Here is a 57,671-nt window from a genome sequence, read left to right on the forward strand (position 1 = left end):
CAGACACCACATTCACATCTGACGTTACACTTACTAACGATGCTTACTGGCTAATTAAAGGCCGTACTGCAGTAGGTAACGATAACGAAGACAGCGCAACACTATACATCGAACAAGGTACGACTGTGTTTGGTGAGCAAGGTGATGACTTCTTGGTAGTACGTCGTGGCTCAATGATTGAAGCTAACGGTACAGCAAGCGCACCTATCACGTTTACCTCTGTACAAGACCTTATCGGTGACGAAACGGGTATCGGCCAATGGGGCGGTATCGTACTTCTAGGTAATGCACCAACTAACCTATGTAATACCGGTGACGATTCAGATACCTCTGACGCTGAACTTGCTTCATGTGGTGTGGCTGCTGAAGGTGACGCGGGTCTTTACGGCGGTAATAACCCTGCAGATAGCACAGGTTCACTTCGCTACGTAGTAGTTAAGCACGCAGGCCGCGCTCTTGCAGCGGGTGACGAGCTAAACGGTATTTCATTTGCAGGTATCGGTTCAGGTACTAAAGTTGAGTACATTCAAGTTCATCAAAACCTTGATGACGGTATTGAATTCTTTGGCGGTACAGTTAGCGTACGTAACGTTGTACTTACTGATATCGGTGATGACTCGCTAGATTGGTCTTTCGGTTGGACAGGTAACGCGCAAAACGTTTATATCCAACAATCAGCTGCTGGTGGCGACAACGCTATTGAAGCGGATAATAACGAAGACAACCCAGCGTGGCTTCCACTCACTAAGCCTACTATTTCTAACGTGACTATCGTTGGCGCTGACACAACTAACGGCGTTCGTCTACGCAACGGTACTGCGGGTAACATCCGCAATCTAGTTGTTACAGCTGGTGAAGGCTACTCTAACTGCCTACGAGTTAACGGCGACGAGTCGATTGCTAACGCAGTATCTGGCGAGCTTTCTGTAGAACATTCAGTGGTTGCTTGTGAAGCAGGCAATAACTTTGGTTCAGACGCTATCGGTGGTGGTACTACTCAAACATGGTTCGAAGGTCAAACAGGTAACAGCGTGCTTACCGCTGATGCACTAATGCTTTCTAACGATGGCTTTACACCTCGCTCTGGCTCACCACTTCTTGGTGCGGGCGTTGATGTATCAGAAGAGAATGACTTCTTCGCAGCAACTGACTATATCGGTGCATTTGACGGTGACAACAACTGGATGGACGGTTGGACTGTTGCGGTAAACGATAGCATTCCTGCTGACGTTACAACGGCACTAGAGCAAGGCTTGGCGACCGACGTGTCTGCTAGCTTCCCAGACATTACTGACAAGCCTGTTTATCAGCTGACTACTGGCACCGTGTTTACTGCTGATGTATCGCTAACTAACGATGCTCACTGGCTAATTAAAGGTCGTACAGCGGTAGGTAACGACAACGCTGACAGCGCTTCACTTTACATTCAGCGCGGTACTACAGTATTCGGTGAAGATGGTGATGATTTCTTAGTTGTTCGTCGTGGCTCTAAGATTGAAGCGTCTGGTACTGCAACACTGCCAATTACCTTCACATCTTCAGAAGATATGACTGGCGGCGAAACAGCCATCGGCCAATGGGGCGGTCTAGTTATTCTAGGTAACGCACCAACAAACCTATGTAACACAGGTGACGACGGTGATACGTCTGAAGCTGAACTGGCTAACTGTGGTGTAGCCGCAGAAGGTGATGCAGGCCTATACGGTGGTGCAGACAGTGAAGATAACTCAGGTACGCTTCGCTACGTTATCGTGAAGCACGCAGGTAAAGCACTTGCGGCAGGTGATGAGCTAAACGGTATTTCATTTGCGGGTGTAGGTAGCGGCACTGAAGTTGACTTCATCCAAGTTCACCAAAACCTAGATGATGGCGTTGAGTTCTTCGGCGGTACAGTAAACGTAAGCCACTTAGTATTAACGGCTATCGGTGATGATTCTCTAGACTGGTCATTCGGTTGGACAGGTAAGGCGCAGTACGTAGTTATCAAGCAAGATGCAGCGGGCGGCGACAATGCGTTCGAAGCTGACAACAACGAAGATAACCCTGCGTGGACACCATTGACGACACCAACAGTATCTAACGTAACAATTTTAGGTGCAGACAATACAAACGGTGTACGTCTTCGCAACGGTACAGCGGGAACAATCAAAAACCTAGTGGTTACCGGTGGCGCAAACTACAGCAACTGCCTACGAGTGAATGGTGATGAATCAATTGCTAACGCAGCAGCAGGTTCACTAACTGTGACACATTCAACAGTAGCATGTTCATCTGCGAGCGCATTTGGTTCAGACACAATTGGTACAGACAGCACGCAAGCGTGGTTTGAAGGTCAAGACGGCAACAGCGTTCTTGCTGAAACTGCAGCACTTGGCTTTGATTCAACAGGTTTCGTACCTGCAAGCAATTCAGTTTTATTAGGTTCAGGCTTCGACGCTTCTACTTTGGACGCTTTCTTTGATAGCACAGACTTCCAAGGTGCATTCGACGGTGAGTCTGACTGGACACTGGGTTGGGTAACTGTTGGTCTTCAAGACTAATAAGTGAATGCGAGACACAGTAAAGCTAAGGCGTTTTTACGCCTTAGCTTTTGTGTAAGCGCAGCTACCTGATTACAGTTTCTTAGGAGTTACACAATGAAAAACAATCAAACGTCAGCATTTAAAGTCGGTGGACTTTCGCTGGCTATCGCGTCCATTCTTGGCGCAAGCGCGTTACCGTTATCAGCAGTAGCACAGCAGTCAGAAGACGAAGTAATTGAAGAAGTCGTTGCTACGGGCACGCGACTTAAAGGAACCGCAACGGCGGTTTTACAAGAGCGTCAAAATCAGGCGTTCGTTGCTGATATTCTTGGCGCAGAACAAATTTCTCGTACCGGTGACGGCGATGCCGCTGCTGCACTTCGACGTGTAACAGGTCTTACGCTAGTTGACGGTAAATTTATTTACGTTCGTGGTTTAGGTGAGCGTTATTCAAGCACACAGCTAAATGGCATGACGGTACCAAGTCCGGATCCTACGCGCTCGGTTGTACCGCTTGATTTATTCCCATCAAGTATCATCGAAAGCCTGAACGTTCAGAAATCTTACTCACCCAATATGCCTGGGCACTTTGGTGGTGGTAACGTAAACATTCGTACTAAATCAATCCCATCTGAGTTTGTATTCAACGTAAGTGCAGGTGGCGGTTGGAATACGCAGAACAGCGATACTGGTGTTTTCTATTCTGGTGGCGGCGATGATTGGACAGGTCGTGATGACGGTACTCGTGCACTGCCTGACATTATCAGCTCGGGTCTTGCTGCAAATGGTTCTGCAGGCTTCGAGGGTGACCGTACAAGAACACTGGCTGAAACGCAGGATATCCTAAGTTCATTTAACTGGGACATCGGCCCAGACGAAAAGTCTGTAGACCCGAACTTCAGCTTGGGTACGACCATTGGTAACAATTACGTTTTCGACAACGACTCTGTACTTGGTTTCCTTGCAACGGTTTCTTACAGCAATGAATGGACAGTTGCCGAAGAGATGTTAGGTAACGATATTGGTGGTGGTCAGGAAAATCCACGTTTCACTAAATATCGCGACATGGTGTCTACTGAGCAAAACGTGCGTTGGAGTGGTATGTTCAACGTAGGTTACGAGTACAACAGCAATCACAAAGTAGAACTTGTGAACATGATCCTTCACGACATGCGTGACCGTGTTCGCGATGGATACTACTTTGACGAAAGTGAATCTAACCCTGGCGTGGAAGAATTCCGCCGCATGGATATCATTTTCGAAGAGCGTGAAATGGTTTCTTCACAGCTTAAAGGTACGCACAACTTCCTTAACTTGTTAGATGGTGTGTTTTTCGATTGGTACGTGGGAACTAGCCGTGCGTCTCGTGAAGCGCCAGATATCATGGAAGTAACATTCCAGCAGTTCTACGATGAGTCGGGTGCATTAGAGCTTGAGCGTCTTGATGATACGCCAGGAACTAACCTTAACCGCCAATATCAGGTGCTTTATGATGAGTCTGATACCTATGGCTTCAACGTGTCTACCGCGTTCTTCGGCGATGGCTACGACGTTGAACTTAAAGCCGGTATGGATTACTACGACAAAACCCGTGACGGTAACAATATTGACTTAGCGGTGCGTCACTTTGGTATTTCTTCTGACTTTAAAGAAGGTAGCCGTTTGAATGAAATTTTCTCACAAGAAAATATCTATAACGACGACTTCTACACCAGCTCAACGGGTCGTTCTGTGTTTCAGGACAATACAGGTGCAGGTGATAAGTACTCAGCGGCAACTAAACTTACCGCAGGCTATTTCATGGTTGATGCATTCTTCAACCAGAAGTTCCGCGTAAGTGGGGGGGCTCGTTATGAAGACTTCCAGCAAGTATCGATTCCATTTATCGAGCACTCGGATAAGTTTGCTGACGACACAGATGCCATCATTGACAGCATCTACAATGAATCTGATGTACTACCGTCATTAGCTTTCACTTATATTCCAAGTGAAGAAATGCAGTATCGCTTTAACATCAGCCAAACGCTAATCCGTCCTGACTTACGTGATATCAGCTCAACCTTCTTTATCGACCCGCTAACAGAATTCCTTGTACGTGGCTCTCCTTCATTGGTTGAAACTGAATTGACGAATATCGACTTCCGCTGGGAGTGGTATATGTCACAAGGTAACAACTTGTCTGTTGCACTCTTCTATAAAGATATGGAAAACCCTATCGAGATGGTGCAGTTTGACGGCGGTGAAGGTGTACCTCAGCTATTGACGGCAAACGGTCAGGAAGGTGAGTTGTACGGTATCGAGTTTGAATTCTTGCACGACCTTGGCTTTATTGGTGATAACTTCAGTAACTTCTTTGTATCAGGAAACATGACGCTTTCTGACTCAGAAGTAACCATTGGTAGTGGCGATCAAGAATCACTGTTCTCTCAGCAGGCTCGTGAAGCATACGGCGGTACTATCACGGCGACCATTACTAACGACAAACGTCGCCTAGTGGGTCACTCAGAATGGGTTGCTAACCTTCAGTTAGGTTGGGATTCTGATAACGGTGAGCATTCAGCGTCATTAGTCTATAACTCATTCGGTGAACGTATCATTGCGCCTGGCGTACGTGGTTTTGAAGATGGTATTGAAAAACCGTTCCATTCATTGGATGCCGTTTATACTTACTATCCAGACTTCAACACTACGATTAAATTACGTGTGCAAAACATTTTCAACGACGAGAAAGAAATTGAGCAAGAAGGTCTTACGCTGCGTAAGCTAAGCGTGGGTACAGGTATAAACGCTTCAATTACTTATAACTTCTAAGAAAATACAGCCAGTGCTGCTTCTTCAAAAACAGAGCAGCAACAATCATCTAAAGCCCGGTTTTCCTGCCGGGCTTTTCTATTTGTGACAATAGTCATCGATTTATGACAGTTTCGTAATAAAACTGTCACAGAAAACTCCTATCCTACGCGCAGAAATTTATAGTCGGATACAACCGATTTCTTTTAACTTTAAAGGTTTGAATGTATGAAGCTTATCAATGCCTTGCTTGTGGCAGGTGCGCTAGCAGCGACACCCGTGCTTGCACAAGACGATGAAGTCTTAAAACCCGTTGTCGATGAGGCAGCGAAAATAAACGAGTCAGCGGCGAAATCGCAAGAAAAGATTAACGGTATTACCGATCAAATCGACAGCAAACTTCAACAGTTCAAAACATTGATGAAAGAAATCGAAGGCCTTGAGGTTTATAACACTCAGCTTCGTAAGCAAATCAATAACCAAGAACAAGAAATGGCAGACCTAAATGCTGCTATCGATGAAGTGTCTGTTGTTGAGCGTCAAATCACACCACTAATGATGCGCATGATTGACGGCCTAGAGCAGTTTGTTGCGCTAGACGTACCATTCCTTCCAGAAGAGCGCGCGAATCGCGTTGCTGACCTTCGCGCTATGATGGACCGTGCCGACGTTGCTGCGTCTGAGAAATTCCGCCGCGTAATGGAAGCGTATCAAGTAGAGATGGACTACGGCCGCACTATGGAAGCGTACAGCGGTATTCATTCAATTAACGGTCAAGAGCGTGACGTTGAATTCCTACGCCTTGGTCGCACAGCGCTAATTTATCAAACACGTGATGCAAGCATGCAGGGTGTTTGGAACAAGCAAACTCGTCAGTGGGAAGAGCTTGATAGCAGCTACCGTACACAAATTACAAAAGGTCTGCGCATGGCGAAGAAGCAACTTGCACCAGACTTGCTAATGCTGCCAGTGGCAATTACAGACTAAGAGGTTGATGAGAATGTTTAACACAGTAAAACGTATCGCTGTTGGTCTAGCAGCCCTTAGCATCAGCGTTGGTGCTTTCGCACAAAGCGACCGTGCCATGGACTTAGACGCACTTCTTAAGCAACTAGAAGAAGGTCAGTTCGCACAGTCTCAGCAAAACAAACAGCGCGAGCGTGATTTCCAAGCGCAACGTGCAGAGCAAGATCGCATTCTTCGCGAAACTCGTGAAAAGCGCGACCAAATGCTTGCACAATCAGAGCAGCTTGAAACACAGTTTGAAGAAAACGAATTCAAACTGGCTGACTTAAACGGTGCACTAGACACACGTCTTGGTTCACTTAAAGAGCTATTCGGTGTGCTTCAGCAAATCGCTGGCGACACCAAAAACAAATTCTATAACTCAGTGGTTTCTGCACAAATCCCTGGCCGTGCTGACTTCCTTGATAAGATGGCACAAGACATGGGTTCAAGCTCAAAACTTGCATCAATTGAAGAAATTGAGCGCGTTTGGTTTGAAATGCAACGCGAAATGACTGAAGCCGGCAAAGTCACTACGTTCAAGACAGACGTTGTTGAAGCAGGCGGTGAAAAAGTGAATAAGTCTGTTGTTCGCGTAGGTCCTTTTGCACTTGTTGCTGATGGTAAATACCTAGAGTACAACGGTGTAACAGGCACAGTATCTGAACTTGTACGTCAGCCTGCTGACCGTTACATGGATTCTGCTGCTGAACTACAAGCATCAAGCGGTGAATTAGTGCAGTTCGGTATCGACCCAACGGGTGGTTCAATCCTAGGTCTTCTTGTTCAAGCGCCTAACCTTCAAGAGCGTGTAGAGCAAGGCGGTGTTGTAGGTTACATCATTCTTATCGTTGGTGCATTCGGTCTTCTACTTGCCCTTGAGCGTCTTGTAACGCTGACGCTTATTCGCATGAAAGTGAACAAACAGCTTAAGAGCAAAGAAGTAAACACAAACAACCCGCTTGGCCGTGTACTTAAAGTACGTGACGAGCACCCAGACGCCGACGTTGAAGCACTTGAACTTCACCTTACAGAAGCGATTTTGGGCGAAGTGCCTAAGTTAGGTCGTAACCTAACTATCATTAAGATTATCTCTGTTGTAGCACCGCTTATGGGTCTACTAGGTACGGTAACCGGTATGATCAACACCTTCCAGGCTATCACCTTGTTTGGTACGGGTGACCCGAAACTGATGGCAGGTGGTATTTCAACAGCACTTGTAACAACAGTACTAGGTCTAGTTGTAGCGATTCCAATGACACTGCTTTATGCAATGCTTAACACACGTTCTAAGAACATTGTGTACATCCTACAAGAACAGGCGTCTGGCGTAATTGCAGAGCGCGCTGAGCGAGGCTAATCATGATCGAGTTTCTAGAAGCAATTCGCGATTTCACAGAAACAGGTGGCCAGGTTCTCCTGGTCATCGGTCTGCTGATATTCGTTATGTGGCTTTTGATCCTCGAGCGTGCGATGTATCTGATGGTTTGGCACAAGCAAGCCAAGAAAGAAGCGATAGCAATGTGGACAGCACGTGCCGATCGCTCTTCTTGGTTCGCAGAGCAGGTTCGTCAGAAAACAATTTCACAGTTAACCATGCGCCTAAACGGCAGCATCCCAATTATCCAGTCACTGGTTGCGCTTTGTCCGCTGCTAGGCTTGATGGGAACGGTTACCGGTATGATTGAAGTGTTCGATGTAATGGCGATTGCGGGCTCAGGTAATGCTCGTTCAATGGCGTCAGGTGTATCGAAAGCCACTATCCCCACAATGGCGGGCATGGTTGGCGCACTTTCAGGCGTATTCGCCGCTACCTGGTTAACTCGTATGGTGAAATCAGAACGCACGCATCTTGAGGATGCATTGATTATTCAACGTTAATGCTAGCTAAGCGTTAAGGTAAGGTATTTATTATGAAGCAGCACTTTCAAAACTTAGTCGATGAAGAAGAAGCAGCCATCGACATGACGCCCATGCTGGACGTTGTATTTATCATGTTGATCTTCTTCATTGTGACTGCGTCATTTGTGAAAGAAGCGGGTATCGATGTTAACCGTCCAGAAGCAGCAACTGCTGTGAAAAAGGATCGCGCTAATATCCTTATCGCTATTTCAGATAAAGGCGAAATTTGGATTAACAAGCGCCGTATCGACGTTCGCGCAGTGCAAGCGAACATTGAGCGTCTTCGCGCAGAAAACCCACAGGGTTCTGTTGTAATTCAGGCTGACAAAAAAGCCACAACAGAAACACTGATTAAGGTTATGGACGCGTCGCGAGCCGCTGGCGTTTACGATGTTTCGATTGCAGCCCAAGAGCAATAAATCATGCCACGATATTTAATCGCATTTGTTATTTCCCTTGCGATCACGTTAGGCCTGTTCTTCTTGATGCAATCGCTTATCAAGATGGGTGGCAGCGCACTAACTGAGCCGCCTAAGGGAAGCGTGCTTGACTTCGTAAGGGTTAAGCAGGATGAACAGGTTGAGAAAAAAGATCGTAAGCCGAAGAAGCCACCTAAGCCTGAAGAGCCGCCACCGCAAATGGAGCAGCCTCAAATGGACTCGCCTTCTCCAGATGCAGAAGGTACGTCGATGGACTTTGGTGCTGAAGTCGGAGACGACATCTCGCTAGAAGGCGGGTTGGCCCTCGAATCCGGTGACGGTGAATATCTTCCTATTGTTAAGGTTGCGCCAGTGTATCCACGACGTGCACTTCAACGGGGTATTGAAGGTTTCGTTATTGTTGAATTTACAGTAACTAAACAAGGCGCAGTACGCGACCCAATTGTTGTTGAAGCTAACCCTTCAGGTATTTTTGAACAAGCGGCTATTGATGCGGCAATGAAGTTCAAATATAAGCCTCGAGTGGTAAATGGCGAAGCAACGGAAGTGTCTGGTGTACAAAACCGTATTACGTTCCAAATTGACGGGTAACAGAACATGATGAGAAAACAGACGAATACATTGCTTAGTGCACTGGCGTTTGCATTTGCATCGGCCACAGTATCTGTACCTACTATGTTCATTGCTTCTAACGCTACAGCGCAAGAGGCTGAGCAGCAAGATGGACAAGAGATAAAAGCTAGCGATAAGCAAACCCGTCGCGTGCCTACGCTTCGCGGTAAAGTCTACGAGCAGCTAGCCCGTGCACAAACGGCAGCTGATGAAGCGGGCAATGTAGAAGAAGCTATTTCCATTTTGAAAGAAGTGGAAGATAAGTCTCATTCTATGAACGCCTACGAAAAAGCGATGATGTACAACTTTTTCGGCTTCATTTATTACAACAACGAAGACTATGCAAAAGCGTTGGAGTCGTTTGCCAAGGTAGTAGAGCAACAGCCTATTCCTGAAAAGTTCGAAATGACTACACTTTTCAGTTTGGCGCAGCTTAACCTTATGCAGGGTAATTACGACGATACCATCACTTACTTAGAGCGTTGGGAAAGTCTTAATGCGGGCCCTGTGCCGGTGAAAAACAAAGTCATCAAGGCTCAAGCGTACTATCAGAATAAACAGTACGAGCAAGCCGCAACGTGGATTTCTGAAGCCGTTGCCGATCACGAAGCGGAAGGCATGATCCCTGACGAAGGTTGGTTAATACTACAGCGTGCTATTTTCTATGAACTCAAGCAGCCTCAAAAGGTTAAAGACGTTCTGGTTAAAATGGTGAAGCTATTTGACGAGCCTAAGTATTGGATCCAGCTAGCGGGTATGTACGGTGAGCTAGGCGAAGAGCGCAAGCAGTTGGCTATTATGGAAACCGCTTATCAGCGCGGGTTCGTTAATACATCCGCTGATGTGTTTAACATGGCGCAGCTTTATTACTATCATCGCGTACCTTACAAAGGTGCTAAGTTGATGGAGCAGGCGATGAACGACGGCGTGCTAGAGAAAAACTTGCGCAACCTTAAGTTCTTAGGCCAAAGCTGGTCACTTGCTAAAGAGCAAGACAAAGCCATTCCCGTTATGATGCAAGCGGCTGAACTGTCTGAAGACGGTGAGTTAGATGCACAGTTAGCGCAAATTCTTCTTAATGAAGAGCGTTTCGACGATGCAATTGCTGCGGCAGACCGAGCGGTTGAAAAGGGCGATTTGAGAAACCCTGGTTTGGTTTACCTGATTAAAGGCATGGCACTTTACAACAAGAAGCAATATGCCCTTGCGCTTAATCAGCTAGCTGAAGCAGAAAAGCATCAGAAAAGTCGTGCCATGGCACAGCAATGGAAGCAGTTTGTGCAGGGCGAAAAGCGTCAGGCAGACGCCATTGCAGCTGAGCTAGGTACAAGTTAAGTATCGTACTTTCGTTAATACATCATTTAAAAGGGTCGAATAATATTCGACCTTTTTTATGCGCTAGGGAAAAGTACTTGAGGCAATAAGTCAGACACCGAGGCCATCTTTCCTTCTGCCTCTAACTGGTTCCAATAGCGTTTGGTTTCTAAAACCTCTTCCTTTATTGAAAGAAAGCAGTCGACCAATACGGGATCAAAGTGCTGGCCTGAACCTCGTTTAAGATGACCAAAAGCATCATCGTCAGCCCACGCTTTTTTATAAGGCCTTTTCATTGTAAGGGCGTCGAAAACATCGGCGATAGCTACGATACGTGCACTTTCAGGTATCGCCTCTTCCCTTAATCCTCTTGGATAGCCTGTGCCATCCCACTTTTCGTGATGACATAAAGCAATCTCGGCTGCGAGGTTAAAGAGCGGGGTATCACATTGAGACAGTATTCTGTGTCCTATTTCAGCATGAGAGCGCATAACCTCCATTTCGCTCAATGACAATCGCCGAGGTGCTTTTAATATTGCGTCTGCAATACCTATTTTGCCTGTGTCATGCATTGGAGCAGCTTGCGCGAGCAGGCACGCTTTTTCGAAAGGCCAACCGTGAGCCAGAGCAAGACATTGGCTGTAAGCTGCCATCCGCCAAATATGATGACCGGTATCGGTATCATTGTAATGACCAGCGGCAGCTAGCATGCTGATTGCGCTTTGTTGGCTTTTACTTAGTTCCTTAGTACGCGCCGCTACAAGGTTTTCAGCCGTCCGCATTTGATGGGCTAAACTAATGTGGGTTTTAACGCGAGCGAGGGTGATACTCGGTGATACGGGTTTGGTTATGTAGTCTACTGCACCTAGTTTGAAACCTTTTTCTTCGTCCTCTCCTTGAGTTAAGGCTGTAACGAAAATAACAGGTATATGGCTAAGCGCCTCGTTAGCTTTGAGCTTTTTACATACCTCAAACCCGTCCATACCGGGCATCATTATATCTAACAATATAAGGTCGGGAGTAAACTGCTGAGTAATCTTAAGTGCTATTGCTCCCGAAGGCGCAACCTTTACATCATAGTAAGGGCCCAAAATGCCTAATAGAATATCGATATTTGCGGGCTCATCATCAACCACTAATATGCTAAATCTATGTGCTTCATTACGTTGATTATTCATCGGTAATATCGCCTATCAGTTGCGTAATAACCGCTTGAGCACTTTCGAAATCGTAAATGGTAGCAAGCTGCTTCAATCGGTTAATTTTATGTGCATAGACCGAGTCGCTGTAATTGGCTGCCAATGCATTGATGTATTCAACCGCTTTCGCGTCATAAGATTGAAGCGCCTGCTCAACATTGCGTAGGGTCGATAGCATGGAGGATTTATCGAAGTTAGTACCGCTTTGATGGATATTGTCGGTGTCGTTCTTATCGATAGTGTGAGCAATTAGGCGTAGCGTTGCATCTAGCTGAAACGATAAGTTTGTTACGTGTTTTGCATTAACAGCTTCATTTCTCTCTTGTGCTTCAATAAGAGGAAGCAGGCTTTGCTCAAGCGTTGTGGCGCCAATAAGCTGAGCATCTTCAAGCAGAGAGGTTAACAGTTTCGACGTGTTCGTCTGTGTATGAAAAATATCGAGCAAGTCAGACATAACACCACGCTGACTGTAGGTTTTATAAAACGTTAGCAGTGACGAGATAAACTGGCTCATTTCGTCTGGAGGGGTTATTTCAATGTAACCTGAATGTATGTGAATATCGATGGTATGAACGATTTCATCCGCGGTAGCGGGCTTAACCAAGTGCTGACACATACCGGCGGTAAGCGCGCTTTCAGAAGCCTCCTGAGACTCATCGGCACTAAGCGCAATAATTGGCGTATACCAGTCTGTTTTCTGGGTAAGTTGTTCTGCAACTTCATAGCCCGATATGCCGGGTAAATAGCAATCCAAGAGTATAGCGTCAAATTTGCTCATTTCGCATAACGCAAGTGCCTGCTCACCTGATGAAGCAACAGCAACATTAATGCCTAGATCAGAAAGTATTTGCTGGCTAATCTCTACACTAATTGCGTCGTCATCTACCACAAGCACATGTTTGTTTAAAAGGCGTCTGGTTCGCCATTTTCGACTTTCAAGGCCTTCTAGTGTCCGTTTACTGAGTGATAGTTGAGCTGGAGATAGTGTTGAAATAAGTTCTGTGTCGGTAAACGGAAGCTCAATGATATTTATATTTTGAACAAGGGCACTTCCCATTCGCTTTTGCACGTCTTGCTTGTTGAGGGGACTGATTAATGTAGTAAGGTTTAACGACTGATATTCACCAAACTGCATGTGTTTGATGAAGCTATTCCAGCTTTGCTCGTCATCCGGTAAAAAAGCGATAGTTTGAGAGGCTTTACTCGGCAATAGCCCTTCAACTTGGTCTATTATTTGGCAGCGAATGTTATGTCTGTTCAATGTCGCCGCAAGTATATCGCATCCTTGGCTCACACTTTGGTGCGTTTGAATACACAGTACATTGTCTGGAACCGATACGGGAAGTTGAGGGCCTGTATCAGGGCCTTCATCAGAACAGACAGGCAATGCAAAGGAAAAACAGCTTCCCTTGTCTACCTCGCTTTCCAAGGTTAAGTTACCACCCATCAGTTCAACCAGACGCTTACATATCGCAAGGCCAAGGCCGGTTCCCCCATACTCTCTGGAAATGGACGCATCAGCCTGAACAAAGGCTTTGAAAAGTTTTGATTTTACTTGCTCACTGATACCCATACCGGTATCGGAAACACTGAATGCTAATTGATTTTCGCGCTTTTCAACCGTCAGTATTACGTGGCCGCTGGCGGTAAATTTTATAGCATTACTTAAAAGGTTGAGCAGTATTTGGTATATCTTTTCGCTGTCGCCACGGCATTGCAAATTAGTATGGCACCGAATATCGAAAAGCAACTGAAGCTGTTTTTGTTGCGCCTTTACTTGAAAGACTTGAGCGAGTTTATCGATGGTTTTTGTTAAGGTGAAGGGCTCATCAATTATCTCTATTTTATCTGCTTCCACTTTAGAAAAATCGAGAATGCTATTCATCAGGTCTAACAATGCTGTAGAGCTGCGCTGCACTTTTTCTAAATATTCCTGACGTTGCTCATTGTCGGTGGATTCTAGGGCAAGGTGAGTGAGGCCGATAATGGCGTTCATCGGTGTTCTTATTTCATGGCTCATTGTGGCAAGGAAGTCGCTTTTTGCCTTGTTAGCACTTTGAGCTTCGTCATACGCTTTTTGGAGTTTTTGTTCAATGGCTTTTTGGCCGCTTATGTCGTTGAATACGCCCACGTGTCCATCGGGCTTTCCTTCTTTATCGAGCAGAGGAACCGCAACAATAGATATGGGAAAAAGGCGGCCCCGTTTATCGGTGAAGAAGTCTTCATACGACGTGTAAGACTGACCGCTTCGGATAGTGAGGTTAACTGGACATTGCTCTCTAGGAAGGAGGGTTCCATCCCCTTTTTGATAATGGACCGTGTCGTGGAAACGTCGGCCTTGTAATTCGTCAAGCGACCACCCTAATAATCGCGAGGCAGCGGGATTGAGAAACTGTGTTGTACCTTCACCGTTTACGGCATACACACCCTCGCCGATGCTATCAGTGATACTTCGATAGAACGCGCGCCCTTCGGAAAGTCTCGTCTCTAATCGCTTTTGTTCTGATATATCGGTGGCAATAGCAATTAGGTGGTCTACCCGCGGCGGCGACTTAATGACGGGAACCAGAGTGGCAAATACGTACCAAGGCTCGCCCAACTTAGTCAAACTATGTACCTCGCCTTGCCAGGTTTGGCCTTGAGATAGCGAAACAAAAATATCTGATTTTTCCTGCTCGGACATATTGGTAATATCGAATGCGGAGATATTTTCCCCAATTATCTCGTCAATTGAAAAACCAGATAGTTGGCTGCACTTGTCATTAGCGCTTAGAATTTTACCGTTTACGTCCATTGTCGCAACAATGCCGTGTTTATCCATGGCTTGCCGCTGTAAAAGCTGCGCGCTCATGTGAACTCTCCTACAACAATGTTGAATTGCAGGACAGAACGACGGCTAGTTTTGACAGACAATGTCATAAATTGCATATGTGCAACAAAAGTGAATGGGGTATAGATAAGTTATAGTCTGTACCGCGCTTATTTCCAATGAAATCAGATTATCCTTTGGTAGCAATAACCTGATTTTTCAATGGAAAACGCGTAAAACTAGGTATTAAGCACCGCGCTGAATGTGCGGCGCAAGTGGGGGAGTCATTAAGCCGAACGAAGCTCTCTACGTAGAATTTTTCCGACGGTAGATTTTGGTAGCTCGTCAAGTATCGTGATCGACTTAGGGATCTTGTAATTTGTGAGGTGCTGTTTACAAAAATCAATGACGTCTTGTGTCGATACATCGCTTGAAACAGTAATAAATGCACATACTCGCTCACCGGTCTTTTCATCGGGTTTACCCACAACTGCGGCTTCCATCACGCTAGGGTGAGTTGTAAGTACATCTTCAATCTCGTTCGGATAGACATTAAAGCCAGAGACAATAATCATATCTTTTAAACGATCTACAATTTTAATTGCCCCAGATTCGGTGCGAATGCCAATGTCCCCGGTTTTAAAGAAGCCATCTTGGGTCATGACTTTGGCAGTTTCGTCGTCTCGGTTCCAATAACCCAGCATAACCTGAGGTCCGCGAACTGCAATTTGCCCCGACTCACCATCGGCCACTGGCTTATCATGGCTATCCAGTAACGCAACTTCAGTGCCTTCTAGTTCGTGCCCCACCGTGCCAATCTCTTCTTTACCTGGAATGTTAAAAGATACAACTGGCGCAGTTTCTGATAGCCCATAGCCCTCGGTGATGGTGTTCCCGGTTACGTCTCGCCAAATGGATACTGCGGCTTGAGTAAGTGCGGTGCCGCCAGACATTGTGAGGTGTAACTTAGAAAAGTCTAACTTTGCAAATTCAGGGTGTCTCCCAAGACCAACAAACAAGGTGTTGATCCCCATGAATGCTGAAATTTTATGGGGCTTGAGTGTTTGAATGAAACCGTCGATATCTCGCGGATTGGGTATAAGAATTATCTGAGTACCTTTGGCAAAGAGCGCCATCATTCCAACCGTAAATGCATAAATATGATAAAGCGGTAATGGGCATACCAATACTTCTTCACCATCTTTGAAGCCCTCACCAATACGGTCGAGCATTTGGATGCAGTTAGCTAAAACGTTTTTATTACTTAAGGCTGCGCCCTTCGATACCCCAGTAGTACCACCGGTGTATTGCAACATGGCAAGTTCATCTAGAGCAATAGAAGGACGTTCAAATGCAGGCAGTGTATTGCCTAGCTCCACTGCTTGTGTGAATGAAACCGTACCATCAAGATTTGGTGCAGTGTTAGGGTCTAAAAGCTCTGTTGCCGATGTGGTGATAACGGTTTCGATACTAGTATCATCTTTTATGCTAGTGAATTTGGGGAGCAAATCACCCAGAATAACCAGAGCTTTCGCGCCACTATCAGTGAACTGGTGCTTCATCTCGCGTTCGGTATAAAGCGGGTTTGTATTTACTACAACAAGGCCTGCGCGTAAGGCAGCATAAACAACAATAGGGTTTTGAATTAAATTAGGAAGCTGTATGGCGACTTTGGTACCAGGAGACAATTTAGCTTCGTGAACAAAGTAGCGGGCTAACGCTGATGACTTACGGTCTATCTCGGCAAATGTAAGTGTTTGTCCAAGCGCCGTATACGCTGGCCTGTCGGCAAATTTTTGCAAAACGCTTTCAATATAATCGGCTAAGCAGGTCACGTTATCATGTTGCTTGTTCCTAGTAGGGCAAAGTAAGTAGGGTGTTTATGCCTTACAGTAGCAAACTTAACTTTTCATTTACATCAGGGTTGGGTTATTTAGTATTATAATTTTTAGTTATCAATTGTTTGTAGAACTATTACTTAAGTAACTATATAGCCCACCAGCACAGATGCCTGCCATGCATTGTGCGGTAAGTCCTAAGGTAGTGCGAGCGCCTGCAATTAGGGTCACATTCAATATGGGCTGCATGGCAATGAGCATTAATAAGAACGACAGGCCTCCCGCTATTGTGAAAAGAATAAATCGGGTACGGTTGGTAGAGCCACTAGCATTTTGATTAAGACGTCTAACAATGAAATGTGTCGCCAAGAACGCCAACAATAAGGTAACGGCAATAATCACGCCGTAAGTAGGCAAAAGGCCTAGTGCATCTTGCCATATCATGAAAAACCAATCGCTTGGATTCATATCGACATCAATTCGAATGAGTCCGATTAAAACGGCACACGAGTGAAACGTACTTGCTAGTAGAAAGCCGACGGCCCATGATGGTAAAAAATGGAAAATAGTGCGTCGTATTAGGTTGTTCATTTTTGTAGTCCAAGATTTGTCGCACAGTGCATTAGAACAAAACTCAACAGGCCTCAAATGGTTTGAGCGTGGCAATAGGGTATACCATAGTATGTTAAGTAAAAGAGGACAATCACAATGAAGTCATGGCGTACGATGATCAGTTTACTGGCTTTTTCTTTATTGGGAGCTGCTTTGGCTCCTGCTTTTGCCGTAACTACTGCCTCTGAACTCACTCAAAAGCACGCATCTAAGACTGAGCAACGTGAAGCAGGTAGCTCAAATCTAACGGCCTATGAAAATTTCGACCAGCATGTCATGACAGAAGATATCGCTACCTCACTGGCGTTTCCCAAGGCCTTAACGACGGTTATCGATAAGGCTCAGGCAAGCACCCATATATTAATAGTAACGCGAGATGGTGAGCTGGTAATTATTGACAATAAGGGGGAAAGTGCGCGGTTTTCTTTAATGCTCGATGACTTGTACACCAAAGGGCAAGGAGGCGTACTCGATCTTCTTATACCCTCGCAATTCCCTGAAGACAGAACCGTGTTGCTGAGTTATTCCAAGGGGAGCGATAGTGCAAACCGTCTTGCTATAGTAAAAGGACAGCTTTCCCTTACTTCTGGCATTACTAACATTCAGCCAGTGTTAGCACTGGCACAAGCCAAAGACACGCCTGTGCACTACGGTGGGAAACTGCTTCAACTAGAGGGCAGTGCTTTAAACACAAAACAGGGCTTTTTGGTTACGACAGGAGATGGCTTTGATTATCGCGAGCAAGCGCAAGTTATCAGTTCACAACTAGGAAAAGTGCTAGGGTTTACAATAGACGGCAAGCCGTTGGCCAACTCTCCTTTTCCTGATAACCCCTTTATTTTTAGTATTGGGCACCGCAATCCCCAAGGACTTGTAGAGGGGAATGACGGCAACCTGTTTTTGCATGAGCACGGCCCAGATGGCGGTGATGAAGTAAACCTTCTTCAACAAGGCGCAAATTATGGTTGGCCTGTTGTTACACTGGGCAAAGACTATTCCGGCGCTAGAATTTCGCCTTTTTCGACCTATCCGGGTATGACTGGCCCCATTGTAGACTGGACACCTTCTATAGCGCCATCCTCCATGATCTACTATTCCCATGGGCGTTTCCCGATGCTAGCTAATACGTTACTTGTTACCAGTTTGAAAGCTAAAGCTTTGTATGCAGTTAGAGCCGTATCGAACGAATATATCTCTACAAAAATTTTTGAGGGACCTGGGGAACGGCTGCGGGATATTGCGCTTGACCATCAAGGTAACCTGCTTCTTTTGACCGATGGTGAAAATGGAAGAGTGATCGAAGTATCGCCAAGAGGAAATTAGGCACAGAAAACATGAATAAATGAAATTTTGTTTCAAAATTGATGGTAATTTGTACTGGTAGCACCATAAATAAAATGAATGTCTGTCATAAGTACAACACTATTATTTATCTTTATTGGTCAAACCATTCAAGCTGAATATCGTCATTGATTTCAAATGATTTGCTTCTAACCATATGAAATTATTGGTTTAATTTTGCTTTTAATTAAAATGCGTTTTTCTAGTAAAAATGTAAGTGCTTTAACATAACGACAGTTTAGGCGGGTGAATACCTAACTGTTTACTTTCAGTCATTACGTAACCGCTAAAAATCGGTTAAAATATCCCTCATTTTTATATGCGTATAGCTAAGACCGACTTAACACTACGCCCAAGTAAAACTAAGACCGAGAGAACTATATGAGTTTGTATTCAGAATATCTGGCAGAGATCGAAACCCGTAAAACGGAACTAGGTCTTAACCCTAAGCCAATCGACAGTGCAGATCTGCTGTCTGAAATTATTGCTCAAATTAAAGATACAACAAACGAGCATCGCGAAGACTCTCTAAAATTCTTTATCTATAACACGCTTCCAGGTACTACACCTGCGGCGGGTGTTAAAGCACAATTCCTAAAAGAAATTGTACTTGGCGAAGAAAAAGTAGAAGAAATTACCCCTGAGTTTGCGCTTGAACTACTTTCACACATGAAAGGTGGTCCGTCTGTAGAAGTACTACTAGACCTAACACTTTCTGATGACGAAGCGGTTGCTAAGCCTGCGGCAGAAGTATTGAAGACTCAAGTTTATCTATATGAAGCTGACACTGAGCGTCTTGAAAATGCATTCAAAGCTGGCAATGCTATTGCTAAAGACGTACTAGAAAGCTACGCAAAAGCAGAATTCTTTACCAAGCTTCCCGAGGTTCCAGAGAAAATTGAAGTTGTGACTTACATCGCCGCTGAAGGTGATATCTCAACTGACCTTCTTTCTCCAGGTAACCAAGCGCACTCACGTGCCGACCGTGAACTTCACGGCCAGTGCATGATCTCTCCTGAAGCGCAGCAAGAAATTGTTGAACTTGGTAAGAAGCACCCGAATGCTAAAGTGATGCTTATCGCTGAAAAAGGCACAATGGGTGTAGGTTCATCTCGTATGTCTGGTGTTAACAACGTTGCACTATGGGCAGGTGAGCCAACAAGCCCTTACATTCCATTTGTAAACAAAGCGCCAATTGTTGCTGGTACTAACGGTATTGCGCCTATCTTCCTTACTACTGTTGACGTAACCGGTGGTATTGGTCTTGACCTTAAGAACTGGGTTAAGAAAACTGATGAAAATGGTGAAATCGTTCGCGATGCAAACGGTGACCCAGTACTTGAAGAAGCGTACTCAGTAGCAACAGGTACTGTACTAACTATCGATACTAAGGCGAAGAAGCTTTACAACGGTTCAGAAGAACTTGCTGACGTATCTGCATCATTTACTCCTCAAAAAATGGAGTTCATGAAAGCCGGTGGTTCTTACGCAGTTGTATTCGGTAAGCAGCTACAGTCTTTCGCAGCACGTACTCTAGGTACAAAAGCGCCAGCCGTATATGCAGCGTCGAAAGAAGTGTCTCACGAAGGCCAAGGCCTAACAGCGGTTGAAAAAATCTTTAACCGTAATGCAGTTGGCGTAAATTCAGATGCTCCGCTTCACGCTGGTTCTGACGTACGCGTTAAAGTAAACATTGTAGGTTCTCAGGATACGACTGGCCCAATGACGTGCCAAGAGCTTGAGTCAATGGCCGCTTCAACGATTTCTCCTGTTGTAGATGGTGCTTACCAGTCTGGTTGTCACACAGCATCAGTATGGGACAAAAAAGCACAAGCTAACATCCCTAAGCTTATGTCGTTCATGAACAACTTTGGTGTAATCACTGCACGTGATCCTAAAGGCGTTTACCATGCAATGACTGACGTTATTCACAAAGTGCTTAACGACATTACAGTAGACGATCGTGCCATTATCATCGGTGGTGACTCGCACACGCGTATGTCTAAAGGTGTAGCATTCGGTGCCGACTCAGGTACGGTAGCACTAGCACTTGCAACGGGTGAAGCGGCAATGCCAATCCCTGAGTCTGTGAAAGTTACTTTTAAAGGTAGCATGAAAGAGCACATGGACTTCCGTGACGTGGTTCACGCGACTCAAGCGCAAATGCTTAAGCAATTCTCTGGCGAGAACGTGTTCCAAGGTCGTGTAATTGAGGTTCAAATCGGTACTCTATTGGCTGACCAAGCATTCACATTCACTGACTGGTCTGCAGAAATGAAGGCGAAAGCATCAATCTGTATCTCAAATGACGAGACAATGATTGCGTCGCTTGAACTTGCTAAGAGCCGTATCCAAATCATGATCGACAAGGGCATGGACAACGAAGCGAACATGCTTCAAGGCCTAATTGACCTAGCTGATAAGCGTATTGCTGAAATCAAGTCTGGTGAAGAGCCAGCGCTTGCGCCAGATGACAACGCGAAGTACTACGCAGAAGTGGTTATCGATCTAGATCAAATCGACGAGCCAATGATTGCTGACCCAGACGTAAACAACGAAGACGTATCTAAGCGTTATACCCACGACGTTATCCGTCCAGTTTCTTACTATGATGGTAAGCCAGTAGACCTAGGTTTCGTTGGTTCTTGTATGGTGCACAAAGGCGACATGCAAATCATCGCACAAATGCTGCGTAACCTAGAAAAGCTTAACGGTTCTGTTGAATTCAAAGCGCCACTAGTTGTAGCTCCACCTACATATAACATCGTTGACGAGCTAAAAGCGGAAGGCGATTGGGACGTTCTAGCGAAATATGCAGGCTTCCAGTTCGATGATGCTAAGCCTAAAGAAGCGGCGCGTACTAAGTACGACAACATTCTTTACCTAGAGCGTCCTGGATGTAACCTATGTATGGGTAACCAAGAAAAGGCTGAGCCAGGCGATACAGTTATCGCGACATCTACACGTCTTTTCCAAGGTCGTGTTGTAGCTGACTCTGCTGAGAAGAAAGGTGAATCACTACTAGGCTCTACGCCGCTAGTAGTACTTTCAACGGTTCTTGGTCGCTTCCCAACCACTGAAGAGTACAAGCAAGCAGTTGCAGGCATTGACCTAACTAAGTTTGCTCCACCTTCTGAAGACTTGGCAGTTAAGCCTAAGTTCGAAGCAGATGTAGCCGTTAAGCGCGTATAAGTACTTAACGCTTTTAAACGCATTAAAAGCCCCAACCTCGGTTGGGGCTTTTTTGTACCCAAATAATGGGGTCAGAGTACATTAATAGGGTAATGAACCCAGCGGTAGCCAACTTGAATAATGGGGTCAGAGTACATTAGTACGGTTGTAGAGCTAGCGGTAAACAGCTAGAAATGTACTCTGACCCCATTATTTTTATGCAGAGTTGTTGTTTGGTACTTATACTGAGTTATTAGTCATTTAATAATACTTAGAAACCCTAATGCCAAAGCAGTACTCTACAAAGCCTGAATCATTTGGCGAAGTTACATCGGCCTTGCAAAAAGCTGGCTTCAAAATTCTGCTGGTTTTTTCTTTACTCATCTTAGCGGTAATCGTCATAGCACAACCCCAAAATGTGTATGTGGCAGTATTTTTCGGCCTGTCTTGGTGTGCAATTTCGATAGCGGGAATTATCTTTTCTAACTACAAAGAACCTTTGGCGAAATTGTGGGCAATACTCACCATTCCCGTCGCGCCTTACCTTGTAATAAGCAATGGGCTTATGCCCGCAACCTTAGTTCCAATTGCTACTATTTTTCCCATTTTACTGCTTTCTAATGGTTGGCGAATAAGTGCAATGGTAGTACTCGCATGCTGTACTTTTCTTGTGCCGTTTTACGAAGGGGATTATGACAAGGGCCTTTGGCTAAGGCTTTGTGTGACCAACCTTGTTGTGTCCCTTCTTATCTATGCTCTAGCGAGCCAATTAGAGAAAGCCCTTGTTGAGAGTAAAAACAAAACTCTTGAGCTAAACAGGGCGCTTGCAAGCGAAAAGCAAGCGTCGGCTGCACAATCACGATTCCTCGCCACTATGTCACACGAGATTCGCACGCCATTAAACGGTATTTTGGGATTGACCGATGTAGTGCTTTCTCATGATATTTCGGAAAGTGCACGGCCTAACCTCGAGAAGATTCAGCGTTCAGGACTCTCGCTAAACCGCATTTTGAACGACATACTAGATCTCTCCAAATTGAATGCGGGAAAACTTGCGCTGGAGATCATTCCCTTTGACCTAAAAAGTACTGCCAAAGATTGCGTGGCGTTTTATGCACAATTGGCGCAGAACAAAGGTATCTCACTGAGAATAGAAGTAGATAAAACATTAAATACTTGTGTTGTAGGGGACGCAACGCGCCTTTCTCAAGTGTTAAACAACCTAGTGAGCAACGCGATAAAGTTTACGCATCAGGGCAGTGTCACTTTAGGGCTATCGAAAGGTGAAGCGTCAAAGACCCATCAATTTGTCAGATTTTCAGTTAAGGATACGGGGGACGGGATTGATGCTTCTGAACAAGAGCGCGTATTCGATGCATTTACACAAGCCAACAGCAGCATTAATCGAATGCACGGGGGAACGGGACTTGGTTTACAGATAGTAAAAAGCTTGGTTGAAGCTATGGGCGGCACGGTTTATCTGAAAAGCGCGGTAGGTCAGGGGAGTGAATTTTATTTCGAGCTACCGTTTGAAATTGCAGATAGTGTAATCGGCGCTAAAGAACAGGAAAGCACACCGTCGTTCTCAAACCTTACTGTTTTGGTTGCAGAAGATAACGACATTAACCAGGTCGTAGCAAAATCCTTGTTAGAAGACACAGGATTGAAAGTTGCGCTTGCTAATAACGGTAAAGAAGCAGTAGATATTGCACTAAAGCAGCATTTCGACCTTATATTGATGGACTTACACATGCCTGAAATGAATGGCTCTGAAGCCGCTTTAGCGTTGCGAAAAGCTAACATCACTATTCCTATTATCGCGTTCACTGCTGCGGTGGTTGCCGAAGAAATAGATAAAGCGTTAGCATCCGGGATGAATGGATATCTCACAAAACCAGTCAATAAAACGGAACTACACGCTATGCTAACTAAATATTTGGGCGGAGAAATGTCTACAGAAAGTTCCTGTATTGCTAAAGGGGAATATACAGAGTAATGTGCCTATGAAATTGTCATTAATCCGAATAAACCCCTGTTACACAATAGATAATAATAAAAGTTCGCTTGGCCCAATCAAGTAAATAGTATTACTGCGAAAAGCAAAGCGTCTTATAAAAGGATTTAAGTTTGAAGTCACAAATACATATTATAATTGCCCTGCTATTTCTTGCTTTCACGAGCCTTCCGGCTAACAGCGAAACAGGCAGCGACAGCCAGCGTTACGAATTGAAGGTAGAGAAACTCCAATCTAAAGTGCTAAACGAGCAACGAGAAGTGGTTGTTCAGCTTCCAAAAGGCTACGCCGAAAACCCCGACAAGAAATACCCCGTTATTTATCGTCTAGATGGTGCGGGAAATCTTACTATGATGAATGCAGTGCTAGAATCGCTGCAATCTCAGAATGCTGCACCGGAAGTCATTATAGTCGCCATTGAAAATACCGACCGACTTCGCGATTTATATCCCACGGCAAATGAAGATCCAAACGGGCCTGTAGGCTATGGCGGTGGCGGTGCGAACTTTCTTTCCTTTATAACCACTGAGCTTATGCCGATGGTAGAGAAGAAATATCGCGTGCATGACTTTCGAGTGATAGAGGGTGCATCAGCCGGAGGTGTATTCGCGTTGTACGCACTTTCCCAGAAGCCTGAGCTTTTTAACGCCGCGCTGACTTACAGTGCTGCGGTGTGGTGGAACTATGGCGCATCTGCGAAAAGTACGGTTGCATTCTTAAAATCTGCCAATCATTTAGACCACTTCATTTACACGTCTATCGGCAATGAAGGCGCGCCCATGCGCGCATATTATAACGATATGATTTCTGGAATGCGGGCAAATCAACCTGCCGGGTTAAGATGGGAGAACGAAGCCTACGAGGGGGTTACACATAATTTGGTTTCAGCTGCTTCAACCTTTAGCGCTTACCACCATTTGTTCTTATCAGCTTATTTAAGGCCACAGCAGTTCAGTGGAGATATTAAAAGTATTAAAGACTATTACGCCCGTGTTTCAAAGCAGCGAGGCGAGAGACTCGACGCGCCGGAATGGGTTATTCGCGAATTAGGTTATCACTATGTGGGTAAACAAAATTACGACAAAGCCATCGCCTTGTTTAAATACGATATTGCTGAGTATCCTCAAACGCCAGACGCTTATAATGGCTTAGCCTATGGTTATGAGCAGATGGGCGAGTACAAAAAAGCGCTGGAAAGCGTAAACCAAGCCTTAGCACTTTCCACGTCTGAGCACGATGGCCATCAGGTTTATGTTAATAGACAAAAGCGCTTGCAGTCTTTATTGAAGGATTAAGTTATCTTGAACCATAAAAGCACAGTTAAACACGTAAATTGGATCGCCACTGCGGTTTTTATGGTTGGAATGGCCTTGGGAACGAGCGGGTGCAGTACCGTCACGACAGGCCAAACCGATCGCTGTATTGAGCAAGCTAACAACGCAGATGTTCATGGGGTGTACACCGCCGATGAGCAGCTAAATGCTTGCTTGGAGACTTACAAACTGCGACGTGATAAAGAAAGAACGGCAGGTGAAGCGTTTGCTGAAGACGTGCTGATCTCAGTTATTGATATTATTACCGACTAGAGCACCTTCGATTAAGCGAAAAAACCTTCCTACGTACAGTTATAAAAGCAAAGAAGGCAGAGTAATTTACTCTGCCTTCTTTGTTTTTGCTTCTCTATTAAAAGCATAAAAGCAAGCAAAGGTTAACACGTTATAGGAAGAGCCGATGCGAAATTTTTTGACCGCTGTATATGTACTTTCAATCACCGCCATAGCTAACGTTAATGCTAATCACATGCTCGATACTGTCGAAGAGCTGCAGCTTGCTAAGCAATACGATCAAAGTCGCACTGATATTAACGTAGCTGACTATTGGGTTAGTGAGAAGCTAGACGGTATTCGCGCAAGATGGAACGGTACTGAACTACTTACCCGTAATGGGAACAAGATATTCGCGCCAACATGGTTCACCGCCAACTGGCCAGAAACCACTATTGACGGCGAACTTTGGATAGGAAGAGGGGAGTTTGAACGTACAGCTTCTATTGTGCTTTCAACGATGACAAACATCGAGCTGCATTCTGTCGCTAACGCTTCATCTAGCACAGTGTCTTCAGCAGACACTGTAGCCGCAGCAAATTCTCTATCTGCAAAACGCTGGGCCAAAGTTAGATTTATGGCCTTTGACATGCCTATGATGGGTGAGCCCTTTGGTCGGCGACTCAACATGCTTAACAGCCTAAGTAAATCTACACCTAATCCAACGTTTGCAGTTATCCCTCAATTTAAGCTTACGTCTATTGCTTCACTTGATGAAAAGCTGGAGCAAGTAACCCAGGAAGGCGGAGAAGGGTTAATGCTTCATCATGAACAAGCGCTGTACACATCCGGGCGAAGTGACATGTTGCTCAAAGTAAAACGCTTTGAAGATGCAGAAGGGAAAGTACTGGCATTGCTTCCGGGAAAAGGACGATTTAAGGGAATGATGGGCTCGCTTCTTGTAGAAACGCGAGAAGGCATTCAATTTAAATTAGGAACGGGCTTTTCAGAAAATGAGCGCCAATCTCCACCCGCTATCGGTAGCTGGGTAACTTTTAAGTACTACGGCTTAACTAAAAATGGAAAGCCAAAGTTTGCAAGCTATCTTCGCACCAGACCTCAGACAGACTTGCCCAATTAACAATTATTTACTGCCAGTATAGTCACAATGAACTGCCTCTCACTTACTGTTGTTATACCAATCCGCATGGATAAGTGCCCACTCAGAAGGCGCTGGCAAGTTTCCTAGCAAAGCGTGGGAATGCAGGAATGGTTGTTCCCTTTCAAATTCCCAGAATGAAGCTAGGAAGCTTGCCAGACCTTCCCGAAGGGCGAGTTTTAAATGTCCGTACTCTTTATTGTGTCACCTTGATGTAGAACCACTATACCTGCGGTAACACGCCGCGATTACGAACATTTTAACTCTCGCTGAGTGGGTAATTATCTATGCGGATTGGCCCCTTGTCTTTAAGTCATAAAGCCCTATAACTTTACTACATGTTAATTGCTAAAATGACTTTGCTTATTTCTTTTTAATCGCTTTTGTCGTTTAAAAGTAATGGTATGAATAGCGATTATAAGTGAATTAAAAGGGCGCTAAATTTAAAAAATGAGCCCGTGAAGTTATACTGTTGATGATTTATTAAACACACCTTGCGTCAAGTGCGTACAAGACCGTTTACTCCCATTGCGCAAGCTAACTTAGAGGAAGAGACTGTGTTACAAGACTATCGCAATCACGTTGAAGAACGTGCCGCTCAAAATATTCCACCTAAACCGCTTAACGCTGAACAGGTAGCTGGCCTGGTTGATTTATTAAAGAACCCGCCAGCAGGCGAAGGGGATTTTCTTTTAGAACTGCTGTCAGAACGTGTACCGCCTGGGGTTGATGAGGCAGCTTACGTTAAAGCTGGGTTTTTAAGTGCAATCGCAAAAGGTGAAGACAGTTGTGAGCTTATCTCTAAAGAGAAAGCCGTTGAACTGCTAGGAAATATGCACGGTGGCTACAACATTGCCACTTTAGTGGAGCTACTTGATGATAAAGCGCTTGCGCCGTTGGCAGCGAAAGAGCTGAAACATACTCTTTTAATGTTTGACGCTTATCACGATGTGGAAGAAAAGCACAAAGCGGGTAACGAGCATGCCACTGACATCATTAAATCTTGGGCTGAAGGTGAGTGGTTTACGTCGCGTAAGTTAATGGACGATAAAATCACTTACACCGTGTTTAAAGTAACAGGTGAAACTAACACTGATGATTTGTCGCCAGCCCCTGACGCATGGTCTCGCCCAGATATTCCTCTGCACGCCCTGGCAGCTTACAAGATGCCCCGCGAAGGTTTAGAGCCAGAAGAGCCAGGTGTTAAAGGCCCAATGGCGCAAATAGAAGAAGTCAAAAGTAAGGGGTATCCCGTAGCGTTTGTCGGTGATGTAGTTGGAACCGGCTCGTCACGCAAGTCGGCAACTAACTCTGTATTGTGGTTCTTTGGTGAAGACTTACCGGGTGTGCCTAATAAACGAGGCGGTGGTGTATGCATTGGTTCAAAAGTTGCGCCTATCTTCTTTAACACAATGGAAGACGCCGGTGCATTGGTGTTTGAAGCCGATGTGGAAAAAATGAACATGGGTGATGTGATAGACATCTATCCGTTTGAAGGAAAAATCACCAACCATGAAACCGGTGAACTTCTTGCAGAATACAGCTATAAGTCGAAGGTGATTCTGGATGAAGTGCGCGCAGGTGGACGTATCAACCTGATTATTGGCCGTGGCCTTACCGAGAAGGCGCGTGAGACACTAGGTTTAGGCCCAACGGATTTATTCCGTACGCCTGAACAGCCAAAAGACAGCGGCGCGGGTTTCTCGTTAGCGCAGAAAATGGTGGGTAAGGCGTGCGGTGTCGACGGTATTCGCCCAGGCACCTACTGCGAACCTAAAATGACAACCGTGGGCTCGCAAGATACCACAGGGCCAATGACCCGCGATGAGCTTAAAGACCTAGCCTGTCTTGGCTTTACTGCCGATTTAACCATGCAGTCATTCTGTCACACCGCCGCTTACCCAAAGCCGGTGGATATAGAAACGCAGCACACGCTGCCTGATTTTATAATGAACCGCGGTGGCGTATCGCTTCGTCCTGGTGACGGCATTATACACAGCTGGTTAAACCGCATGCTGCTGCCTGACACAGTAGGCACGGGTGGTGACTCGCATACTCGTTTCCCATTGGGTATTTCATTTCCTGCGGGTTCTGGCCTAGTCGCGTTCGCTGCGGCTACTGGCGTTATGCCGCTGGATATGCCCGAGTCGGTATTGGTGCGATTTAAGGGAGAAATGCAGCCGGGCATTACGCTACGCGACCTAGTACACGCCATTCCGCTATACGCCATCAAACAAGGGCTGTTAACGGTAGAGAAAAAAGGCAAGATCAACGCCTTCTCTGGCCGTATTTTAGAAATCGAAGGACTAGAGAACTTAACCGTAGAACAGGCGTTCGAGCTTTCTGACGCATCGGCGGAGCGTTCAGCAGCCGGTTGTACTATCAACTTATCTGAAGCGTCGATTGCTGAATACCTGCGTTCAAACATTACCATGCTACGCTGGATGATTAACGAAGGTTATGGCGACCCACGTACCTTAGAGCGTCGCGCGCAGAAAATGGAAGAATGGTTAGCTAACCCAGAGTTGATGCGCGCCGATGCAGATGCTGAGTACGCTGAGGTAATCGAAATTGACCTTAACGATATTAAAGAGCCAATTGTGTGCTGCCCTAATGATCCTGACGATGCGAAAACCTTATCTGACGTTGCAGGCGATAAGGTAGACGAGGTCTTCATTGGTTCATGTATGACAAACATTGGTCACTTCCGCGCAGCCGGTAAGCTACTTGAGCAATACAACAAAACACTGCCAACCCGTTTATGGATGTCACCACCGACTAAGATGGACAAAGCCCAGTTAATGGAAGAGGGCTATTACAATATTTATGGTCGCGTAGGCGTACGTACAGAAATGCCCGGCTGCTCACTATGTATGGGTAACCAAGCACGGGTGGATGCGGGCACAACGGTGCTTTCAACGTCTACTCGTAACTTCCCTAACCGCCTGGGCGATGGGGCGAATGTATATTTGACCTCAGCAGAGCTTGCTGCAGTGGGTGCCATTGTTGGGCGCATTCCAACTGCTGAAGAGTACATGGAATACGCTAGCAAAATTAACGCAATGTCGGGTGAAGTATTCCGCTACTTAAACTTCGACAAAATGCCTAGCTTTAAAAAGGCTGAGGAAGAAGCAAAAGCGCGCATTATTCCAACATTGAATGTTGCTTAAAATAGTGTATAAACTACAAAGCCGGTGACCGTTAAGGTGACCGGCTTTTTTTATGGCGAAAAGGAATGTCTAATGGGAAAATCTTTCTTTATTGTTGCTGCACTTGTATTAACCTTAGGGTGTGCAAAAGCGCAGGTTGACCCTGTATCGTCGCTGAATTCAGTGGACTTTGAATCCATTACACTTGAGATTGGCGGCAAGCACTATGAAGTTGAGTATGCCAAAACCTTTGAACAACGCGCACAGGGCCTTATGTTTCGCAAAGCCTTGTGTGAAGACTGCGGTATGTTTTTTAAGTTTTCTAGCCCAAAGTTTGCGGGCATGTGGATGAAAAATACCTTTGTTCCTCTAGACGTAGCATTTATCGACAGAAAAGGCGTAATAACGGATATAAAACCTCTCACTCCGCATAGTTTGGAGTCGGTCGGATCATCGAAAGAGGTACTTTACGCGTTGGAAATGAACCAAGGGTGGTTTGCCGAGAATAATATAAAAGTAGGCGACCAAATAACGATTGATTAACCGCGCAAAAGGCGCGGTTGCTGCTAGCGAAATGCTAGTTTTATTCTGGAGTTAAATATAGTGACAAATGCCTTATCGATAGCTAAGTTCGGTGGAACTAGCGTTGCGAATTACGAAGTAATGCAAAACTGCGCCCGAATTGTTGCCGGTAATGACAAAACGCGCATTGTGGTAGTGAGCGCTGCGGCAGGTGTAACCAATCACCTGGTAAGCTTAGCGCACACACCTATGACGCAACAGCAAATTGAAGAGACCTGTCAGGCCATTATCAATATTGAGCTTGCCATTCTTAACAAGTTGAAAGATAAAGACGCGGTTGAGCCAAAACTCAACGACTTGTTAGATGAAATGCGAAGCTTAGCGTTTCATGAAGAAATCCTTCACCGCGATGATTTAAAAGATCAGCTGCTTTCAATGGGTGAGCGGATGTCATCGCTGATGTTCTCTTCAGTGCTTGCAGAGCAGGGCGTAAAAACCATGAACTTTGACGTACGTAAGGTGTTACGTACGGACAGTGAGTTTGGAGAAGGTGCGCCGCAAATCGAAGAAATCGAAAAGCTGTCTAAACAATTGCTGGCACCTGAAATTAAAGACGCGATAGTGGTTACTCAAGGCTTTGTTGGTGCTGACGAGGAAGGCCGTACTACAACGCTAGGTCGTGGTGGTTCAGATTTTACGGCGGCGCTACTTGCTGAAGCGCTTGATGCCGAATCGTGTGAGATTTGGACTGACGTAACAGGGGTGTACACAACTGACCCGCGCATCACGCCAGCTGCTCATCCGTTACCTGAACTCAGCTTTGAAGAAGCGGCGGAAATGGCCACCTTTGGTGCCAAGGTACTACATCCTGCCACTATGGAGCCTGCACTTCGCAAGGACATTAAGGTGTTTGTAGGCTCTAGTAAGGAGCCAGAAAAGGGCGGTACATGGATTGTGCGTGATTGTGAGCACGAACCACCGTATCGAGCTATTACTCGCCGTAAAGAGCAGGTAATGGTGACAGTGAAAACTCCGAAGATGATGTATGCGCAAGGCTTCCTACAGCAGGTATTTGCCATCATCGCTAAGCACAAGCTAAGTGTTGATTTGGTTACCACATCAGAAATCTCGGTATCTTTTACCCTTGATAACCCTGCAAACTCTGTGGCTCAGCGACTAAACAAAGAAACCATTGCTGAACTTGAAACTATCTGTGATGTGAAAGTAGAAAAAGGTTACGACCTTGTCACGGTTGTAGGTAACAACATGCAAACCGCTGTTGGTGTTTCTAGCAAGATTTTAGCTGCGGTTTCAGATTTCAACCTGCGTATGATTTGCTTTGGCGCCAACCCGCACAACCTATCGTTCTTGGTTAACGAGACCGACAGTGACGACGTGGTTCGCAAGCTTCACACGGCGTTATTTGAATAAGCACCTACTGTGCTGAATGACCCCAAAAATCGGTCGCCTTAAAGGCGGCCGTTTTTATTTCACATCAGTTTGTAGATGATTTCAAAATGTCGACCGGTACAATGATTTCGTGACGTTTATTCCACGGTAGGGTGAAAGGCGAGTCGTAGCCCATATAGCTAGGTTCACCATCAAGCTCAATATTATTGTCCCTAAGGGCTTTAAGCAGTTTATTCGTATACTGCTTCTTATCGCTGTCCTTGTTGAAACCTGAATAACGAATAGCGGCTACCGTTCTCGCTGGTACAGTAACCAGCGATACATCTTTGTGCGTAGGCACAGGAGCGCTTTTAATGTCATATTTGCTGGGCAAGAAAAACATCATTGTTTCTGAAGATGAGACTTCGACAGGAGAGGTCATTGCAATTTCTTGAGAGCGCTTTCCAACTTCTACGGGGGACGTCATTGACACATTGCTACTGGATGTATTCTCACCAGAGATATAATTAAAGAGTAGTTGAAATGCTCCGTTATCTTCATTCCCACTAGACATTACGCCTAACGCTTCATTGTAATGCCTCACTTCAATATCTTCATCAAGGGTCTTAATGGAATAGGGAAGGGTTTCTGTATCTTTGTAATATGATGGCTCAGCCTGGATCATTGTTGACACCAATAAAGTAGTAATGAAAAGAGGCAAGCGAAAACGGGAAAATATCATTCTTTTTTAGTGGTTTGTTACGAATAGTCCTTATACGAATTAAAGCCGATTAATGCTCAGTTAAACGGTTCTAAAGTAACTATCTATGCATTCCTAAAGTGTGCCAGATTAATTGTCGGACACAAAAAAGGGGCTAAAAGCCCCTTCTTAAAACAGGTTTGCAAAAAGCGTTACACTTTAAACTGTCTGATAGACTGTTGTAACTCTTCAGCAAGTCGAGCCACTTCATGGCTAGACTCAGACGTTTGCTGTGCTCCAGCTGTCGTCTCTTCAGCGATACCCACAATAGTTTCAAGCTTTTCGCTGATCTCTTGTGATACCGTATTCTGTTCACGGGCAGACTGCTCAATTTGAGAGCTCACGTCATGGGCTTTGTGAACGGCGTCTGAGATGATATCCAACGCCTGTGTAGCCTTTTCAGTTTGTGCCACACACGCCGCAGTTTGCTCTTTACCTTGATTCATCACCGATACCGCTTTTTCAGCACCCGCTTGAAGCACTTCAATCATTGCGTTGATTTCTTGTGTCGATTCTTGAGTTCGGCTGGCGAGGGTTCTTACTTCATCAGCAACAACCGCAAAGCCTCGACCTTGTTCACCAGCACGCGCTGCCTCAATAGCAGCATTCAAGGCGAGCAGGTTGGTTTGATCTGCAACACCACGGATAACGTCTAAGATGCCACCAATGCTTGCGCTGTCTTGATGAAGCTTATTGATAACGTCTGCCGCTTCTTGAACGTCACGAGATAAGATCTCAATGGTGTTCTTATTCTCTAGAGAGATTTGGCGCACGTTCTCAGCCTCAGCATCCGCATGGCGAATTTGACTTAGCGTATCTTCAGCGTTTTGCACAACCAGCTGCGACGTAGAGTGCATTTCTGTGGTTGCTGTTGCTACTTGGCCAATTTGTGATTTCTGATCCTGAATTGAATGCGTCGTTTGCGCCGTCACTGCAGACGTTTGTTCTGAGGCGGCTGCCAGCTGTTCAGCACGAACGTTAATGGCTGTAATGAGCTCCTTCAGGTTTCCAATTAGCGTATTGCAGTTTCGGGCTAAAAGACCAAATTCGTCTTGCGCCGAATCGTCTAGACGGTGAGTAAGGTCACCCGATGAAGCCACCGTCAGAAGTTCATTTACACGATAAAGCGGACGTGTGATTGCGCGAACGGTCACGTAGCCAATAAATGCTGCTACTGCAATCGAGATAATAACAACCACAATAACGAACGTGTTGCCCGTCGCAATGGCGCCGTTAACCTGACTTTCTACATGTGTCGCTTTCTTGTCTGCAAGGTTGAGCAGGTTTTCAAGAGCGACAACCGCTTGCGCGATATTTGAGTCTGAAGCGTTAAGCGCTTTTTCAGCATCATTTCTACGCTCTAGACGATCAACATGAAGCTGAACCACGCCATCGTTAGCTTTAATCGCATTGATTGCGTTGTTAACCAAGTCGTTAATGTCATCAAGAGTACCAGAATCATCGCGACCGCCCGCAGTTTGCATCATGTCGCTTAATTGCGTGACCACTTTCTCGACAACCAAATCAACTTCGTTGCCTAGCGTCTGCGAACGAACCAGTGTCTCTGTCTTAATGTACTCGTATGAAACCGTGAGCAAAGAAAGCAGCGACGTCTCAAGTTGGCCGCCGATTTCTGCCGCACGTCGTAGGTTAGGGTCGCGCTGAACAGCATCTAAGTCTGAGAAATCTAGAAGGTAGGTAGATGCATCGTCTGCGTTGTCTTCGGCGTCACCCAGTCTGTCTTGAATTGTGTTGCGTATATCAAGGTACATTTGGTGATTTTTGTACATCGCTTCAACATTGGTGATATATGCTTCATATGATTCACGTACAGTATTCAGCGTGCTCTTTAGTTCTGGCTCGTTATTAACGGCCTGCGCCAGTTTCTTATATTCACTCTCAAAGGTGTCTTTGGCAGAGTTAAAAGACGCTCGTTTGTCTTTTAAGCCATTTAGATCTTCTTCGATGTAGCTCTCGAAGGTAAGTCGGCCCATATTGAGAAAGCTGGCTTTAAGTGCATTGCTGCCTGCTACTGTGGGTAATGCAACGTCATTTACTTCTTCCGTTGCTGAGCCTATTGAGTTGAGGTTATAAAGTGAAACAACACTAATGACGATCAGAAGTGCGCTAATCGCTACAAATCCCCCGATTACGCGTGTGGCTACCGTTATTTTCATCGGAACTCCTGGATGAGTGTTTTTTATTTTTATCCCTAACGATATTACCCGTCTCAGCTAACAAAATATAGCGATTAAAGAAGCTAGTTTGCTCAATTACTGAGTAGATAATGAGACATTATCGTTACTATCGTAAGTAAGTGTATCGGCTACAATAACTTAATGTTTATTTTATTTAGCACTTAAGTGTAGAAAGTTTAACTGGTAATACCAGTTGGTGCGTCAAATTATACACGTAAACATGTGCGAATTGGATAATTGCGGAGCCAGTAAACTCTGGTTTTAGGCAGAAACACTCACAAGCGAAGCGGAGTTCAGGTTTAGCAAAGTCATGCTTTGCCCCCAAACATATCCTGTATCTAAGCCGATAAATTGATGACTGTTTGTTTGGCCCGACAGAGCTGCCCAATGCCCAAATACCACTCGTTGATCATCACCGAGCTTTTTATTCTCTACTTCAAACCATGGTTTTAACGTGCTACTAGTGCTGTGGGATACTGCGCTGGGATGAGATTTGTTATCAAAATCGAGTGTGCCATCGGTATGAACAAAACGCATGCGCGTACACGCATTCACAATAAAACGCAGTCGCTCATCACCCTTAAGTTTATCTGACCAGTTGTTGGGTTTATTACCATACATTTCTGAAAGAAAAGCAGCGTAATTGTCGGATTTTAGGATGTTGCTAACTTCGTCACTAAGTGAAACGCACTCATCGATAGACCATTTAGGATAGAGTCCAGCATGCACCATTACTGATTGCTCATCTAACTTCATTGCCAACGGGAACTGACGCAACCAGTCAATAAGTTCGGCCAAGTCTGAAGCATTAAGTAGAGGCTCTAATTTGTCGGATTTTTTTGCTTTGCGGATGCCGTTTACAACGGCAAGTAAGTGAAGGTCGTGGTTTCCTAAAACACTGCTAAACTGGCTGCCGAGAGACTTTAAAAAGCGCAATGTGCTCAAAGAATCTTCTCCTCGAGCAACTAAATCACCTACTGCGAGTAGCGTATCGTTTTCTTCGTCGAATTTTACTTTATCTAACGCGCGACGAAGACCATCGTAACAGCCTTGTATATCACCAATGACGTACGTGTTACCTTGCGACATAGAAACCTTAATGAAGAATACTTGGAATGGCTAATCGGAAAACGTCGATAGGAACGCGAAAACGCTCGCCGCTCTCTAATTCCATTACATAGTAGCCTTCCATATTCCCAACCGGTGTGTCAATGACAGCGCCACTGGTATAGTCAAAATGCTCGCCCGCTTTCATGATAGGTTGCTTGCCTACAACCCCATCACCTTCAACTTCTGATGTTTTGCCATTTGCATCGGTAATTTTCCAGTAGCGACTGAGTAATTGCACCGTATGGTCGCTATTGTTCTCAATCGTAATGTGGTACGCGAAGGCAAATTGCTTTGAATCTGACGGAAGGTGGTCGGGAAGGTGACGGGTTTTCACCCGCACCTTAATATCAAGTACATCCATAGAGAACTTACTGCTCTTGTTGGTGCTCTTTTGCCGACACAGCGTTTGCTATTGTGGCAAAATTGTTAAGTGATAATACTTCTGCGCGAGAGGTAGGATCGATACCTAGCTCACGGATCTCCTCTTCACTTAAACTGTCTTTCAGCGAGTTGCGAATGGTTTTTCGGCGCTGGTTGAACGCTTGCGCACAGACGCGCTCAAGCGTATTTACAGACTCAACGTCTACTGGCGGAGCCTGATGCGGCACTAGCTTCACTACTGCAGAATCAACCTTCGGGGGTGGCTTAAAGGCACCCGGCGGAACATTGAGTACCGGAATAACGTGGCAGTAATACTGCGCCATTACGGAAAGCCTGCCGTAATTTTTAGAACCTGGTCCTGCTGCTAAGCGGTTTACCACTTCTTTTTGAAGCATAAAGTGCATATCTTCTATGCAGTGAGCATGATCAAAAAGGTGAAACATTAGTGGTGTCGAAATGTTGTAGGGCAAGTTACCAAATACGCGAAGCTTTTTGTCTTTGACTGGCATTTCTTTAGAAAGGGCGCCAAAGTCCATGGTCATTGCATCTTGTTCAATAACCGTTAGCTTATTGCCGTTAAATGGATGGTGTCTCAATCGCTTAGCAAGATCTCTGTCTAGCTCAATGACTGTGAGTGCATCTACTTCTTCACAAACAGGATCTGTTAATGCGCCTAAACCGGGTCCAATTTCTACCAGGTTTTGTTCATTTTTTGGCGCGATGGCCGCAACAATCTTGCCTATCACGTAATCATCGTGAAGGAAGTTTTGTCCGAATCGCTTTCTGGCCGTATGGCCTAAGTGTGTTTTACTCATTGTTGATGATGTGCAAGCTCGATGGCTTTTTCCAATGCTTTTCTGAAACTACCGGCGTCGGCTTCACCTGTTCCTGCTAAGTCTAATGCAGTACCGTGATCTACCGATGTACGAACGAAAGGTAACCCTAGCGTGATATTCACTGAAGCCCCAAAACCCTTATATTTTAGCACGGGTAAGCCTTGGTCGTGATACATAGCCAGCACTACGTCAGCATTTTCCAGATATTTGGGTTGAAATATGGTGTCTGCAGGTAGAGGGCCTGTGATCTTTAAGCCTTCTTCTCTTAGTTCGTTAAGCGCCGGAATGATGGTATGAATTTCTTCAGTGCCAATGTGACCATCTTCACCCGCGTGAGGGTTCAAGCCACACACATAAATGTGAGGTTCTTTAACGCCAAACTTCAATTTAAGGTCGGTGTTGATGATATGAATGACCTTATGAAGACGCTCTCGGGTGATAGCTTTCGCTACATACTCAAGGGGAATATGCGTGGTGGCAAGCGCTACATTAAGACCTTCAGTTGCCAGAAGCATAACCACATCAATGGTATTGGACTGATACGCAAAAAACTCAGTATGACCGCTGAATGATACCCCTGCTTTGTTGATAATGCCTTTGTGTACGGGGCCGGTAACGACGGCGTCGAAGTCGCCATCCATATTTGCCTGACATGCCTGGCGCAGAGTTTCTACTACGTATAACCCGTTTTCGCTATCAAGCTCGCCTGGCGTAACGTCAACGGATTTATCTATTTGCTTTATAAACAACGAACCCGCATCTTGAATTTGCGGGTTAGTGGCATCGTAATCGATTAGCGTTAATGGCAGCCCCAAGGCGCTTGCTCGTGCTTTGAGCATTTCGCCATCGGCAAACACGACAAGCTGCGCTTGCCATGCTTCCTGGGCCAGTTTTATGATCAAATCTGGCCCGATACCTGCCGGTTCTCCCGGCGTTATTGCTATTTTAATTGGTGTACTCATGAATAACTTATTGTTACGAGTCGACAACTTCTACGTAAGCGGCATCACGCATCTCACGTAACCAGTTCTCGGTTTCCTCTGAAAATTTACGGTTGAAGATAAGCTGGTAAGCTTTATCTTCTTTGCGCTTATCGGTAGCGTCATCAATACGACGTTCAATAAGCTGAATTAAATGCCAGCCGTGCACGGTACGAACAGGTTCACTAAATTCTCCAGGCTCAAGCTGTGCAAGTGCGTCTTTAAACTCAGGCACGTAATTATTTGGATCCGACCAGCCAAGCTCGCCACCGCGAAGGGCTGAACCAGGATCTTCTGAATGCTCTTTAGCTAGCTCTGCAAAATCAGCTTCACCATTTTTCACCTCTTCCTTGAAGCGGTTTAGCATGGCTTTAGCTTTGTCTTCGCTAAGAATGATTGACGGCTTAACAAGAATGTGGCGAGAGTTTACTTCTTCCACCGTGACTTTCTCAATACCGCGCGTATCTAATACTTTTAGGATATGAAAGCCTGCACCGCTTCGAATAGGTCCAACAAGAGCATCTTTGTCTTTGTTTTGAATAGCTTCAGCAAAAAGCGTCGGCATGGCGTTAATGTTAAGCCAGCCCATGTCACCGCCTTCGAGCGCTTCGTTACCTGATGATGACGCAATGGCGATTTTAGCAAAATCAGAGCCTGACTCTAATAGTGAAATGACTTTGTCTGCACGCTCACGTGCCGATTGAATATCTTCATCTGTAGGCTCTGGCGGGAAACCAATAAGAATGTGACCTAAGCGATATTCAGCTTGAGTAGCGCCTTGCTGTTCCATCAGGTCAATCAAGGTTTCAATTTCTTGAGGTGTAATATAAACACGGCGACGTACGTTAGCACGGCGAACTTCACCCATGATAACTTCTTCGCGAATGTCTTCGCGGTAATCATCGTATGCAATACCTTCTGCCGCTAATTGGGCACGAAGTTCTTCAATCGTTGCATTTTGATTCGCTGCAATGTTGCTAATGGTTTGCTCTAGCTGTGGATCGCTAATGCGAATACCCATACGCTCTGCCATTTGAAGCTGAAGGCTCTTAGTGATTAAACGCTCAATTGCCTGTGTACGAAGCGCACGATCTGACGGTAGCTGTTGATTATTAGCTTCTGCGTTGCGTTTAACGTCTTGTACAAGGGCATCAATTTCGCTTTCAAGCACAACACCTTGGTCAACAATTACGGCCACGCGGTCAAGCATGACCTCTTGCGCAACACTGTTAAACGAGAGTAGGGCACCTAACATCAATGCACGGATAATGAACTTCATACACACTCTTTTATTATTGGTTGATTGCATTTAAGCGCTGTAAGCGCTCAACTGCGGGTTAATTTAAACTATAAGGCTGACGATAGCCAAACATACCGTCTTGAAGCATGCTTCTTTGGGTACCAGATGACCCGATGCCTTTGAAAATAAATTGTAGCGATATTCCAGAATCAAAATCGTCTGTTGTCTGTTCGCCGCTAGCATTGTAACGGTTGTTCAGACTGCGCTGCGCAACTAATCGCACCGCCCAACAGCATGACTCATACTGGATACCTGCATAGGTTTCTACACTTCTATTGCGTTCAAGATCTCGGTAAGTACGGCCAACCCACTGCCAATTTTCAGAAATAGGCCAGCTTGCCGAAATACCAATTTGATCTATGGTTTCACCACTGAGATCGCGAACATAGCGATGACTTAATTGAATAAAGCGCGAATCATCCTTGCGGTATTCAATACCCACACTGCTTAAGTCAACTTTGTCTGTGTCAGTGGTCACTTGCACATCAGAATGGAAGAACCAGTTTTTATTAAAGCGCCAATCCACTTCAGCGGCGAGCGCTGAACGATCTTGATTCTTGGTTGCCGCAATGACTTTGTTATCTTCAAGGTAGAATATCTGACCCACACTAAGAACAAATTGTTCCCGATTGTTTTTATCCAACATGCGTGTGGTCGCGCCAAGGGTGATTTGGTTGTTATCGCTTATCCTATCAAGACCAGTAAACTCCTGACCTCTAAACAACCCTTCAACGTCGGTTAACAGCGGCGTTGAGTCATAGAATCCAATCGCAGTTTGGTCTTCATACGATGTATAAAGATATTGAATCTTTGGCTCTAAAGTCATCGACATATCGTCGCTGAACCACGATTTATCCCTTTCAAAGTATAATGCGCCATAAAGGCGAGCTTGTCCTAATGTGCGTTCAACATCTTCTTTTAAGTCAGTTCCTTCAACATTGTCTTGTTGATAAACCGTTTGAAAAAGCGTGGTTTCTGCGACAAGTTCACCCCATGCTGCGCGAAGCGGCACCGCTAAAGTAGGTGCAACGTGAAAACGAGTGGCCGTTGGAGCGGTATCGAGAGTGTTGTCAAAGTGTGCGACTTCTGAGTCTAGGTTGAACTCTAGATATTCACCTAACGCTTTGTTGTAGTTGATTTTGATCTCAGGTACGGCGCGATAGCTATCTGCAGTATTACCCAGTACTTCAAAATCTTTTATCTGCATATTTACGGATAGATTTTGCGAGTAGTAACTTAATCCAACGCTACGATATAGGTGGGTGTCAGCGCGACTATAATAATCTGAACCAAGGTCAACTAAATAGTTGTCGTCACTTAATCCGTTGAAATCAACGTTTAGTAACCAGTTGTCAGCTATAAGCCCTTGATGCTCCAAGCGATAAAAATATCGGTCAGGGTTCCCACTAATATCTGAGTCGCTCGGCAAGTACTCCACGTACGCTTTGCCTTGGCTACGCTCCGTTAGATAACGGAACTCAGTATTCAGCTGAAGACCGCGAAGGGTCATCAATCGCGGTGAGATGGTCATGTCATAGTTGGGGGCAATGTTCCAGTAAAAAGGCTGCGTATAGTCGACGCCCGTTCTGCTTGAACTTGTTAACTCTGGAAACAATAAGCCCGTTTGGCGCTCGTTGCTAACAGGGAACGCAAAATACGGTAAATAAAACACTGGAACATCGGCAATGTAGAAGCGTGTGTGTTTGGCTTGGCCCCATACGGTCCCTTTTTCCAAACTAATTTCACTGGCGCGTATTAGCCAGTCTTCATCGCCTTCAGGACACGTAGTGAAGCTAACTTCTTTGAGCACAATTCCCGTGTCTGTATCTAATACAATATCTTTTGCGGCTCCCTGACCCACAAAACCCGTCAGCTGATAGCGGGTATTTTGCATTTCTAAGCGCTCTTCTTCAGAGCGAAGGGTCACGGCATCACTTTCTACTTTTAACTGCGAGTCTTGATACGTTACGTCGCCTTTCGCAATAAGGTCTCTGCCACTTCCGTTAATTTGTGCTTGAGATGCACTAATTACCGCAGTATCTGACGTGATATCAACATTACCAGAAAACAGCGCTACGGTATCTTGGATAATTTCAGTACGGTTAGCTTCAACTTTAACGTGGCCTTTGGGCATTAATGCCTGGCTACTGAAAGTAACAGGTTCGACTGAGCAGAATGCAAGAGGGGCTGCATCTGACGTTGGTTTAGAATTTGAAGCTGTCGTTTCCTGTGCAAACGCGACTGTAGGCAAAAGAGTCGCGGAAACAAGCATGGCGCAGGTGTTTTTCATGCGTTAATGGGCGGCCTGTTTTGTTGTATGTTGCTTTTAAACCCAAGTAAGACGACGTCCGTCTCGGTTAGTTCGACATAACGTTTAAAAAAACAGTGATAATGCACATTACTTCTTGGCAAAGAGTTAATGTAGCTTTCACTCGCTATTACTATTTATATAAGCGCTCAATTCTAAGCACTTCTGTCGTAATTACCAACCATTCAGACAAAAAAATGCACTTTTATATGCACAACACATCAAAGACGGAGGCAATTAGTGGCAGTAAGCTTGATTTCAAGCTGCACAAGCCCTAGTTAATTAACTTATGTATTTGATATGATGATTGGTATAACGCGCTCTGCACGGCGTGATTTCACTACAGTAACATCAACTTTCTAAACAGTGCACCAACGGAGTATGACGCGATGTCAATTTGGGGAAAAATCCTCGGCGCCTTGTTCGGCTTTATGTTTCTTAAAATACCTGGGGCGATCTTAGGGCTGTTAGTCGGGCACTTTTTTGATAAAGCCTATCGCCAAGACTTCAATCAGCTAGGCGGCTTTGGGCGCTTTTTTACCGATCAGGACAATCTGAAGCAGCAAGCTATTTTCTTTCATAGTTTGTTTAGTGCGTTAGGCCATCTTGCTAAGTCTGACGGCAAAGTAACGGACAGAGAAATTCAAATCGCCACAGCATTAATGGACGAGATGCGTTTAACTGGGGATGCCCGTCGTGAAGCTCAGGATGCATTTAGAGAAGGCAAAGCGCGAGACTTTCCTTTAGTCGATACGTTGAAAGGTTTTTATGACGCCAGCCACGGTAGACGGGATATTCTTCAAGTATTCTTAGAGATTCTTATTCAAGCCGCTTTCGCCGACGGTCAGCTTTCACAGGAAGAATACAACGTACTTGAAAAAGTAGCGAAGCCACTAGGCTTTAGGCGTCGTGATTTAGATTATCTAATTTCAATGTATGAAGCTGAAATACGCTTTAGGCAGCGGTCTAACTCTGGCTCAGGACAACGCACTCATTCAGGTCAACGTCAGCACAGCCAATCAGCCTATTCAGAACAGCAAAGTTTAGATGATGCCTATCACATATTAGGTGTGACGGCATCCGACGATGAAAAGACAATAAAGCGTGCCTACAGGAAGCGCATGTCTGAGCATCACCCCGATAAGCTGGTGTCTAAAGGGCTACCTGAACAGGCAATGGAAATTGCGAAAAAGAAAGCGCAAGATATTCAATCAGCCTACGAGCTGATTAAGCAAAAGCGTGGCTTTTAGATGGCAAAAACTCAACGTGAGTTAACTTATGTGCCTGCAGCGAGTCAGGCGCATATCGATGGTTTTATCGAGATGCTTTGGCTTGAGAAAGGACTGTCCGATCATACTCAGCAGAGCTATCGCACCGACCTTACTAAGCTTGCTATCTTCAGCAACAATCAAGGCGTAAAAGATATCGCTGTGCTGACCACTGAGCAGCTTCAGGACTATTTAGCCTATCGTCACGACAAGGGGCTGTCCACACGTAGCACGCAACGTGCGCTTAGCGCTATCCGGGCGTTTTTCGTATTCCTAATTAGTAAGCAGGTTCGTGTTGATAGCCCAGTTTCCGCGCTGTCTAATCCGAAAACACCCAAAGCTTTGCCTTCTTCACTCAGTGAGCAACAAGTTGAAGATTTGCTAAATTCCCCCCTTACCGACGACCCTATTGAATGTCGGGACAAGAGCATGCTTGAAGTGCTTTACGCGACCGGCCTTCGTGTAAGTGAGCTTATTGGGTTAACAATGGATCAAATAAGCCTTCAGCAAGGCGTAGTTAGGGTTGTGGGTAAAGGGAATAAAGAGCGCTTAGTGCCCCTTGGTGAAGATGCAATAGAATGGCTGCTGACCTATATTAAAACAGCAAGACCGATACTCGCCAGTAAAGCTTCTGATGTGGTATTTCTGAGCAAGCGTGGACAGAAAATGACGCGCCAAACATTTTGGCATCGCATTAAATACTATGCGGTGAAAGCGGGAATTGAGCAGCACCTTTCTCCCCACACGTTGCGTCATGCCTTTGCGACACACCTTTTGAATCACGGTGCTGATTTACGTGTGGTACAAATGCTATTGGGGCACAGCGATTTGTCAACGACTCAAATATACACCCATGTAGCGACAGAGCGACTTCAAACTTTAATCCACAGTCATCACCCACGTGGCTAAATTGGCTAAATATACAAATAAAGAATGCTATAAATTGGGGGCTGTATACGACGAGGCTCAGTGACGACGTATATAAAATAAAAAGGTCTATGGTAGGATACGAGCCATGCAAAACGTTTAGAAAATACATTTTCCGTTAGTGCTCTAACGCGGCTGAGTTTAAATGTTGACGTTAAATGTACTGAGGTTAAAAGAAAATTAGCGTTTAACGTGCAATTTTTTGCTAAGTTTTACGGTCTGAACGTTATGAATGTAAAAATTTTTAGCAATTGCTTTAAATGGAAAGATACCGATTCAAGCAGTTGCATGTTAAGCCAGTAAGTACAAGAGAACTTAAATGGCAAAATGGAGAGTATTTAGTGAAAGCAGTAAAGAAAGTATTGTTAGCCAGTGTAGTTGCGGCAGGTTCTCTATTAGGGCTTAGTGCGCAAGCGGCTGATGAAGCGGCTATCCGTGATAAATTAACCTCAATGCTAGGGTTAGATGTAGAAACTATTGCTGACTCTCCAGTATCAGGGCTGGTTCAGGTATCGACAAACCGCGGTTTATTTTACGTAAGTGAAAACGGGCAGTATCTGCTTCAGGCTCGTGTTTTTAACATTGATGAAGAGATGCGTAACGAAACAGAGCTGGCACTTTCTGGGCTGCGCAAAGAAGGCGTAAAAGAGATGGAATCATCGTCTATTACGTTTAAGGCCAAAAACGAAAAGCATGAAATAAGCGTATTTACTGATATTACGTGTGGTTACTGCCGTAAATTTCACAACGAGATTGATGAACTCAACGATGCGGGCATCACCGTACACTACCTTGCGTTTCCACGTTCTGGGTTAAACAGTGAAAACTACAACGATATGGTGTCGGTGTGGTGTGCGAAAGACCCGCAAAAAGCGTTAACTAAAGCTAAAGCGGGTAACGACGTAGCTAGCGCAAGCTGTAAAAATAAAGTGGCAGAGCAGTACATGTTAGGTCAAAAATTAGGCGTGAATGGCACGCCAAATATCGTACTGCCAGACGGTTCATTGATTCCTGGTTATCAGCCAGCTGCGTTGCTTGCTAAAGCATTGGAGGAAGCTGAATAGCCATTCAGTCCTTAACCTTAAATATGATAAAAACGCACGCTTTGTGCGTTTTTTTGTTTTCTGCGGTATGATTCGTCCTCATATTTTCTAGCGTTTTTTCGTACAGTTTTGCTTTGCAGTTCACACGGGCGTTTACTTGGAACCTGTACTAATTATCAAGTGTCCCGACTCCAGTCTTTTTATTTAAAGCCTATTTGAACTGGCATCGACAACTGCATTTACAGTAATGGTTAGTGGTATTTCATGATTTTGCCTATTGTTCGCCGTGAGGTTACCGGCGCCTCGCTTAGTTCCGACTTACATCCTGTTATCGATAGAATTTATCGCGGTCGTAATATTGCGAAATTAGATGACTTGGAGAATGGTCTAAAAGGGCTAACACACTTCAATGTTTTGAAGGGGATGCCACAGGCCGCGCAAATTCTCGCCAATGCTGTTGTGCAAAATAAACGTATTATTATTGTGGGCGATTTTGATGCCGACGGAGCAACCAGTACATCGGTATGTATATTGGCGCTTCGAGCCATGGGCTATCAAAACGTTGATTTTCTTGTACCTAATCGTTTTGACTTTGGTTACGGACTTAGCGTGCCTATCGTGGATGAAGCTGCCAAACAGAGGGCAGAGGTTATTGTCACAGTGGACAATGGCATTTCCTGTATTGACGGTGTAACCCATGCAAAGTCGTTGGGAATGCAGGTAGTTGTTACCGATCACCATTTGCCAGGCGATGTTCTACCTCCTGCTGATGCGATAGTAAATCCTAACCAACCTGGCTGTGAATTCCCTTCTAAAAATTTGGCTGGGGTTGGCGTTGCCTTTTACATCATGCTAGCACTTAAAGCCGAGTTACAGCAGCAAGGGCATTTTGAAAGAGCGGGGTTAGCGCCACCAAACCTAGCGTCGCTACTTGATATTGTTGCGGTTGGCACCGTGGCCGATGTAGTAGTGCTTGATAAAAATAACCGAATTTTAGTTCATCAAGGCCTTCAGCGCATTCGGGCGGGTAAGTGTCGACCTGGCATTAAAGCATTGGTCGAAGTAGCGAATCGCGATTGCGCTCACTTAACCTCAACTGACTTAGGCTTTGTGGTTGGGCCAAGGCTTAATGCCGCGGGTCGATTAGACGATATGTCGCAAGGCATTGCGTGCTTACTAGAAGATGAAACCATTCAAGCGCGAATGATCGCTGCGGAACTCGATGCGCTTAATAAAGAACGCCGTGAAATTGAGACCGGCATGAAAGCGCAAGCGGAAACTGTACTAGAGCAAATGGCGCTGGATGAAGGCGATATGCCAAGCGCACTGGTGGTTTATCGCGAAGACTTTCACCAAGGGGTTATTGGTATTGTGGCAGGGCGTTTGAAAGAGAAATACCTTAAGCCTGTTATCGCTTTTGCCCATCAAGACGACGAGATCATTAAAGGTTCGGCACGCTCAATTCCTGGCGTACACATTCGCGATGTACTTGATGAAGTTAATACGCGCTACCCTGGCGTTATCGAAAAATTCGGCGGGCATGCCATGGCCGCTGGATTAAGCTTGCCCGTAGCTAAGCTTCAAGAATTCGAGCAGGCTTTTGTTGATATTGCGCGAGCGCACATGGCAAAGCTTGATGGAAATCATGCTTTACTTTCCGACGGAGACTTGTCATCGAAAGAGCTGTGTTTACCCTTTGCGCATTTACTGCGTCAAGCAGGTCCGTTTGGACAGGGCTTTGAATCACCACTATTCGATGGTGAATTTGCACTACTTGACCAGCGCTTAGTTGGCCAAAAGCACCTAAAAATGGTGTTGAAAAGTGACGGTGCTAACGAGGTCGATGCTATTGCGTTTAACGTTGATTTAAAATCATGGCCGAATGCCATGGTTAAGCGTGTACATATTGCCTATCGACTTGATATCAATGTGTTTCGCGGTCAAGAAACCGTGCAGCTTATTGTGGAGCAAATAGAGGCGCGTTAGCAGGAGCGAGTTCACACGCAGACGGATGGCCAGCAAGCCTAACGAGCAATAAGCGTAAAGTTGTGGAAAGAAGGGACAAAGGTGAAAAGCGATAGACAAAAGCTGGTGGAAAAGCACAGTCAGCTGAATCAAACCGACAATGCTAAAGTGATTTCCCACGTTCAGCGAGAAGAGAAAGACAGCGACTGGATTCGCCACACCATTATGCTAGAAGGTATTGATGTCCCTTTTATCTATCGGCGTAAACAGCAATACCAAAGCTTAAAAGGCGCGCGAGTGAACGTAACCTACTATCGCCACGTTGAAGAGGTGGCTGGCATTGAGTTTGAAACCATGAAAGTGGTACGAATTAAGCGCAGCTGATATTAACGTTGCCACAGGCGCCACTTCGACAACAATTAACACACAGTGAGCAACAATGAATAATGAATGGTTAAATGCCTATGTGCTGCATAGACGCGCTTACAGGGAGACCAGCTATATTGTTGACTTTTTTACCTTAGAAGAAGGGCGTGTTAGTGCGGTAGCGAAAGGGGTGAAGAACAGTAAATCTGACAAAAAAAGTCTGCTTCAACCTTTTCAGCATCTTCGTTTACAGTTAAGCGGAAAGTCAGAGTTAAAAAACTTACGTCACGTAGAAAGTGTCGCGCCCTCTATCAACCTTGTTGGGACAGCGTTGTTTTGCGCCATGTACGTTAACGAGCTAACTAATCGCGTTATGCCGGCAGGGCTTGCCAGCGATGGCGTTCACAATGCTTATGAAAATGCGCTGCTGTCTCTTCGAGATGAAAGCGACATAGAAGTGACCTTACGTCAGTTCGAATTTGCACTGCTTGACGAAATGGGGTTGTTGCCCGACTTCACCACCGACGTCGAGTACGAATTGCCCATAGAAGAAACCGGTAGTTATCATTTTCAGATAGACGCGGGCTTTGTGCCTATTCCCCAAGATGTGGCTGGTTTAAGGGGGATGCGAGGCTTTCCCGGGCAAGCGTTGCTTAGTTTGTCACAGGGGGAGTTTACTCCGCTCAGTAAAAAGGTGGCTAAGGTGCTTTGCCGAGACTTGCTGAAACCGCTAATTGGTGACAAGCCACTTAAAAGCCGCGAGCTTTTTATGCCCAAACCGCGGTAATAGCATTAAATTATTTTCTCTTAACTCAAACGCTTAAACAGCACGCTCTACAAAAAAATTTGCTACAATTGTGTCTTTCTTTTAGAGGGTCGTTGTGCCCTTAAAATAACGTATTGAACATGAAGAGCGGGTCTCTTCTGTCGCACTAACAGGTTAGGTGGTGAAATGAGCACGATTTTATTAGGCGTTAACATCGACCATATCGCAACGCTTCGTAATGCGCGCGGTACGCATTACCCAGATCCAGTGCACGCTGCGGATATTGCCGAGCGTGCAGGTGCAGACGGCATTACGGTTCATTTGCGTGAAGACCGCCGTCACATTAAAGACCGCGATGTACGCATTTTAGCGCAAACCATTAATACCCGACTCAATCTGGAAATGGCGGTAACCGAAGAAATGCTGGCAATTGCAGAAGAGGTAAAGCCTGTTTTTTGCTGCCTAGTACCAGAAAAGCGCGAAGAGCTGACTACCGAAGGTGGTCTTGATGTGGCAGGGAATTTTGACAACATCAAGGCGGCGTGTGGGCGACTCGCTAATGCAAACATTTTGGTGTCGTTATTTATTGATGCAGACAAAGCGCAAATTGACGCGGCCGCAGCATGCAACGCCCCTTACATTGAAATTCATACAGGCCAATACGCAGAAGCTACCAGCGAAGAAGAGCAGCACAAAGAGCTAGCGCGTTTAGTTGAAGGTATTGAGTACGCCGATAGTTTAGGGCTTAAAGTGAATGCGGGTCACGGCTTGCACTATCACAATGTTAAGCCTATCGCGGCTATCCCTCAGCTAATTGAGCTTAATATTGGTCACGCTATCATTGCCCGTGCTGCCTTCGATGGCCTTCACACAGCAGTGGCGGATATGCGAAAGCTTATGCTAGAAGCACGAGCGGGCATTTAACCTTAGATTCAAAAGGGTGTAGATAACGTGGCGATTGCAGGGCTAGGTACTGACATTGTAGAGATAGCGCGACTTGGTAAAGGCGATGGCGCTAATGAACGCTTAGCCAAGCGAGTACTTACGCCTGCCGAGTGGCAGCAATTTAGTGAGCATAGTACGCCAGTACGTTTTTTGGCAAAACGTTTTGCCGCCAAAGAGGCGGCGGTGAAGGCCCTTGGTACAGGGATTGGAAACGGAATCAGCTGGCAGCATATCGAAGTGCGCAATAACCATTTAGGTGCGCCAGAGCTTCATTTTTCTGGCGAGTTTGCTGCTTTGTGTGAAACCCGAAGCATTACTCGAAGTGTGGTAAGTATCTCAGATGAACAACATTACGCTGTCGCAACCGTTATACTGGAATCAGAATAGAGCAACTGCCCCTAACCCACGTAGGCGACTTCTATTTGGTGAGCGCGTACAAGAATCTCTACTAACATCAAACCACGTAAAGCAAGTAACCGGAGTCACACTTGGCAGACCTTTTTAAACAATCTCGCAGTAAGCAAAAAAGTAAAACGTCTCTTACTGAACGTGGCGCTTCAAAAAAGGGGAATGCCAGAGCCAACGCGCAGGTCGCAGGACTTCGGTTTGGGAAAAGCAAAAATGCAGCGGATACCAGTGAAAGTCAAAAGCCTAACACGGTCACCATTGAAGATTTAGACTGGATGGGCAATGGCGTAGTGCGCGGCAATCCGATGGTATTTGTTGAAGGTGCCCTTGTAGGAGAAACCTGCGACATAGAGGTGCTATCTAGCAAAAAGAAAGTCATTAATGCCAAGGCGACAAATATTCATTCGCCAAGTGATGAAAGACAAGCGCCTTTTTGCCCTGTGTTTGATGTATGTGGTGGGTGTCAGCTACAGCACATAAAGCCCGACGCTGCCCTTGTGCAACGTGACCGTGCTCTTAAAGTGATGATGGAACGTCACCTTGCGATGAAGCCAGACGTTTGGCAAGCACCTCTAGCAGGGCCGCGCCCTCAATATCGCAGAAAAGCTAGGCTGGCGATAGATGCCCGCAACCTCAATCAAATTAAGTTGGGCTTCCGTGAAGCAAATAGCAGTAACGTTATCAATGTAGCAACCTGCCCAATACTGGTTGACCCGCTATCTAAACTTATTGGCCCTTTACGGGATGCGCTTTCAGGGTTCGAGTCAGCGCGTCATATTGGGCATATCAGCCTTATTGCTGGCGATAACACCTCGCATCTTGTTATTAAACACACCAAAGCCCTTGAAGCTGAGCTGATTGATGCAGTGAGCGAACTGGTGAACACGAGTTCATCGGTTGGTGACTACGGTATTGAATTAAAGCTTGAAAATAAGCAGGGGCAAATTCGCAGTGTGGGTCGTGGTACTGATATGGTTATGAACACGGTAAATGGCTGCTCAATTTCACCCAGTGCTAACGACTTTATTCAAATAAATAAAGCGGTTAACGAAAAAATGATTAATCAGGCAATAGGTTGGCTAAACCCAAAGCCCAACGAGCGTATTGCTGATTGGTTTAGCGGGCTGGGCAATTTTACTTTACCTATTGCTAAGTTAGGTGCAAAGGTTCAGGCGGTAGAGGGTGTGGCAGAGATGGTGCGCCGCGCAAAAGACAATGCACAGCAACAGGGCATTGAAAATGTAGAGTGGCTGCATTTAGATTTGGCCGATAAGACCAACGTCGAGGCTTCATTACAGCAGGGCTTTGATAAGGTATTACTAGACCCTTCAAGAGAAGGGGCGTTGACCGTTTGTCACGCGCTTGTAAAAGCACTACCAAAAACGATAGTGTATGTTTCTTGCAACCCAAGTACGTTTTCTAGAGACGCGAAGGTGTTGATAGACGGAGGTTATGAAATGGAAAAAGCGGGCGTAGCAGAAATGTTCCCCTTCACCCATCACATGGAAATGATGGCCTTGTTTACGCGAAAGCAGCAGTAACGAGTAAAGGATATGGTATCGACAAGAAAGGTCCACCAAGCCGACCGACCACCCTTTGAAGCGTGGTTAGATAGCCTTGAGTTAAGTGCAGAAACAAAAGAAAAACTAAGTGCAGTGTCATCTATTCCCGAGCGACTGTTGGTTGGTCAGGAAATGGTTGAGATTTTGTGTCAGCTCAATATGGATGACGCAACGCTTCAGGCAGCCCTGGTTTTTCCATATTGCGAACAGCACGCCTTAAGTGAAGACGATATTTATGAAGAATTCGGCGGGGAAATACGCGACCTGATCGTTGGCGTGCGCCGAATGGATGCCATCAAGTCGTTACATGCTCGCAAAGTAAAAGGTTCTGGCTTTGCAGAAAAGTCGGACGAACAGCACATAGACAGTATTCGCCGCATGTTGCTGGCGATGGTAGAAGACGTGCGTGCCGTTGTGATCAAAATGGCAGAACGCATTTGTGCATTGCAACAGGTTAAAAAAGCCGACGAAGAAACCCGCGTTATGGTGGCCCGCGAATGCGCTAGCATCTATGCGCCATTGGCAAACCGTTTGGGCATTGGTCAGTTAAAGTGGGAGCTTGAAGACCTTGCGTTTCGTTATCTACATCCCATCACCTACAAGCAAATAGCTCATCAGCTTGACGGCAAACGCCGAGAGCGTGCCGAGTACATAGAAACCATAGTAGGCGACTTGCAAGGCTTGCTTGATAGCGAAGAAATTCGCGCAGAGGTTTACGGCCGTCCTAAGCACATATTCAGCATTTGGAAAAAAATGCAGAAAAAGCGCCTTACGTTTGAGCAGCTTTTTGATATTCGTGCGGTGCGAATTATTGCCGAGCGACTTCAAGACTGTTACGCCGCGCTTGGTACGGTTCACGCCAGCTATAAGCATCTACCGAACGAATTCGACGATTACATTGCAACCCCTAAACCTAACGGTTACCAGTCTATTCACACGGTTATCGTGGGGCCTGAAGGGAAGTCGGTTGAAATTCAAATTCGCACGCAAAAAATGCATCAGGATGCAGAACTGGGTGTGGCTGCACACTGGAAATATAAAGAGGGTAGCACGGGCAAGCAGTCAGGCTATGACGAACGCATAAACTGGCTTCGTCGCATATTAGCGTGGCAAGAGGAAGTGGCCGAATCTGGCGATTTGGTTGAAGAGCTTCGCAGCCAGGTGTTTGACGATAGGGTGTATGTATTCACACCCAAAGGCGATGTTATTGACCTTCCCCAAGGCGCTACACCGCTTGATTTTGCTTACTATATTCACAGCAATGTGGGACATCGCTGCATTGGCGCAAAAGTGAATGGGCGAATAGTGCCTTTCACTTATTTACTGCAAAGTGGCGACCAGATAGAAGTGCTCACCGGAAAAGAGCCAAACCCAAGCCGCGACTGGATGCACCCAGGTCTTGGCTATGTGCATTCGTCACGGGCGCGTGCCACTATCCATTCCTTCTTTAAAAAGCAGGATAGAGACAAAAACCTTGCTGCCGGTAAAGAGCTGCTAGAACGCGAACTTCAGCGTGCCCACTTGCCTGCCAAAGTACCTAATGAGGCATTTGAGAAGTTTAACTTACAAACCCTCGATGACTTGTACACTGCGGTAGGTGCCGGTGATGTGCGCGTTATGCAAGTGATTAACTTTATTCATCACTTGCAGGAGCCGCCAGCCCCAGAACCCGAAATTAGTCCTAAGGTTAAAACGCGCAAAACTGCGGCTGGGACGGGCAAAAAAGATGCAGTGGTGGTGCAAGGGGTGGGCCACTTAATGAGCCAGCTGGCGAACTGCTGTAAGCCGGTTCCCGGAGAAGCTATTTTAGGCTATATCACGCAAGGCCGCGGCGTAAGCGTTCATAAAGAAAGCTGCGACCAGCTTCAGCACTTGTTGTCACAACACCCTGAGCGTCAAATAGAAGTGAATTGGTCACAAGAGCTTAAAGTGGGCTTTGAAACAGGCATAGATATATTCTGTCACGATAGAACCGGCCTGTTACGCGATATCACCACGGTGCTGGCGAATGAAAACGTGCCGCTTTTGGGGGTGAACAGCCTAAGTGATAAAAACAGACAGACGGCGCTTATCACCATTTCGATAGAGGTGCACGATCTCGACACCGTATCAAAGGTGTTAACCCGATTGCGACAGCTTAAAGGCGTGACTGATGCAAAACGCAAACAAAGCTAAGCTTAGTGAAACGCAGCGGCTGCTTGACATTATGGCGCAGCTGCGCGACCCGCAATCTGGATGCCCGTGGGATGTAAAACAAACTATGGAAAGCCTAACTCGCTACACCATAGAAGAAGCCTACGAAGTGGCTGATGCTATTGCCACTGGTGATATGCATGACATCAAAGATGAGTTGGGTGATTTGCTGTTTCAAGTGGTGTTCTACGCACAGATAGCCAGTGAATCTAGCGCATTTACTTTTGACGATGTGGCGCAAAGCATTGGGGATAAGCTCGTGCGTCGTCACCCTCATGTTTTTGCTAACCCGCTTGCATCTGAGGGAGCAGGGGATACAAATAAAAACCTCACGCTACAACGTACCCAATTGAACGACAGTGCTTTAAACGCGCAGTGGGATGCTATCAAAGCCCAAGAAAAGCAGCTTAAAAAGCAGCGTTTAAAGCAAGACGACGAAGCAATAGAGCCCAGTATTTTAGATAGTGTACCCAAAGGTATGCCTGCACTTATGTACGCGCAAAAACTGCAGAAAGCCTGTGCAAAGGTAGGTTTTGATTGGCCTGATGCCGCTCCAGTCATAGATAAAGTGCGCGAGGAAGTGGAAGAGATTCAGCAAGAGCTAGACTTCAAGCAGCGAGCACAGGGGGCACTGGATGCTGGTGTTGCACCTTTAAAAAGTGGCGTGCCCGACAACCAACAAGCTATTGAAGAAGAAATTGGCGATGCACTTTTTGCCATGGTTAATTTGGCAAGACATTGCAAGGTAGATGCTGATACCGCACTTAGAAACGCCAGTAACAAGTTTGCTAACCGTTTTAAAGGCGTAGAGCGCTTAGCGGCTGAACAGGGCGACAAGCTCGACGCATTGACGCTTGATGAAATGGAAGCGCTGTGGCAGCAGGTCAAGCAGACGTCTTCTTCCAGTGTTGAGTAAATGGCACACTCTGAATACTAAAAACTTTCCCAAATATTGACCTTATCGTCAATTTTCTAAGCTGAAGACGCGCAGCGAATTTTTGAATTGCATTAAGCTTGAGGTTTAGTCCCTAGAATTAGACCAATGTAGATGGAAACTTCATTATTTTGGCGTATGGTTATAGGGTAGGTTTGATTTACGACAAAGTAATGTAGAGCCACTTTATCTAATATCTGAGTATAAATTTGGCATATTGGAAGGGTGTGTCGCTGGTGTTAAGTCATGACACTTACCAAGGAGTTGGACTGAATTGGGCGTTGGTATTTCATGAAAAAAGTACTGTATTTATCACTCGGGTTGTTTTTTACCCTTCTAGGTATTATTGGCGCATTCTTGCCGGTAATGCCAACAACTGTTTTTTTGATAGGTGCGCTTTTTTGTTTTACTCAATCTTCACCGCGCCTTGAAAACTGGTTACTTCAACACCCTAAATATGGCCCCAGTCTTGTTGCGTGGCGAAAACATGGTGCAATTTCGAAAAAAGTGAAATGCATAGCGTGTTGCAGTATGTTGGTGAGCTTTATTCTGGTTTGCCTGTTCGCATCAATGCCTATTCCAGCTTACATTGGCATAGGTCTATTTATGGGAATAGGCGCGTACTTTGTTGTTACGCGCCCCAGCATACCTGCTGTATAATTTCTCTATACAGAATTTAGTTACCTTCGGCAGTAGCGCACAGTTTATTCGAACTGCATTGCTAAGCGTTAGGTGACAGATTTAAAAACCTTTAACGGTTTCTACCCAGTCGCTCGTGACTGCTTACCCATTCGTCTGCGACGACTGCAGAACCCAGCGACAGATCGCCACACAATACGGTCGCAGCGACAATTTCCGCAAACTTATTTACACTGCCCCTTTCTGTGCAGCCAAGTACGTTTAAACACTCGTTTTGTGTAGCTAAACCGGTTCCTCCACCGTATGTAGCAACGATTAACGAAGGAATAGTCACAGAGAAGTAGTAGTCTCCATTTGGCGTAATTTCAGCGTAGGTAAACCCCGCCGACGACTCCGCCACATTAGCGACATCTTGCCCGCAAGCGATAAACATAGCGGTGATGCCGTTAGCGAAGTGGGCACCGTTATTAACACTACCTGCCATTAGTGCGCCCATATTTGAATACTGGCGCTGTTTGAATAATGCTTCTGGCGGGCAATGCATAATCTCCGTCATAAGGTGTTTTGGCAGGGTTATTTCTGCTACAACGCGCTTTCCGCGGGTATGCAGAGAGTTTAAGTGAGAGTGCTTTTTATCGGTATCAAGGTTAGCGGCTAGTACAAAGTGCTCGATAGGACGTGGGTAGTTCGCTTGTATCCACTCACAACCCGCTTTAGTGGCTTTACTTACCATGTTCTGCCCAGCCGCATCGCCGCAGGTGAAATTGAATCTTAGCCAGCGAAGCTTAGACGCAGCGTACTGCTCGATATCCCTTAGTTTGCCCACGCTGGTGGTGTTATCACTGGCGCGTTTGATGGCTTCAAAGTTTTGCTCAACCCATTTGCCAAATTCGAGGGCTTCTCTTGCGTTAGAAAACGCGAACATAGGCGCTCGCTGCATGGCATCGTCAATGACTGTGGTAGTTATGCCCCCAGCCTCTCTTGTTAAGCGCATGCCTCTACTGTAGCTGGCGGTCAAGGTGCCCTCTGTTGTTGCCATTGGAACGTAGAACTCACCTTTGGCGTGCTCTCCATTCACTAGCATTGGCCCTGCGAAGCCAATAGGCACCTGTGCAACACCGGCGAAGTTTTCTATGTTTCCCGACAAGGTTTCGGGCGCAATAAATTCGCGGCAAGTTCGGCTCATGTCATGGGTATAGTCGTTGTCTGAGGAACGTGGGATTTTAGGCAATTGCTTATTTCGAACTCATAAGCGACGCGCAATAGCCCCGCATAAAGCAAATGATACTATGCTTTTTTATCCAATTTTGCCTGAAGTATAGCAATCTCTTCTCTACGTTTTTTATCTGCTAGTGGGCGGTTGGCTTTTTCAGGCGCGTTTTGAGCACGGATTAAAAACCCTTGGGCTTCTTCGTATTCACCATCGTCGAAAAGAAACTCAGCATAAAAGAAGTTTTGGTCCATACCTTCTGGGTTAATTTCTAATGCACGCTTAAATAGTTGTTTTGCCTTCTTATCGCTTCCAAAGCTAACTGGCCAGCCTGGTACTTTATGATAAAGTGCCGCTAATACAGTGAGTGCCGTCCCCTCTAATACCGCTTCCTCTTTTTCAATGGCACGTTCTAAATTTTCCTTCGCACTTTCAGCAAAGTCCAGGGCACCTAAACCGCCTTTCGCACTTGCAGTACTTGATTGAGAGATAGCTAGCCAGGTCAGTGCTTCAGCGCTATTTTCTGATTGCTCGACTAACACTTTCGCCTGCGCAATCAGTGCAGAAAATGCCTCTAATTGGGCTTCACCTTCAAGCTCATAGTTCGTTTTTGCCCACGCGTGTTGTAACGGTAGTAAATCAGGGGTGTTTGCATGAACCGTAGATATCGACAACGTAGTAATAAGGATGAATAGAAAAGGAGAGAAGAAATTCTTTTTCTGCATGAAAAGTCGCCTTTATAAGATAGAGGTAGTTAGGAATAAACGAGATAACTCGACGAAATTGTTAGTAATTTCATGAATTATCGTTGAATCGGCGGCTAATCTAACGGTATTTGCAGCGAAAATCTAATACTTGTTGAAAATGGAAAGGCAATAAGAGCATTGCCTTTCCCTGTATACCTTTAGGGTGACTAACTTTTTCTCGCTATTTTCGCTTCCAATAAAGCGATCTCTCTTTTGCGACCTGAATCTGCAATAGGACGATCAGCGCGCGCTGGGGCGTCGAGCGCTTTCTTGGCAAACTTGAGCGCTTGCTCGTATTTTCCATTATCGAACAAGTACTCGGCGTAGAAATAGTTGGGGTCTATCCCGTCAGGGTTTATTTCAAGTGCATGCTTCAGCAATTTCTCAGCTTTTTTGTCGTTACCAAAGCTAATAGGCCAACCCGGAAGCTTATGGTACAGCACGCCTAGACTGGTCATCGCTGAGCCCGAGAGTGCATTTTCATCTAGTCGCATTGCATGTTCGAAACTCTTACGCGCATCCTTTGCGTAGTCCAGAGCACCAAGTCCCCCTTTGGCACCGGCTGTACTGGATTGAATTATGCCTTGCCAAATCAATAACTCAGGGTTATTGGGTTCCGCCTTTACGAAAGATTTAGCGGTATTAATAAGGGCGACGAATGCTTTTTCCTTTTCTGCATCATCAAGTTCATAGTTAATATGTGCCCATTGATGCTGAAGTATCTTTAAAGGGCTGGTAGCCGTTTCGCTTAAGGCTGATGTCGGCGCTGTACTTTCTGTGACTTCGTTAGCTTGAGCCATAGCAGTGTGACTTAATGCCAAACCGAGTCCCAGAATTACCGTGGTGCTAAGCGTGGTTAATTTCTTCATGATAATGTCCTCGTGTTAAACCAGCTTGTTACCCAGACGGGTTTCGTTTTGAGCGCTGGTCTGTTTGTCTTGTGATTGCGTTTTTTGAAAGGCATAGCGTTTAATTGTTGGAAGTTTCTTTGCCAACGCATTGTCAACAACACTAGGAACTAGCGCGTTAAGCTTGGCAAAAAAGCGTTCAGCACGTCCGAGCGCGACCCTTGGCAAATTGTTTTCTAACTGTTTAATGAATGCTTGCGCTACTGCATCAGGCTCGTCTGTCTGGTTGCCCAATGCCTCATTTAGCGCATTAGCGCGATCGTCATTTATGTCGGTACGCGTTGCGCGTGGCGCTAGATAGTGAAATTTAATTTTGCTATCGCTGAATTCTCTGTGCATCGCTTCCGTCCAGCCTTTCAAAGCGAATTTAGTTGCGCAGTAGGTTCCGTGCGCAGCAAAACCTATGCTTCCAAAAGCTGAGCCTACATTCACGACGTGCGCAGACGGTCTACGTTCGAGTAACGGCAGTAGGCGTTGGGTTAGTAGCATCGGAGCCAGCATATTTGTCGACACAATTGACTCGATTGGGGTGCCCTCAAACTCGCCCACATAGGTAATGCCAGCATTGTTAACCAGAATACTTAAA

46 protein-coding genes (2 of these 46 only partly in view) are annotated in these 57,671 nt (G+C 45.6%); 29 read left to right on the forward strand and 17 right to left on the reverse strand.

All coding sequences use genetic code 11. The annotated features are described in order from the left end of the window. Together MHN02_RS05505 and MHN02_RS05510 are read left to right on the forward strand one after the other, a co-directional pair. Positions 1–2,540, forward strand: partial view of a hypothetical protein gene (locus MHN02_RS05505; RefSeq protein ID WP_239244960.1) — the 3' portion only. Its footprint begins 1,540 nt before the window's first position; 2,540 of the gene's 4,080 nt are visible here — the last part of the coding sequence; its start codon lies beyond the left edge, outside the window; the stop codon is at positions 2,538–2,540. A 96-nt stretch (positions 2,541–2,636) separates the two neighbouring features. Continuing rightward, positions 2,637–5,333 carry a TonB-dependent receptor gene (locus MHN02_RS05510; protein ID WP_039234969.1) on the forward strand — a complete coding sequence of 899 codons (2,697 nt, stop codon included), beginning with the start codon at positions 2,637–2,639 and terminating at the stop codon, positions 5,331–5,333. Here the strand turns inward: MHN02_RS05510 and MHN02_RS21620 are convergent. Then, positions 5,330–5,464, reverse strand: a complete 135-nt coding sequence (locus MHN02_RS21620) for a hypothetical protein (RefSeq protein WP_275444868.1) — start codon at positions 5,462–5,464, stop codon at positions 5,330–5,332. The two genes, MHN02_RS05510 and MHN02_RS21620, sit on opposite strands and share 4 nt — an antisense overlap. 76 nt (positions 5,465–5,540) lie before the next feature. On the opposite strand from MHN02_RS21620, the gene MHN02_RS05515 reads away from it, so the two are divergent. The 6 genes from MHN02_RS05515 to MHN02_RS05540 are packed head-to-tail and all read left to right on the forward strand — an operon-like array spanning position 5,541 to position 10,606. After that, entirely contained in the window at positions 5,541–6,299 is a 759-nt protein-coding gene (locus tag MHN02_RS05515) for a DUF3450 domain-containing protein (protein ID WP_014948287.1), read from the forward strand. A 13-nt stretch (positions 6,300–6,312) separates the two neighbouring features. Then, complete coding sequence (locus MHN02_RS05520) at positions 6,313–7,677, forward strand: MotA/TolQ/ExbB proton channel family protein (protein WP_014948288.1); 1,365 nt, start codon at positions 6,313–6,315, stop codon at positions 7,675–7,677. 2 nt (positions 7,678–7,679) lie between these two features. Further along, positions 7,680–8,198 carry a MotA/TolQ/ExbB proton channel family protein gene (locus MHN02_RS05525; RefSeq protein WP_012517279.1) on the forward strand — a complete coding sequence of 173 codons (519 nt, stop codon included), beginning with the start codon at positions 7,680–7,682 and terminating at the stop codon, positions 8,196–8,198. A gap of 32 nt (positions 8,199–8,230) precedes the next feature. Then, positions 8,231–8,638 (forward strand): biopolymer transporter ExbD, encoded by a 408-nt coding sequence (locus MHN02_RS05530; RefSeq protein ID WP_014948289.1) that lies wholly within the window; start codon positions 8,231–8,233, stop codon positions 8,636–8,638. Between the two features lie 3 nt (positions 8,639–8,641). Further along, positions 8,642–9,250 (forward strand): energy transducer TonB, encoded by a 609-nt coding sequence (locus MHN02_RS05535; protein ID WP_014948290.1) that lies wholly within the window; start codon positions 8,642–8,644, stop codon positions 9,248–9,250. Positions 9,251–9,256: 6 nt separating this feature from the next. Next, positions 9,257–10,606 (forward strand): tetratricopeptide repeat protein, encoded by a 1,350-nt coding sequence (locus MHN02_RS05540; RefSeq protein ID WP_014948291.1) that lies wholly within the window; start codon positions 9,257–9,259, stop codon positions 10,604–10,606. Positions 10,607–10,662: 56 nt separating this feature from the next. On the opposite strand, the gene MHN02_RS05545 is transcribed toward MHN02_RS05540, so the two are convergent. The 4 genes from MHN02_RS05545 to MHN02_RS05560 all read right to left on the reverse strand — a co-directional run bounded on the left by MHN02_RS05545 (position 10,663) and on the right by MHN02_RS05560 (position 17,022). Further along, positions 10,663–11,763 carry an HD domain-containing phosphohydrolase gene (locus MHN02_RS05545; protein WP_239244962.1) on the reverse strand — a complete coding sequence of 367 codons (1,101 nt, stop codon included), beginning with the start codon at positions 11,761–11,763 and terminating at the stop codon, positions 10,663–10,665. Further along, positions 11,756–14,635, reverse strand: coding sequence for a PAS domain-containing hybrid sensor histidine kinase/response regulator (locus tag MHN02_RS05550; RefSeq protein ID WP_239244965.1), 2,880 nt, complete (start codon positions 14,633–14,635; stop codon positions 11,756–11,758). Before MHN02_RS05550 ends, MHN02_RS05545 begins: the two co-directional genes overlap by 8 nt. Before the next feature lie 245 nt (positions 14,636–14,880). Next, the gene (locus tag MHN02_RS05555; protein ID WP_239244968.1) at positions 14,881–16,395 is read right to left on the reverse strand and encodes an AMP-binding protein; all 1,515 of its coding nucleotides are present in this window, start codon (positions 16,393–16,395) and stop codon (positions 14,881–14,883) included. A gap of 153 nt (positions 16,396–16,548) precedes the next feature. Continuing rightward, entirely contained in the window at positions 16,549–17,022 is a 474-nt protein-coding gene (locus tag MHN02_RS05560; RefSeq protein ID WP_239244971.1) for a hypothetical protein, read from the reverse strand. A 117-nt stretch (positions 17,023–17,139) separates the two neighbouring features. Between MHN02_RS05560 and MHN02_RS05565 the strand changes: the two genes are divergently transcribed. The 9 genes from MHN02_RS05565 to lysC all read left to right on the forward strand — a co-directional run bounded on the left by MHN02_RS05565 (position 17,140) and on the right by lysC (position 31,374). Beyond that, positions 17,140–18,366 (forward strand): PQQ-dependent sugar dehydrogenase, encoded by a 1,227-nt coding sequence (locus MHN02_RS05565; protein ID WP_239244974.1) that lies wholly within the window; start codon positions 17,140–17,142, stop codon positions 18,364–18,366. A gap of 399 nt (positions 18,367–18,765) precedes the next feature. Then, positions 18,766–21,576, forward strand: a complete 2,811-nt coding sequence (locus MHN02_RS05570) for a bifunctional aconitate hydratase 2/2-methylisocitrate dehydratase (RefSeq protein WP_039234948.1) — start codon at positions 18,766–18,768, stop codon at positions 21,574–21,576. Positions 21,577–21,838: 262 nt separating this feature from the next. Further along, the gene (locus MHN02_RS05575; protein WP_239244977.1) at positions 21,839–23,551 is read left to right on the forward strand and encodes an ATP-binding protein; all 1,713 of its coding nucleotides are present in this window, start codon (positions 21,839–21,841) and stop codon (positions 23,549–23,551) included. Between the two features lie 131 nt (positions 23,552–23,682). Continuing rightward, the gene (locus MHN02_RS05580; RefSeq protein WP_239244980.1) at positions 23,683–24,864 is read left to right on the forward strand and encodes an alpha/beta hydrolase-fold protein; all 1,182 of its coding nucleotides are present in this window, start codon (positions 23,683–23,685) and stop codon (positions 24,862–24,864) included. Between the two features lie 6 nt (positions 24,865–24,870). Continuing rightward, on the forward strand, positions 24,871–25,155 hold the full coding sequence (locus MHN02_RS05585) for a DNA ligase (protein ID WP_239244983.1): 285 nt from the start codon (positions 24,871–24,873) through the stop codon (positions 25,153–25,155). Between the two features lie 145 nt (positions 25,156–25,300). Further along, positions 25,301–26,254: a DNA ligase gene (locus MHN02_RS05590; protein ID WP_039224538.1), complete on the forward strand. Its 954-nt coding sequence runs from the start codon at positions 25,301–25,303 to the stop codon at positions 26,252–26,254. 575 nt (positions 26,255–26,829) lie between these two features. After that, complete coding sequence (gene acnB, locus MHN02_RS05595; protein WP_239244986.1) at positions 26,830–29,442, forward strand: bifunctional aconitate hydratase 2/2-methylisocitrate dehydratase; 2,613 nt, start codon at positions 26,830–26,832, stop codon at positions 29,440–29,442. 72 nt (positions 29,443–29,514) lie between these two features. Further along, positions 29,515–29,964, forward strand: coding sequence for a DUF192 domain-containing protein (locus tag MHN02_RS05600; protein WP_014948302.1), 450 nt, complete (start codon positions 29,515–29,517; stop codon positions 29,962–29,964). Between the two features lie 60 nt (positions 29,965–30,024). Then, complete coding sequence (gene lysC / locus MHN02_RS05605; protein ID WP_014948303.1) at positions 30,025–31,374, forward strand: lysine-sensitive aspartokinase 3; 1,350 nt, start codon at positions 30,025–30,027, stop codon at positions 31,372–31,374. Positions 31,375–31,438: 64 nt separating this feature from the next. Here the strand turns inward: lysC and MHN02_RS05610 are convergent, their stop codons facing one another. From MHN02_RS05610 to lptD, 8 genes are all read right to left on the reverse strand, one after another. Next, complete coding sequence (locus tag MHN02_RS05610; RefSeq protein WP_239244988.1) at positions 31,439–32,017, reverse strand: heme-binding protein; 579 nt, start codon at positions 32,015–32,017, stop codon at positions 31,439–31,441. Positions 32,018–32,244: 227 nt separating this feature from the next. Further along, positions 32,245–34,269: a methyl-accepting chemotaxis protein gene (locus tag MHN02_RS05615; protein WP_239244990.1), complete on the reverse strand. Its 2,025-nt coding sequence runs from the start codon at positions 34,267–34,269 to the stop codon at positions 32,245–32,247. A 282-nt stretch (positions 34,270–34,551) separates the two neighbouring features. Continuing rightward, entirely contained in the window at positions 34,552–35,379 is an 828-nt protein-coding gene (locus tag MHN02_RS05620) for a symmetrical bis(5'-nucleosyl)-tetraphosphatase (RefSeq protein ID WP_156085947.1), read from the reverse strand. 7 nt (positions 35,380–35,386) lie between these two features. Continuing rightward, complete coding sequence (gene apaG / locus MHN02_RS05625) at positions 35,387–35,761, reverse strand: Co2+/Mg2+ efflux protein ApaG (protein ID WP_014948307.1); 375 nt, start codon at positions 35,759–35,761, stop codon at positions 35,387–35,389. A 7-nt stretch (positions 35,762–35,768) separates the two neighbouring features. Beyond that, positions 35,769–36,596 carry a 16S rRNA (adenine(1518)-N(6)/adenine(1519)-N(6))-dimethyltransferase RsmA gene (rsmA, locus tag MHN02_RS05630; protein ID WP_239244992.1) on the reverse strand — a complete coding sequence of 276 codons (828 nt, stop codon included), beginning with the start codon at positions 36,594–36,596 and terminating at the stop codon, positions 35,769–35,771. After that, positions 36,593–37,579 carry a 4-hydroxythreonine-4-phosphate dehydrogenase PdxA gene (pdxA, locus tag MHN02_RS05635; RefSeq protein ID WP_014975694.1) on the reverse strand — a complete coding sequence of 329 codons (987 nt, stop codon included), beginning with the start codon at positions 37,577–37,579 and terminating at the stop codon, positions 36,593–36,595. The genes rsmA and pdxA overlap by 4 nt, the downstream gene beginning before the upstream one ends. Positions 37,580–37,592: 13 nt before the next feature. Continuing rightward, a complete protein-coding gene (surA, locus tag MHN02_RS05640) occupies positions 37,593–38,906 on the reverse strand; it encodes a peptidylprolyl isomerase SurA (RefSeq protein ID WP_258312597.1) in 1,314 nt (437 codons plus the stop codon). Positions 38,907–38,934: 28 nt separating this feature from the next. After that, on the reverse strand, positions 38,935–41,187 hold the full coding sequence (gene lptD, locus MHN02_RS05645) for an LPS assembly protein LptD (RefSeq protein ID WP_014975696.1): 2,253 nt from the start codon (positions 41,185–41,187) through the stop codon (positions 38,935–38,937). A 407-nt stretch (positions 41,188–41,594) separates the two neighbouring features. On the opposite strand from lptD, the gene djlA reads away from it, so the two are divergent. From djlA to MHN02_RS05705, 12 genes are all read left to right on the forward strand, one after another. Beyond that, positions 41,595–42,455, forward strand: a complete 861-nt coding sequence (gene djlA, locus MHN02_RS05650; protein ID WP_156077916.1) for a co-chaperone DjlA — start codon at positions 41,595–41,597, stop codon at positions 42,453–42,455. After that, positions 42,456–43,382, forward strand: a complete 927-nt coding sequence (gene xerD, locus MHN02_RS05655) for a site-specific tyrosine recombinase XerD (protein ID WP_239244994.1) — start codon at positions 42,456–42,458, stop codon at positions 43,380–43,382. It abuts the gene before it with no gap. A 278-nt stretch (positions 43,383–43,660) separates the two neighbouring features. Continuing rightward, positions 43,661–44,464: a bifunctional protein-disulfide isomerase/oxidoreductase DsbC gene (gene dsbC / locus MHN02_RS05660; RefSeq protein ID WP_239244996.1), complete on the forward strand. Its 804-nt coding sequence runs from the start codon at positions 43,661–43,663 to the stop codon at positions 44,462–44,464. A 243-nt stretch (positions 44,465–44,707) separates the two neighbouring features. Further along, positions 44,708–46,429 (forward strand): single-stranded-DNA-specific exonuclease RecJ, encoded by a 1,722-nt coding sequence (recJ, locus tag MHN02_RS05665; protein ID WP_239244998.1) that lies wholly within the window; start codon positions 44,708–44,710, stop codon positions 46,427–46,429. A gap of 81 nt (positions 46,430–46,510) precedes the next feature. Beyond that, on the forward strand, positions 46,511–46,792 hold the full coding sequence (locus tag MHN02_RS05670; RefSeq protein WP_239245000.1) for a hypothetical protein: 282 nt from the start codon (positions 46,511–46,513) through the stop codon (positions 46,790–46,792). Positions 46,793–46,847: 55 nt separating this feature from the next. Beyond that, positions 46,848–47,561, forward strand: coding sequence for a DNA repair protein RecO (gene recO / locus MHN02_RS05675; RefSeq protein ID WP_239245002.1), 714 nt, complete (start codon positions 46,848–46,850; stop codon positions 47,559–47,561). A gap of 165 nt (positions 47,562–47,726) precedes the next feature. Further along, positions 47,727–48,464, forward strand: a complete 738-nt coding sequence (gene pdxJ, locus MHN02_RS05680) for a pyridoxine 5'-phosphate synthase (protein ID WP_239245005.1) — start codon at positions 47,727–47,729, stop codon at positions 48,462–48,464. A 27-nt stretch (positions 48,465–48,491) separates the two neighbouring features. After that, positions 48,492–48,872 carry a holo-ACP synthase gene (gene acpS / locus MHN02_RS05685; protein WP_239245008.1) on the forward strand — a complete coding sequence of 127 codons (381 nt, stop codon included), beginning with the start codon at positions 48,492–48,494 and terminating at the stop codon, positions 48,870–48,872. 101 nt (positions 48,873–48,973) lie between these two features. Next, a complete protein-coding gene (rlmD, locus tag MHN02_RS05690) occupies positions 48,974–50,434 on the forward strand; it encodes a 23S rRNA (uracil(1939)-C(5))-methyltransferase RlmD (protein WP_239245010.1) in 1,461 nt (486 codons plus the stop codon). 12 nt (positions 50,435–50,446) lie between these two features. Further along, a complete protein-coding gene (gene relA, locus MHN02_RS05695) occupies positions 50,447–52,630 on the forward strand; it encodes a GTP diphosphokinase (protein WP_110288478.1) in 2,184 nt (727 codons plus the stop codon). Continuing rightward, positions 52,608–53,564 carry a nucleoside triphosphate pyrophosphohydrolase gene (gene mazG, locus MHN02_RS05700; RefSeq protein WP_239245012.1) on the forward strand — a complete coding sequence of 319 codons (957 nt, stop codon included), beginning with the start codon at positions 52,608–52,610 and terminating at the stop codon, positions 53,562–53,564. Before relA ends, mazG begins: the two co-directional genes overlap by 23 nt. Positions 53,565–53,873: 309 nt before the next feature. Further along, positions 53,874–54,242, forward strand: coding sequence for a YbaN family protein (locus MHN02_RS05705; protein WP_039235872.1), 369 nt, complete (start codon positions 53,874–53,876; stop codon positions 54,240–54,242). A 91-nt stretch (positions 54,243–54,333) separates the two neighbouring features. On the opposite strand, the gene MHN02_RS05710 is transcribed toward MHN02_RS05705, so the two are convergent. The 4 genes from MHN02_RS05710 to MHN02_RS05725 form a co-directional block, all read right to left on the reverse strand. Beyond that, the gene (locus MHN02_RS05710) at positions 54,334–55,452 is read right to left on the reverse strand and encodes a hydroxymethylglutaryl-CoA reductase (RefSeq protein WP_239245014.1); all 1,119 of its coding nucleotides are present in this window, start codon (positions 55,450–55,452) and stop codon (positions 54,334–54,336) included. A gap of 56 nt (positions 55,453–55,508) precedes the next feature. Beyond that, positions 55,509–56,156, reverse strand: a complete 648-nt coding sequence (locus MHN02_RS05715) for a hypothetical protein (protein WP_239245016.1) — start codon at positions 56,154–56,156, stop codon at positions 55,509–55,511. A 188-nt stretch (positions 56,157–56,344) separates the two neighbouring features. Then, a complete protein-coding gene (locus MHN02_RS05720; RefSeq protein ID WP_168533657.1) occupies positions 56,345–57,046 on the reverse strand; it encodes a tetratricopeptide repeat protein in 702 nt (233 codons plus the stop codon). A gap of 15 nt (positions 57,047–57,061) precedes the next feature. Next, positions 57,062–57,671, reverse strand: partial view of an SDR family oxidoreductase gene (locus MHN02_RS05725; RefSeq protein WP_239245018.1) — the 3' portion only. The gene runs 236 nt beyond the window's last position; only the last 610 of its 846 coding nucleotides appear in the window; its start codon lies off the right edge, out of view — the gene reads right to left on this strand; it ends in the stop codon at positions 57,062–57,064.

This window comes from Alteromonas sp. CNT1-28 (assembly GCF_022348345.1).
Classification (GTDB): domain Bacteria; phylum Pseudomonadota; class Gammaproteobacteria; order Enterobacterales; family Alteromonadaceae; genus Alteromonas; species Alteromonas macleodii.

Bases quoted from the DNA above. Each gene is read 5' to 3' on its own strand.
- MHN02_RS05510 (WP_039234969.1), top strand. From the start codon at position 2,637: ATGAAAAACAATCAAACGTCAGCATTTAAAGTCGGTGGACTTTCGCTG.
- MHN02_RS05515 (WP_014948287.1), top strand. From the start codon at position 5,541: ATGAAGCTTATCAATGCCTTGCTTGTGGCAGGTGCGCTAGCAGCGACA.
- MHN02_RS05520 (WP_014948288.1), top strand. From the start codon at position 6,313: ATGTTTAACACAGTAAAACGTATCGCTGTTGGTCTAGCAGCCCTTAGC.
- MHN02_RS05525 (WP_012517279.1), top strand. From the start codon at position 7,680: ATGATCGAGTTTCTAGAAGCAATTCGCGATTTCACAGAAACAGGTGGC.
- MHN02_RS05530 (WP_014948289.1), top strand. From the start codon at position 8,231: ATGAAGCAGCACTTTCAAAACTTAGTCGATGAAGAAGAAGCAGCCATC.
- MHN02_RS05535 (WP_014948290.1), top strand. From the start codon at position 8,642: ATGCCACGATATTTAATCGCATTTGTTATTTCCCTTGCGATCACGTTA.
- MHN02_RS05540 (WP_014948291.1), top strand. From the start codon at position 9,257: ATGATGAGAAAACAGACGAATACATTGCTTAGTGCACTGGCGTTTGCA.
- MHN02_RS05545 (WP_239244962.1), bottom strand. From the start codon at position 11,763: ATGAATAATCAACGTAATGAAGCACATAGATTTAGCATATTAGTGGTT.
- MHN02_RS05550 (WP_239244965.1), bottom strand. From the start codon at position 14,635: ATGAGCGCGCAGCTTTTACAGCGGCAAGCCATGGATAAACACGGCATT.
- MHN02_RS05560 (WP_239244971.1), bottom strand. From the start codon at position 17,022: ATGAACAACCTAATACGACGCACTATTTTCCATTTTTTACCATCATGG.
- MHN02_RS05565 (WP_239244974.1), top strand. From the start codon at position 17,140: ATGAAGTCATGGCGTACGATGATCAGTTTACTGGCTTTTTCTTTATTG.
- MHN02_RS05570 (WP_039234948.1), top strand. From the start codon at position 18,766: ATGAGTTTGTATTCAGAATATCTGGCAGAGATCGAAACCCGTAAAACG.
- MHN02_RS05575 (WP_239244977.1), top strand. From the start codon at position 21,839: ATGCCAAAGCAGTACTCTACAAAGCCTGAATCATTTGGCGAAGTTACA.
- MHN02_RS05590 (WP_039224538.1), top strand. From the start codon at position 25,301: ATGCGAAATTTTTTGACCGCTGTATATGTACTTTCAATCACCGCCATA.
- MHN02_RS05600 (WP_014948302.1), top strand. From the start codon at position 29,515: ATGGGAAAATCTTTCTTTATTGTTGCTGCACTTGTATTAACCTTAGGG.
- MHN02_RS05610 (WP_239244988.1), bottom strand. From the start codon at position 32,017: ATGATCCAGGCTGAGCCATCATATTACAAAGATACAGAAACCCTTCCC.
- MHN02_RS05615 (WP_239244990.1), bottom strand. From the start codon at position 34,269: ATGAAAATAACGGTAGCCACACGCGTAATCGGGGGATTTGTAGCGATT.
- MHN02_RS05620 (WP_156085947.1), bottom strand. From the start codon at position 35,379: ATGTCGCAAGGTAACACGTACGTCATTGGTGATATACAAGGCTGTTAC.
- apaG (WP_014948307.1), bottom strand. From the start codon at position 35,761: ATGGATGTACTTGATATTAAGGTGCGGGTGAAAACCCGTCACCTTCCC.
- rsmA (WP_239244992.1), bottom strand. From the start codon at position 36,596: ATGAGTAAAACACACTTAGGCCATACGGCCAGAAAGCGATTCGGACAA.
- pdxA (WP_014975694.1), bottom strand. From the start codon at position 37,579: ATGAGTACACCAATTAAAATAGCAATAACGCCGGGAGAACCGGCAGGT.
- surA (WP_258312597.1), bottom strand. From the start codon at position 38,906: ATGCAATCAACCAATAATAAAAGAGTGTGTATGAAGTTCATTATCCGT.
- lptD (WP_014975696.1), bottom strand. From the start codon at position 41,187: ATGAAAAACACCTGCGCCATGCTTGTTTCCGCGACTCTTTTGCCTACA.
- djlA (WP_156077916.1), top strand. From the start codon at position 41,595: ATGTCAATTTGGGGAAAAATCCTCGGCGCCTTGTTCGGCTTTATGTTT.
- xerD (WP_239244994.1), top strand. From the start codon at position 42,456: ATGGCAAAAACTCAACGTGAGTTAACTTATGTGCCTGCAGCGAGTCAG.
- dsbC (WP_239244996.1), top strand. From the start codon at position 43,661: ATGGAAAGATACCGATTCAAGCAGTTGCATGTTAAGCCAGTAAGTACA.
- recJ (WP_239244998.1), top strand. From the start codon at position 44,708: ATGATTTTGCCTATTGTTCGCCGTGAGGTTACCGGCGCCTCGCTTAGT.
- recO (WP_239245002.1), top strand. From the start codon at position 46,848: ATGAATAATGAATGGTTAAATGCCTATGTGCTGCATAGACGCGCTTAC.
- pdxJ (WP_239245005.1), top strand. From the start codon at position 47,727: ATGAGCACGATTTTATTAGGCGTTAACATCGACCATATCGCAACGCTT.
- relA (WP_110288478.1), top strand. From the start codon at position 50,447: ATGGTATCGACAAGAAAGGTCCACCAAGCCGACCGACCACCCTTTGAA.
- mazG (WP_239245012.1), top strand. From the start codon at position 52,608: ATGCAAAACGCAAACAAAGCTAAGCTTAGTGAAACGCAGCGGCTGCTT.
- MHN02_RS05705 (WP_039235872.1), top strand. From the start codon at position 53,874: ATGAAAAAAGTACTGTATTTATCACTCGGGTTGTTTTTTACCCTTCTA.
- MHN02_RS05715 (WP_239245016.1), bottom strand. From the start codon at position 56,156: ATGCAGAAAAAGAATTTCTTCTCTCCTTTTCTATTCATCCTTATTACT.
- MHN02_RS05720 (WP_168533657.1), bottom strand. From the start codon at position 57,046: ATGAAGAAATTAACCACGCTTAGCACCACGGTAATTCTGGGACTCGGT.